We start from the raw sequence: 57,671 nt of genomic DNA, 5'->3' as shown, positions 1-57,671 counted from the left end.
ATGTGAATGTGGTGGAGATTCAATCATAATTGCAAAAGAAGAATACTCCATTGGATTAAGTTCCACGGAAAAACTTCATTATAATCGCGTTTGAGATGTTGAGTTTATGACGTGTAGAATAGTCTATTATTCCCAACCCTATGATGAAGGCAGTAAATTAAATAAAGTAAGGAGAACTCGTTCCATATAAAAATTCTCTTTATTTTTCCTCTTCAATAGTATAAATAGATTGTATAGGAGGATTTATTTGATGAGATAAATATAAAAAAATAAACCGTTTCTCAACGGCTCATCTTTAAATAAAGTGTTTTTACATTGTTTCTCTATCTATTAGATATACAATAGGTTCGTTTCTCATTACTTTCCCTTCTTACCTTCTCTATTAGAGTAACGATTCTAAAATCGGTTTTGCCAAAATGGCTACTTTTAATCACTATATTAACTAATTAATTTACAAATATGCTTTGTCCTTTTGCTATTATATTGTTTGCTACCATAAACTCTGCAACTTCAATCCTATTTAATACGTCTCTAGCGAATGTATTATTGTTCTTATAACCAATTAACTCTCTCAATTGTTTTTTCTTATATTTCCCCTTATCTAGAGTAGATAATAGATGAATAAATGCAGTAGCGTAAGAATTTTCTTTTCTTCTTTTGTTGTATTTATCCATTTTGCTTTCTTTGTATTTTATCTCTTTTTCTAATTGGTATTCATGCACTTGAATGTTCTGGAATTGACTGATTACAAGGTTGATAATTTCAGTATCATGGTTCATCAAATATACTTCAGCATCATCTCTATTTAGTCGATTAATTCTTTTTATAGCCTGATAAATTTCAGCAGCAATGGTGGTTTGTCGCAACTTTTCTAATTTTTCACTCATAAATCTAACCACTTGCCCATCTCGTAGTATTCCTAGACTTTCATTTAGTAAAGAGTTTTCACCTGCGTAGATTTGGTATTTGGCGATATATGTGTGGAAAGCAAATTGAGGGTTGTGGATGAGGAATATTCTTGTAAAATCCTTCCAATCATTTTTTCCTGTGATATTTCCGAACCAATTGTAATCTGTAGAATGAGAAGATTTTATATGTTTTTGTTCATCTTTTGCCCCAATAACCAATGTCTTTTCAAACATTCCCAATATCTCTATGTTGGCAATTTCATTGTTGATTACATCGTATAGATTTTCTGTCTTTTCTTTATTACTTTTACTTGAATTTTGGTTTATGACATTCATTGTCCAATTACTATGGTTGATTACCTTTTTATCCTTTTGAAGATTAAACTGTTTTCCTACTTGACAGATACTATTGATTGACGCACTTGCATCAAGGATTATATTATTTTCTAATTTCCAGAATTTAATTTTTCTATCGAAAGAATACATATGTGTGTTTTCCACATAGCAAGTACGATTGATGAAATTCTCCAACACTTCAATTTCGTTTATAAAATCTGATTTAGTTAGGAGAATATCTTTTTCTTCTTTGGTAATGATGGCTGTTTCAATATTGTCATCAAAGACGAAGTTTTTGGCTTTAACAAATTCTCTTAGTCTACTATTTTTTATTAATTTCTTTAATTGTTTAAGTTCCTGACTTACGTCAATAGATGTTTTAAAAAAGGTTTTTGTTTTATTTGTTCGTAAAAAACTTTCTATTTCTCTAGTGCAAACCGTGTATAAATCTCTTATAATACCACGCTCAAGCATTCCATCGAATTCTTCTATTCGCTGCATCGTATATGTCATCTCTTCCAACATATCGATTTCTTCATCAATGATTAACACTTCTCTGTTTTCAGCAAATCTTCTTCTCTCTGATTTATTTTTACTTAAATCTGTATATCTTTTATGTGTGATAATTAGAATATGATAATCGTCTAACATATCTTTGTAATCTTGATAGTTTTCTGCATGTATAGCATTGGCTACTTCCTTTTTACAATATCTATTGATACGCATTGCAGAACCTTGACAATCTTCCACAAACTTTCTAACAAAGATTGCTTTTTTATCTTGTTGTACTAATTCAGCAAGTGCTTGCTCGCTATAAATAGTTTTACCTGAACCTGCTTCACCATTGATAACTAAAAATCTATCTTTATTATTACCATGTAAAATCTGATTTTTTAATGTTTTAATTTGTTTTTGAAATTCAATTGCATCGACACCTTCGATTTTGAAATAATCCCCTTTGTTTATCAAGAGTATCAACCCCTTTCAGTATTTAGTTTTGTGTAATATGTTTAACATTTTTTCGGATTGTCTTGGAACTTCGAAATACATATACATTTCGTTTTGGTTCTTTTTTGTCTTTACGGGTAAAAATTAAATCTTCACCCATCAACATGAGTTTTGCTGCAACGTGTTTATTAAAAATGATGTAACCTTTCATAGAATCATCCCCTCCTTTTTATTGCCGACCTATTAGGTGGAAGAAATCTTTTTACATTTTTTATTTACTTTTGGAATTTTATATAGGAAGTTGATTAATTTCAAATTTTCATCTTGTAAAGTTTACGAATATAATTAACCATGACTTTTACTATTTCTTTACGAAAACAAAAAGTACTTTTGAATAAAATTAAACACAGTAATTAAAATACCCAACGTTCAATCCTGAAGAATGGCGTTGGGTTTTTGATATGTACGCTTAATTTTGCTTGCTATCATAAGGGTTGTGGTTCTTGTTTACCCTTTGTAATCTAAAGAATTTGCAAAAATGGTTTGGTAAGGGGGATATCATGTTCTCCTTTATATTTGTAAAATATGATAATAGCACACTGCAAAGGTTAGACTTGCATAAAAAAATAACGGCTCATTTTGAACCGTTATCCTTTAAGCAATTATGGAGTATTTTCCATCTTTATTCCTTCTATATATTTTATCCGATATTTTATTCACATCATTATCAATTGCAATCAGTTGCTTTAATATGTGGGTATAAGTTTTATAAGAGAGTTTTTGATACTTTGCACAAAGTAAAGTCATAGAGGAAGGCATACAAAAGAGAATGTCATTACCTATTTTTCGTTTGATTTGTTCCTGTATATTTTCAGATAGAAAGAGGGTTGCTGCATAATCGGTATCAAATCGAAGAGTATAGATTTTATGTGAATTATCCAACCGAACCAATGGGTTTGTCATTTTGTTAAGATTATTGCGACTCTCAATTTTTAGAGTGTTTATATCAATATTAGCACTTTCCATATCTTCAGTAGAAACAAATCGAAAAACATCCTCAAAATCCGTAACCCAATATACCGATAAATCACAGAATAAATCTTCACATATATATTCTTTTTGAATCTTAAATGACTTAGATTTTATCAAGGGATATACATTATTTAAATCTAACTTAAATTTGTAAGAATTTAGTATATCAGTAATTATCTTTTTATAATTATTGAGATTTTCCTGATACCCAACCATTTGATATTCTTGATACATTGGATGCAATGGAACTGATACACTCATTGCCCCTTTAGCCACATATACTCTATCTTTTCCATCCATTCGCACTTCATCATACTCTGTTTGCAAATCCCATATTATTCGTCGAATAAATTTCATGTATTCCATATCGCTATCACTCTCCTTGTTTTTTAGTATAACGTTCTTTAAATAACTAGATGAAAAGCAGGAACCACTAGTGGATCCTGCTTTATAATATGGAGGTATTATATAAAACAATTAATTTATCGAGTTTTGGCTAATCGGTAATCTTTTACACTTGTATATCCCATGTATAAAGTTAATATTGAAAATGGCACATACCAAAGATTTGTTACTGAATGTCCAATAGTTGGTATATCTCTGAATATGGATAAAAGGATTCCAAATATGGCATAACCCACTATAATAGGAATTACTACATTGAAAACTACATTAATAACTTTTTTCATGATGAATCACCCCTTTTTACTATATTCGAATAGCATTTCTTCTATATTATTAGTATAACGTGCCCAAACCTAAAAGGCCAGTACTTTCAAACAATTATTGAGAAATGTGATATAATTGACACTAAATAAAAAACTGTTATTCTAAAAAACAGAATAACAGTTTGTCTTTAATTATGTACTTTTACCATGCTTCATGGTGACTATGCAAGGTTGGAGGGACTCCCGTTAATTGAACATCAAACTTTAATGATGGTTCTACCCTTGAACTTGCATTGTGAATTCTCATACTCACTGTCCAACCATTGTCACATGTCACAATAATTGTATTTCTTGAATTGGGTTTAAAACTAATATCAAAAAAGCGTGTAGGCATATTCAGTTGGGGGACATTTACTATTGAACGCTCTCTCCCTGAATTTCGATTTAATGTTCCATACAAATTGAATGCTTGAACCTGTGTAACCCTTCTCCTATCGAGTGTGATTACTTTATAGAAATCATTGCGTCCTAAAAGATACTGAAGAAGTCGTTCTGGAATTAAACCTGGATTATCATGATTAAGCCTTCCTAATTCCCTTATAAACGCTTCCAAAACTGGTACATAAAAACGTTCTTCTTTGTCCTCTACGTTTCTCCAAAGTTCTCCTTGCTCTCGTAGTTCCTGTAATTCATCAAAAATAGGGTTAATTTCATCAAAATAACTTTGTGAACATGATATGCCAAACCATGAGTCACCAAAATTTATTGTTCTTGAAAGCCTACTATGTTTTACGGCTGTATGATTATGTTTGCAACTTAATCCAATTTCCCATTCATTCTGCCTACGAATACAAAGGACATCTCTTACATCCCCTTGCTGCCCTCTTGAATCCTCTTGAATGGAAAGATAAAGAGGGACATTATTTTGTGGAGTCGTTAGTTGAGGTTCCAGACGCAGAATTACTCGTGTCGCTGCGTCTGCACCTAAATCCATACTATTTCTCATTTCTTCAGTTGCACCATTATATCGCTCCATTGCAACCGCCAAAGCACTGTTCTGTTCGACCACAACTTGTTGCGTCCCACCCAAAGCATTATCTAGGGATTGGAGACAAGCATATTCAAAAGCCTTACCATTCCCTGTTTGAATTGCCATTATTACACCACCCTTTCCTTAAAACCCTGTAGATTATTATGCAAACACTCATTTAATTTCTCATATGCTTTTTCTGCTACTGCTTCCGCAAGTCCGACAGGTACAGCATTTCCTATTTGTTTATACTTAGAAGTCAAATCACCGACAAATTCCATATTTCTCGGAAATGTTTGAATAGCAGCCGCTTCTTGCCAACTGAATCTTCTTGTAACTCCATTGTCTCCGAATTTCCATAAATCCTTCTCAAGTTTCTCCATATCAGGGCTAGAAGGGTGGAGAGGAACCTGTTTTGCCATGGCTGGAATAGTATAAGATACTTCATCCCAATCTCTCTTTCGATTTCGGCTCATAAAACGGGAACTATATGGAGCATCACACACATCTTCTAGTTTTGGCTCTGGGAAACCTGCTAATGCCTCTCTTAAATCAATAATTCTGTCGTGTTTTTCAGGGAACTCAAATTCAGTTACACCTAAGTCATTTCGAAAACCAATTAAAATAACCCTTTCTCTACTTTGAGGTACACTATAATCTTTAGCATTTAATAGTTTAGGAAAAATTTTATATCCTTTACCTTTGAAATCTTCCACTATCGCTTCAAATATAGTGCCTTCCCCTAAAGTTAGAATGCCTTTTACATTTTCTGCTACAAATACATATGGTTGTTTTTCTTCTACTAGTTTTACAAAGTATTTATATAAAGTATTTCTGGAATCATCAATTTTACGTGGTCCGCTCAAACTGAATCCTTGACAGGGGAATCCACCAAAAATTGCGTCTGATTCGGGAATTGTACTAAAATCTATATTTTCAATTTTCTCACAAACTACTTCAGCATCGCTCCATAGTCGATGGGTAGCACATGCATCTTCATCAACATCATTTGCCCAAATTGTCTTAAATCCTTTTCTATCGAATCCCATATCTAAACCGCCTGCACCACTAAACAGGGAAACGGCTGTATAAACTTTTGTCTTAACCATAAATAAACGCTCCTTCCCTAAATTATCATTATATCATATAATCTATTAATAAAATAATAGCACATTCGTTCGTAAAAGGCCAGAAAAATAAAATAACCCTACGTAAAGAGGGTTATTTCTTATTTATCTAATTTATCTTTTCTTTTCTGTATCAATCTGCTTCTTTCGGCTCTTTCCGTAGTTTCTCTTTTCACTGTCTATATATAGTACATGTTAAAAAAATATTCTACCGAATATTTTTTCTGCCCGTTCTTTATCCATCGTTAATTTGTCGTACTTCATAGCAGATTTCGGTATAATTAACGGATTTGCTTTAATGGTACTCTTTTTCACTTCTTTCTTTATCCGTCTGATTTCTTCTACAGTTACTTTCTTTTCCATCAGAATCGCCTCTCTTTATTTAATCTTTTTATAACATCTCTTTAATTTTCTCTTTATTCATCTCTTTATCTTTGCTTCGCTGTAAATCTTTTTCTTTTTGTTCATTAGCAAATTTATAGAAGGTATTCCGTTTTAGGTTTAAAACTTCCATGGCTTTGGTTGCTGTCATTTCACCATCCTGCCACTTACAATATATCTTTTCAAAGTTCTTCGGTTTTGGAACGGCTGGCCGCCCAAACCTTACTCCTCGTTTCAAGGCTGAATCAATACCCTCCCTTTGCCGTGCTTTAATATTGACTCGTTCTTGTTCAGCAAGCCAACTTAATATCTGTAAGACTAAATTTACAACTAAATCCCCGACTCCATCAAGCCCTTGGTATTTTCTTGTATCCAATAGTGGCATATCTAATACAACAATATTAATTTTATTGTCTACAAGCCACTGCCACTCGTCTAAAATTCCCTTCTTGTTCCTGCCCAATCTGTCTAAAGAGTGAACAAAAAGTGTATCCCCAGGACGAATGCTTCTTTTTAAAGCCTGCCATTCTGGACGCTGAAAGTCCTTTCCACTAGCCTTATCACAATAAATGTCTCGTTCATCTATATGTTCTTCTAGTTGCCGAATACAATCAATTTGCCTTGATAAATTTTGTTCCTTCGTGGAAACCCGTAAATAAGCGTAGCACCTATGCATAGTTTGTCCCTCCCCTACTATTACCAAAATCCAAAAGAGGATTTTGCTGACAGATAGTGATAAAAGTAAGATTGTTACGTCTCATATATATTAAGTAAGTATATGAATAAATTAGCCTAACTGTTTTCTACGAAAAGTATGGAAGTAAACAAAGTGACTTCCTATCCTCATATAAATAAGGCTTACTTCATTAAGCAAATTAAAAACATTAAAACCTTTACCTTTTACACAAAAGCATTTCATAAATGCTTTGCAATACAGGGATAAACATGTACGCCTAATTTTGTTAGACAAATCCTTTACGGAAGTAAGCGTTTAATTCAAATCCCAACGTCATATCTTAATAATAATATTTATTAAGGAATAATGTTGGGTTTTTAGATAATAATGGATATAAGCGTTATATATACTTTTATATGTATATACAAAACAGTTATGCTTCATTGTTTATGAATGTATACCTTTCCAAATACGGTATTATATATTAAAGACATTTCCGGAAAAGTCTAAAATATCGTATTCAAATATTTAAAAAATACACTATACTTTTATAAACATTGTAGCGCACATAAGAATTTAAGGCAGCAAGATAATTAAAAGGAATTTCTAAGTATTAAAAAAACCTATGAAAGGCTTTTTTGATTTCCTTGTGATATTAGGTTAAATAAATCGCTATTATCCATCTTCTCGTAATCAATGGCCTTTTCTATAGATTGAAGGGTTACTTCCTTATTCTCCATTTTACCAATTAAGGTAAAACGAAAATCCTGAGAATATGTAATTACAAAATTTTGGGGTTCGTTCAATTGTATATTTTGCAATTGCTGAATAATAACTTGTTTATTTAAGTTATACTCATCTACTAAATTAGTACATTGAAAAATTACTCTAATCATTCCTATCAACTCCCTTATTTTGAGTATAACGTATTATAGTACCCTATTCTTAACTATCATCCAGGATCTCTACACAAATTATTTTTCAAAAGGCATAAAAAGTCCCTTGTCATTAAACAAGGGTGAGTTCAGTTGCATTCATATCTGAAAAAATCTTTTCACAATTATCATGAAGGTGTTTTTTCAGGTTTTTTATAAATTTATCATTTTTGTATTTTCGGCTGGCATCATCGTATCGTTCTTCAAATTCTTCATATGTCATCGTTTCCATATCATCCTCAATACTTGCCATAAATTGTACAAGGAACTCATCATGTTTTTCTGCAACTTGCTCATCTAAGTCTCTTATATACTTTCTTACTTTTGGGTTAATATTTATATTTGATTTTTCAATTTCCTTCATGTATTCCTCTTCATCGCCAAAATGCTGTTGTATTAGGGTTAATTCATGTTTACCACTAGCCTTTAAATAATTATTAAACTCATTAAAATCTTGTACACCAAGTACTTTACAAAGTCCCGATACACTTGAATACTGATTATATTCCATTTCTTTAAGAGATATCTTTTTCGGTCCTCTTTTAGCATTTGATATCGTATCAATTACAATCTTACTATATACCTTTTCCAACAATCCTCTCTTTTGAAGTAGGGAGAGGGAATTAAAATATTCTTCCATTGTACTAAATTGTTCTTGCTCTTGTGTTTCTTGAAGAAGAGCATCTCTACGCTTTTCGGCTTGTTTGATTTTCTTTTGTTGTTCTGCTATGATTTCTTGAACCTTTGTAATCTCTTGTTCTGTATCTTTTATCATTTTTTCAAATCTAATATACTTAACTGAATCTACATCAGTATCAAGTTGCCTACCAATCATCAAATCTAGTTTGGAAGTCAGTTTGTTTCTATTTCTTTCTAGCAGTTGAATTTCTTTCTTAATTTTTTCAATTTCCTCATCAAACATCATTCGCTCTTTCGTACCAAATTTTTCCGCAAGATAATTTTGATATTCTTTAACCAATACAAAGGCTTGTTTTAACCGATTAAAGAAATCCTCTTTAATCAAGTTAAAGGCTCTTTCTTCTTGAACAGAATAATATCCGTCACAGTGGTTTTTTCCAGAATTATACGTGCTACATTTGTAGTACACTTTTGATTCTGATTTTGTACCGTCAGCCCTCCTGTGCCCAGGTTGTTTGCTACTCGTCATTTTTCCGTTGCAATTCGGACAATGTAAGATATTAATGAACATTTTTTTGTGCATGTCATCATATGTTTCTTTAGTTATATTTCTCATTGCTTGGGCTGTATTTTGGTTCTTTCGAATTTGTCTTCTACTATTAAGCCTTGCAATTGTTTCAAGAAAAAACTCTTCATCTACAATTTTTGGATGATTTCCTTCAGGCAAATCATAAAAGTTAATGTCATAGACTGTAATCTTTTCCCAAACACGTACTCCCTCGTCTGTTTTCTTTTTTTGTCTTCGTTTCCCCCAAAAGAGTCGTCCTGCATACACAGGATTCTCAAGTATTTTTTGAACCGTTGCTGTAGCAAATTGGGCTCCTCTTCGAGTTTTATATCCTCTCGTATTAAGATATTGAGCAACACCTCTTATGGAATGTTTTTGATTGGTGAATAAATCAAAAATCAATTCAACAACTGGCTTTTCTTCTTCATTAATTATTAATCTTTTCTTTATATCTTTTTTCTTTGTCTTTGTATCTTGAGTTTCTAATATTTTTCCTTCTTGCTTGGTAGAATAATATTCATATTGATAACCCATGGGTGCAGGTCCACCGAAATAATTGCCCGCCTCTACTGATTTTGTCATTCCGTCCAGTACACGTTCCCTTAACTGGTCTATGAAGAGTTCATTAAGCATGGAATAAATACTAACCATGATTTTTGCATTTTGTCCATTAATATCACCGTCAAAAGCACCATCACAAGTGTAAAGACGAAGTTGATTTTCTTTTAGGAGTCTAAAAATTTCCATTGTATGACTAATGGAACGACTAATTCTTGATAAATCATAACAACAAATCCCATCTAATTCTCCATGTTCTAAAGCATCTAATAATTCCTTTAGTTCATCTCTTTCTGCTATTGTTGTTCCTGAAATCCCTGCGTCAGTATAATAAACGATGTCTTCTTCTGCATAGCCTTTACTCTTCAGTAAGTAGATACATCGTTCTTTCTGAACTTCAAGTGAATACGCATCATCACTTGCTTGCCTTGCCGATGAAACCCTTGTGTATACTGCTATTTTCCTCATAATACATTCCTCCATTCAGTGTTTCTACTCATCTATTTTTGAGCATAACACATAAAATTTAGAAGTAATGTATTCAGTTAATCACGGCTCGCCCTTCATTATCCTCCATCCCCTATATACCTGCTCAAGTAATATCAACCTCATTAGTTGATGGGGGAAGGTCATCTTTGAGAAGGATAGTTTGAAATTGCTTTTATTACTTACTTCCTCAGATAATCCTAATGATCCACCTATTACGAATGTAATATCATTTGTACCATTTATCATTAAATCCTCTATCTTTTTCGACAAATCTTCTGATGATAATTCTTTTCCCATTATTTCCAGGGAAATAATAAAAGAACTTTGGGGAATTTTGCTTAATATTCTTTCCCCTTCTTTTTTCCTTACTATATCCATTTCCTTTTCAGATAAATTCTCAGGTGCTTTTTCATCATCAATCTCTACTATATCTAATGAACAATACCTTGATAATCTCTTTGAAAATTCTTTTATACCTTCTTGTATGTATTTTTCCTTTATTTTTCCTACTGCTACAATTCTAATATTCATAGTACTTCCCTTTCATCATACACTTTTATTTATTTTATTTTACCATATTTTAATAGTAAATAGTCATTTTATAAGACAAATTGAAAGCTATGCATACTCATGCATAGCTTCTTGAACGATATATATTAGTCCCTACCAAACAAATCTCCTATTCCAATGCTTCCTAATAGACTTCCCTCATCCTTACTACCTGACTTACCTATACCACCTGCAGCAAAAATTCTATTTGCAAGTCTACTAAATGGCAATGATTGTAACCAAATAGTGCCTGGTCCCCTAAGGGTTGCTAGAAATAGTCCTTCTCCGCCAAATATTGCTGATTTAATATTTCTCTGCATTTCAATGTCGTAGTTTATACTCTTGGTCATAGCTACTAAACAGCCTGTATCCAATTTAAGTACTTCCCCTGCTTGTAAATCTTTCTTTATTATGGTTCCACCAGCGTGTAAAAAAGCAAGACCGTCACCAATTAATCTTTGCATGATAAAACCCTCTCCGCCAAAGAGACCTACTCCAATTTTCTTTTGAAAAGCTATTTCTAGGCTTATTCCCTTTGCTGCACATAAAAAGGCATCTCTCTGACATATAAGTTCTCCACCATAATCTCCTATATCCATAGGTATAATTTTCCCTGGATAAGGTGCTGCAAATGCGGCAACTTTCTTTTGATTCCCCTGGTTAGCAAATTCTGTCATAAAAAGGCTTTCACCAGTTATAACTCTCTTTCCAGCACTAAGCATCTTCCCCATTAAGCCCTTTCCTTCATCCTTACCTGAGCCATCACCAAATATTGCATCCATCTTAATGCTTTCATCCATATACATCATGGAACCTGCTTCTGCAATAATACTCTCAGTAGGATCTAGCTGAATTTCCACAAACTGCATGTCATCCCCAAATACAGTAAAATCAACTTCAACCGCTTTCCTCAAATCTATCCCTCCCTTTAATCTAAAAAGGTGTAGAAAACTATTATCCTCTACACCTTAAAAATGCCGCTAATCACTCAATCATATTGTCTCTAAAGAATACTATCAGACCATAGTTTGCTAATATCTCCATAAATTGATCATGAGTTGAGCCTTCTAATGCCTTCATTTGGGCATTATCAGAATACCTTCTTTCATTCTTTTCAATCTCATCTTCAAATACAGCTATAGCTTCTTCTCTAGTTTCTAGGTTTTTAAGTAAATCTATGTATCTATCATATTCCCTAGACAATTCATCAATTACAACTTGATCCAACTCAGGATAACGCTTTACATATGCCTTTAATACTTTTTCCTTGTCTCTAATAACAAACATATTAACCCTTCTTTCTATTAAAGTGATAATTATTTATTACCCTAAATTATACCATATATTCATTTATTATATCCAAGTCTTTACTTCTCCTAATAATCCAAAGTTAGTTAGATCATAATGAAGTGGAGTTACTGTTACATATCCTTGGCTAAGATAATATCTATCTGTGTCTTCCTCTACTTCCGTTTCTTTTCTACCCTTCAACTTCAAAGTTTTTTCTCCTTCTTCATTGTGTTCCATAAAATAATAATCGTATATAGCTCCGCCAATTTTACATACCTTTATGCCTTTTATATCCTCTGGATTCAAAAAAGGACTATTGATATTTAAAACTATGTTTGATTCCCTTAATTTATTCTCTATACTATGCAAGATGTCCATTGCATATTTGGCTGCTGTTTTAAAATTAACATTTCCATCTATCCATTCAGCTGAGACTGCTATTGAAGGTATCTTATATATATTAGCCTCAATTGCTGCAGAAACTGTGCCTGAATAAAGTATGTCCATCCCTGAATTTAATCCAATATTAATCCCAGAAAACACCATATCTACTGGCCCTTTAGCCAAGACCTCAAGTCCTGCTCTTACGCAATCTGCAGGCGTACCTGATATACTATAGGCTTTTGATTTTAATCCCTCTAACTCAACCTCTTTAACTACTAAAGGTTGAAAAAGTGTAATAGCATGACTCTGAGCAGATCTTTGAGTCTCTGGAGCTACTATTATTACTTCGTGTTCCTTTTCTAATTCCTTAGCAAGAGTATATATTCCCTCTGCCATTATCCCATCATCGTTCGTCAATAATATGCGCATTATTCTCCTCCTTATCTAAAGATTGTACACCTTAGTCACCTTATCTCTATAAGTTAATTCTAGTGTAATATCTCTATTGGCATCTATTCCTTGTTCTAGTATGAGGTCTTTTACAGTACTATATGCAAGCTCTGGCAAGTTGTTATCTTGGCTAAGATGACCTAATAATATTATCTCACCATTCCCTGAGACTACATCCCCTAATATTCTACCTGCATCATCATTTGATAAATGTCCTCTTGTACTTAATATCCTTTGTTTTAAAGGCCAAGGATAACTACCATTCTTTAACATAGTTACATCATGATTTGACTCCATTAAGTAGAGATTAGAGCCTTTAATTTTTTCCTTCATGGAATCATTTACTATCCCTGTATCTGTTACAATGCTAATCTTAATATTATTAATATAAAAAATATATCCTACTGGCTCCAAGGCATCATGAAACACATTAATAGCTTGAGTTGTTATATCTTTTATATCAAAATATTTTTCTGATGTAAAGACCTTAATGTTTTCTTCCTTTATCTCTCCTATTGTCTTTTCCATTCCTATCCATGTCTTTGCATTGGCGTATATTGGCAAATTATATCTTCTTGAAAATACTCCTACTCCTTTTACATGGTCAATATGTTCATGAGTGACGAGTATTCCATCAAGGCTACTTGGACTTACTCCTATGGAAGATAAGAGAGCTTCCATCCTTTTCCCAGAAAATCCTCCATCTACTATTATTCTTGTCTTATCTGTTTCAATATATTGACAGTTCCCGCTGCTTCCGCTAGATAAGGAACAAAATCTAATGCTCATTATATTTCCCCCATTTCTTACTACTATTCTATTATAGTCTATATACGAAAAAAAAAGAAGAATCGAAATTCTTCTTTAATAATTATCTATGATAATCTTAAATCCATCTTCAAATAAAACCCTCCATGCAGGAACAGTTTGACCTTTTCTCGCATTCTTAGTATCCTTGATATCCTCCTGCTCAGATGGATCAAAGTAATAGCACAATGAAATATCTTTGATAGTTCTACCATAGGATTCTTCAATACTTAATAGACTAAGAATTGCCTTGGGTGCTGTACTAATATATCTAGGCGTTTCTCCTTCTTCTATGAAGTTTAGCCAAATTCGCATAAATCTTTTTACTCCTCTTTTGTCTATCTCTATTGTTGTAGTTGCTTTTTCTAAATATCTTTCTTTGTAAACTTTCGAGAATTCTATATAATAGTTATCATTATCATTTTTTTTATATGATACTTTCATATCTGAAACATCGTACTTTCTTTCAGTTAAAAATTCTATGGCTATATCTTTAGCCTTTTCTATGTCTAAATCCTTATATTTTTCTACTTCATTATTATTCTCATATAATAAAACTTTCCTATTATTAATTGTAATATATTCATTATTATTCCACACTTTTACAACATCATGTCCTTCAGCTTCAGTCTTACCTTCTCCATTAAAGAAGTTATCATTTATAGCTTGTATATCAATCATTTCATACTCTATTGTTAAGGTATTTAAACTAGGAATCTCTGTAGAAACTTCTGTATCTATAATAATATCTTTCTTCTCTAAGATCCTAGTAACATCTTCTACAAATCCTTGGGTTGTAGTAGTTTCAGTTTTATAGTCATCAGAAAATAAGACAACACCTAACAGTATGTTAGTCAAAATAAATGCAACTATTAAAATGGTTTTTGCTTTTGACCAGTCCATAAAATTCTCCATCCATTAATTAATTTTGACTTTTTTCATATACCAGAGAACCATTATACACATCAAATGCATAAAGATTATCCACAGTTCTTATAGCCCATACTCCAATTAACTCATCCTCAATATCCTTCAAACAAGGGTCAAAGTATGATAAAGTAACATCTTGTATAATAGACAAAACTTCCTCTGATGGAGGTAATCCTTGCCCCTCTGATAAAACAATTCCATTTTTCTCTAAATACAGTTCAGTAAAGAAATCATAATTCATATCTATAACCTTATATGAAGTTAACATTTTCTTCCCATCAATAATATTATCTACTGTCTTGTTCATATCTTTTCTAATAAAATGTTTATATGATCTTATATGTTCATTGAATACTTCAATCTCTACAAAGCCTTCAACTTCCTCGTTGCCAAGTATAACAGGTATTCCTCTAATTCTATATTTGAATGACAGTCTATATCCTAGGTTATTATCTACTTCTATATCTTCGATATTAGACAAGTACATGCCTTTTGTCACTCCTGCTTTTTGGGATATAAATTCTGCAGAAGTACTTAAGCTCTCATAAAGATTTCTTTTTTTAATGATATCCTCTAAAGAATGAAAATACTCTAAGGTACCATTTACATTTAATTTCAAAACTCTTTGGTCATATAAATATATGGTTGACCCATTACTCTCTTCAATCTCTCTAATATAATCAATATCTTTATTAAAAAACTTCTCTGCCATTTGCTTCTTCTCGCCATCATCTAGGTTTCTAATTTCATTTTCTACATAAATCTGTGGCAAATTATTTTGCATCTCATATGGCACATATACTTCGTTATTAATACCATACTTTTCTTTCATGGAAAAAAAGTAGTTGTGATCTTTCTTTTCTTCAATTTCAAGAACTTGTTCTTTTAATTTATCTACATCAATTGATTGATCATATATAGCTATATTCTTTTCCGAATCTGAGAGTACAAAAAAAGGATCCTCATTACCTAGATAGATATAAATACTTTTCACAGAGGGTAGTATATCTACAATAGTATTAGGATCTTTAACATCCAAAGCTTTTGCCAGAATATAAGTGTTTACTTTTTCGGGAAAGTAAAAGATTATAGATCGTTTCCTATCATATGTTAAAAACTCATCATTAGACAAATCCAATGTCTTTATGGTCTTTGATCCTAAAATATTGCTTATAGTTCTCCTATTATTGGTCCACAAACCATAACTAGAATCATCATAGAAAAATGTATGATTGTTTTCATTGAAATTCAGCATATATTTATTGGGTATTATCATATCTGATAATAAATATGATACACTATAAGCCTCTTCTCTATTGCTAAATATATCACTTATAGCATTAGGTAGTTCTATCCACAATTTTTTAGTCAAAACAAGAGTAATAACTACCATTGATATCAACAGAAAAGTCTTTAACCTTTCTTTCATATTAACCATCTCCAATATCAAAGGTAATTATAATTTTTTATTCAACATAGCATCTATAATATTTTCTAGTTTTCCCTCTTTACTATTGCTCATGGTCTCAGGTGTTTTAACCAATACAATTATTTCAATAGGGGGTACTTCTTCCACATCAAATGTAATAACTATCTTGTTAATTCCTGTTACTAAATCAAGTTGTTTTTCAAATGTGCCGATATTTCCTGACTTTATAGTTTCTTGAAAAATTTCTATATAATCATCATCAGTAGGTAATTTGGAAAGATCAAAACTCTTTCTAGTTAGATCAGTTGTTCCATATACTGATATTATAATAGAAGTCCCTGTAGGTGCTTTTCCATTAATAAAAGTAATCTTATCATATATAGTATAAGCATCATTTTTAGGTTCAGTTAATTGATATTTTGTTAAATCAACTTGTTGCTCTATCTTAGTGGTATTAGTTAATCCAGCAGAATGGCCTACTGAACTAATAGCAAATAAACTAACTCCAATAAATAATCCAGCTAATACTTTTTTCCACACTTTAATTCCTCCTTTACTCAAGACTTTACATAATTAATTATATATTACATATATTACAAAATTGTTACAACTGAATTAAGATTGAATTACACTTTATCATATGGTATTTTTATTTTAACAGAAGTCCCATTATTAAAGCTACTTTCAAGGGAAATTTCTCCATCATGAGCCTCTATTATTTGCTTTGCAATAGACAATCCTAGCCCAGTACCACCTGCTTCTCTACTTCTTCCTTTCTCAACTCTATAAAATCTTTCGAAAATTCTATTTTGATCATCTTCAGGAATTCCTATGCCATTATCTGTTACAATAATATTCACATATCCATCTATATCTTTTGCAGTAATTTCTAATCTACCACTTTTTTCTGTATATTTAATTGAATTGGAAACTATATTTAGTATAACCTGCTCTATACCATCCTTATCAATTACAATATTTGGTAACCCTTCTTCTATTTCTAATATTAATTCATGCCCTTTTTCTTTAAAAGCAAACTCTAATTTAAGTAATATTTCATCCAATAATTCCTTGACACAAATTTCTTCTTTCTTCCAAGTTGTCTTATTATAGTCTAGATTTGAAAGCTGCAATAAATCTCTCACCAGCCTCGCCATCCTATCGCATTCATTATTTATTACATCTAAAAAGTTACTTCTAGTTTCTCCTTCTACACTATTGTCCATTAATGTCTCAGTATATGATTTAATTGTAGTAATAGGTGTCTTTAATTCGTGAGAAACATTTGCAACAAATTCCTTCCTCATATTATCTAGTTTATGTTCCGAGGTCATATCCTGAAACACTATTATGAGCCCACCATTACTATTTTTTTCATTCTTAAAGGGTGCATATTTAACCTTGTACACCTGAGAGTTTATTTCAAGAGTTTCATCTCCCTCTAAGGTACTTTCGTCGTTATAATTTATATTTCTAATATTTATTACTTCCAATGGAAAAATTATCTTTGGTAAAGAACTATATAATAAGACATCTTTCCCTGCCATTTTAATTATTTCCCGGGAAATAGGATTTGCATGTATTATATATCCATTGGAATCTACTGCAAGAACTCCCTCAGCCATGTAGTTAAAAATCGTATCTAGTTTTGATCTCTCAAGATCCATTTCTTGAATTGTATCTTTTAGCTTTAAGGTCAGATGGTTAAACATACTGGCTAGCTGTCCAATCTCATCATCAGATTTTATCTCTACAAATTGATCAAAGTTTCCTCTAGCCATTTCTTGAGCCTTATTAGTCACATCACTAATAGGCTCAGTAATGCTTGAAGCAATTAAAAAGCCTAAAAATACTGTTATCATAAGAGCAATAATAGTGGCGCTAGTAAGAACTCTCTTTGATTCATTTACTGTAATATATACATTTTTAAGATCTGAAGACATATAAATAACACCTTTAACCTTACCTACCTCTGATAGAACTGGATAAGCTATATGGTTAAATAATGTATCCTCATTTGTTTCCATATCTCTACCCTCTCTGGGCTCACTTGCTTTTTCTCCATCATAAGCCCTTAATATAAGAGTTGGATCTAATAATTTATGTGATAAAGCATTTTGTCCTATTACCTTGTCCTTTTGCTTTGATGTAGAAGCTATAATAGTTGGGACTTCCTCGCCATATATTACATAAAGTATCTCATTACTATCTAGTCTCCACTCATTTAGTGTATCTTGTATTTCTTCTTGTACTAGACTCCAATCATCTTCCGACAAGTAAGAAGACGATTCAGTTATTGTTTCTATATGTTGTTCCATAGTATTTGTTATATTTGTTATTTGTTGGGTTTCCAATCTTCCAATAATGAATATCCCAACAATGACCATAGCAATAAATACTAGTAGGAAATAAACTACAATAAACTTCCATTTTATACTATTGAACATAACTATGCCCTCCTGAAGTAATAGCCCACTCCTCGTTTTGTCAAAATATATTTAAATTCACCGTTGCTATCTTCTATCTTTTCTCTAAGCCTTCTAACTGTAACATCTACAGTTCTAATATCCCCATAATACTCATATCCCCATACTTCTTCTAACAATTGCTCCCTTGAAAACACTTGATTGGAACTAGATGCTAAAAATTTAAGGAGTTCATATTCTCTTAGAGTCAATTCTACAATATTTCCGTCTTTTTTTACCTCGTATTTATTTAAATCTATTACTAAATCATCTGAAGCTATCATCATGTTTGAATCATTGGAATTAGAAGTATTAGAAAAATCTACTCTTCTTAGGTTAGCCTTTACTCTAGCAATTAATTCTCTCATGCTAAATGGTTTAGTTATATAATCGTCAGCACCAAGCTCTAGACCTAGTACTTTGTCTACTTCTTCCTCTTTAGCAGTAAGCATTATTACTGGAGTATTATACTTTGTCCTAATTTCTTTTAAAACTTGAAACCCATCCTTTTTGGGCATCATAACATCTAATATAACCAACTCTGGCATATATTTATTAACAAGATTTACTCCTTCTTCACCATCATATGCAGTTTCTACTTTATATCCTTCTTTTTCAAGATTAAATTTTATTATATCAACAATAGCCTTTTCATCATCTATGACTAATATTTTATTTTCCACGAAACTCACCTCAATTAATTATTTTTCTAGATTATCCCCCACTTAGATTATCTAACAAAGAATTTGGCTTGTCAAATATTATTGAATTTATATTGAATTTTAATTGCTTTTATTGTATAATGATATAAATCAAAGGGGAGTAGCTTATAAGCAGTTAGTCGTCATCACGGATATCCCGGCTAACTACCTATCCATTTTAGGAAGCAAGACCTTTATTTATTTCAATGGAATAAATAAAGGTCTTTTTTGTGATTTATTTTCTTTGATGGTGGTATAATAAACAATAATATCTAGAAAGAAGGGGATAATTTTGAAGGAATGGTATAAGCAGAGCAAAGAAGAATTGCTGTCGAGCTTAAGTACCAATATGGATACTGGTCTTACAAATGATGAAGTACAGAAAAGGTTGGAAAAGTACGGCACAAATGAGTTAAAGGAAGAAAACAAGAAAAGCTTTCTATCAAAAATCATAGCTCAGTTTTCAGATTTCCTGATTTTGATTTTAATTGGTGCAGCAGCTATATCTATTGTTGTTGGTGAAACTAAGGATGCTATAGTAATATTAGCTATCGTAGTAGTTAATGCTCTTTTAGGAATATATCAAGAAGGAAAAGCAGAAAAAGCATTAGAAGCCCTTAAAAAAATGGCATCTCCCAATGCTAAAGTTATCAGAAATGGTCATATTGAAGTAATTCCAGCGAGTACTTTAGTACCTGGTGATATTGTATCTCTAGACGCTGGGGACATTATTCCTGCAGATTTAAGACTTGTTGAAAGCTCTAATTTAAAGATTGAAGAAGCTTCCTTAACAGGAGAATCAGTACCTGTTGAAAAGGATAGTAATAAAGGCTTTACAGATGATATGTCTTTAGGAGACAGGATTAATATGGCTTATATGAGTACATCTATCACTTATGGAAGGGGTAAAGGAGTAGTTGTTGAAACAGGCCATGGTACAGAAATCGGAAAAATAGCGACTTTAATTCAATCTTATGAGGATGAATTAACTCCACTTCAAAAACAGTTAAATCAATTAGGTAAGTTCCTTGGTTTAACTACTATATTTGTATGTATTGCAGTTTTTGTCATGGGTCTACTGCAAGGTAGAGACATCTTAGAAATGTTTATGGTGGCAATCAGTTTAGCTGTAGCTGCTATTCCTGAAGGACTACCTGCTATTGTAACTATTGTTTTGTCTATTGGTATGAGCAAAATGGTTAAAAGAAATGCCATTGTAAAGAAACTATTAGCAGTTGAAACTCTTGGTTCTACAACAGTTATTTGCTCTGATAAAACTGGTACGCTGACACAAAACGAAATGACTGTAGTTAAAGTTTTTACAGATGGGAAAATCTTAGATGTAACAGGAACTGGATATGATCCTGTTGGGGAATTTAAGTTAGAAGAAAACAATATATCTGCTGATGATATTGGTGATTTGCAAACCCTACTATCTATAGCCGCTCTTGTAAATGATGCTGATTTAGATAAAACACAGGAAGGTTATAAAGTTATCGGAGACCCTACTGAAGGTGCTTTGATTACATTAGCTGGAAAAGGAAAAATTACTAGAAAAAATATTAACTCAGAATATCCAAGAATAGAAGAAATACCTTTTGATTCAGGTAGAAAGATGATGACTACCTTCCATGAAAATTATCTACCTAATAAGATAGTTTCCTTTACAAAGGGAGCCCCAGATATTATTATTGACAAATGTAGTCATATTAGTATTGATGGTAAAGTAAAGGAATTTGATGATAATTTGAAAAAAGAAGTATTACATGTGAATAGCTTCTTCTCTAGGGATGCATTAAGAGTATTAGCTTTTGCATATAAAGAATATAACACTCTACCTACAGATATTTCTCCAGATTCAAATGAAGTGAACATGACATTTGTAGGATTAGTAGGTATGATAGACCCTGCTAGACCTGAGGCAAAGGATGCTATAGCCAAATGTAAAGAAGCTGGTATTCAAACTGTTATGATTACTGGAGACTATAAAGAAACTGCTTTTGCAATAGCAAAAGAACTTGGTATGGCTGAATCAATTGATCAAGCTATGATGGGTGCAGAACTAAATGATATATCTGATGAAAAGCTACAAGAAGTAGTAAAAGATGTAAAGGTATATGCAAGAGTATCGCCAGAGCATAAGGTTAGAATAGTTAGCGCATTAAAAGCTAATGGCGAAATCACTGCAATGACTGGAGACGGTGTAAACGATGCCTTGGCATTGAAGAAGGCTGATATTGGTGTATCCATGGGTATCACCGGTACTGATGTAGCTAAAAACACTGCTGAAATGATACTTACTGATGATAATTTTGCTTCAATAGTATCTGCTGTAGAAGAGGGAAGAATTATATTTAGTAATATTAAGAAATTTGTATACTTCCTATTATCATGTAATATTGGTGAAATACTCCTTGTATTTACAAGTATATTATTAGGATGGAATGTACCTTTACTACCTATTCAACTTCTTTGGTTAAATCTAGTAACTGATAGTTTTCCAGCCTTAGCTTTAGGTGTTGAAAAAGGTGAACCGGATATAATGCAACAACAACCTAGAGATTCTAAAGAAGCTATAATCAATCGTAGTATGATGTTTAGCATATTATTGCAAAGTATAGCTGTAGCAGGTGGATCCTTGCTTGCATATTATTGGGGAATGCATCACTACCCTATTCAATACGATGCATTAGGAAATGTTATAGAGGCTAGCTTAGTTCCTGCAAGAACTATTACTTTTGCTACTTTGATAACAGCAGAACTATTAAGAGCTTATTCTTCTAGATCTCAAAAACATACCTTGTTTAAAATAGGTTTCTTTACAAATAGAAGCATGGTATATTCAACACTATTTGCATTCTTATTGCTATTAGTTGTTCTATATGTACCATTTATGCAAGATATATTTTATACCTTCCCATTAGGTTTACTTGACTGGGAAATTGTTCTATCATTTGCTTTCATACCTCTAGTAGTTGGTGAATTAGGTAAAGTTATATTCAAAAAAAATAAATAAAAACAAATAGTTATTAACTAAAAAAGCCTTAGGGCTTTTTTTAGTTTTTGACACATTTTATTTTTTCATAGCATAGAATAGAAAAAGGAAGGTGGTTATATTGAAAAAAATAATGAATACCAAACTTTGTCCAATTCTAAGCGCAAAAATAATGTCTCAATCACGGGAAGAAGTTCCAGTGATATTACAATTTAATAGTAATGCTTTAAATCTTAAGGAGAATATGAGTAGTTTATCTTCCAAGATTAAATCCAATCTACCACTTATAGATGGATTTGCTGGATATATGTCCACTGAAGCAATATATAAAATAGCCAATAGTCCTGAAATAGAGTATATCAGCTTTGATTCAGAGGTATATGCATTGTTAGATATTGCAGCTCCTACTATGGAAGTACATTTCCCCCATGACAAGGGTTTTCAGGGTGAAGGTATTACAGTTGCTGTAATTGATACAGGTGTAGCTCCACATGATGATTTAACAAGACCGAATAATCGTATTATTGCTTTTAAAGACTTTATTAATGGCAAAGATATTCCATACGATGATAATGGTCACGGCACACATGTCTCTGGGATTATAGCGGGAAATGGCTTTGCTTCTAAGGGTAAGTATATTGGAGTAGCCCCTAAGGCTAATATATTGGGTATCAAGGCTTTAGATTCAAATGGAGGGGGTAGTACTTCAGATATAATTGCTGCAATTTCTTATATAGTAGAAACTAAGGACAAGTATAATACAAAAATAATTAATATTTCTTTAGGCACCCCTGCCAATAATTCCTGTGATAAGGATCCATTATGTAAAGCTGTGGACATGGCTGTTAAAGCAGGGCTAATAGTCATTGCTGCAGCAGGTAATAGTGGCCCTGAAGAAGGAACTATCCTATCTCCAGGCATTAGTAGAAATGTTATAACAGTTGGAGCCGTTGATGATAAGAGAACCATAGACCCATCTGATGATGTTATTGCACCTTTTTCTAGTCGTGGTCCCACTATCGAGGGGTTAATGAAGCCTGATATAGTAGCCCCGGGAGTAAATATAAAATCTCTATCAAATACAAAATTGGATAACTATTCTTCATTGAGTGGTACTTCCATGGCTACACCTTTGGTTTCTGGATCTGTTGCACTTCTTTTAAATAAGTACAAAGATATTTCACCACAAGAAACAAAAAATAGAATAACTTCTTCTTGTATAGATTTAAAACAATCCCAAAAAAATCAAGGAGCAGGAATGTTGAACTTGCAAAAACTATTTGAAGATAATATTAATGAAATAGGCAATAACAAATCTACGGGTAAAATAGGAAGCCTTGATAATGATATATTTGAAAACTTATTAATGATATTAATAATTATATTCTTACTGGACTCTAGATTTTAGAATAACAAAAAGAGGAAGCATTAGCTTCCTCTACTTTATTGCTGTAAAAATCAGGATAAATCATATCTTTTTGTTTATTTGTCCTAAGTTATTTTTTATTAGAAGATGCATTTACTGGTTTTGCAGCTTTTTTATCTCTTCCAATAGTGCAACAATCCAATGGTTTTGAGCCAAAGCTCTCTTTATTAGATTCCTCTAATTTTTTCAACCATGACTTAATTATGTTCTTCATTATACTGCCTCTATTCCTACTACTTCATAGCCAGCTTCATCTACTGCAAATTTGATGGCTTCATCTAAGTCATTACTTTCTACATCCATAAGAGCATATTTTTCTTCAAGTTTTACAGCTACATTGGATACTCCATCAATTTCATTAAGTGCCTCTGCTACATGGCGTACACAATTTCCACAACTCATACCTTCTATTAAAACTTTCTTTTTCATTTTTATTTTCTCCTCCTGAATTTTAATTTAATATATAAAATCTGCTATGCAGATTATTAACATTTTACATCTATCTAACTGCTTTAAATTTCTTTAATCTTAGTGCATTTGTCAAAACTGATACTGAGCTTAAGCTCATTGCTGCTCCTGCTATCATTGGGTTTAGAAGTGGTCCTCCAAATATATGAAGAAGTCCCATAGCTACTGGAATTCCCAATGTATTATAACCAAATGCCCAGAATAAATTTTGCTTAATGTTCTTTATGGTGCTTTTACTCAACTGGATTGCAGTTGGTACATCCATAAGATCACTTCTCATTAGAACTATATCTGCTGATTCCATTGCTACATCTGTACCTGAACCAATTGCTATACCTATATCAGCTTGCGCTAATGCTGGAGCATCATTGATTCCATCTCCAACCATGGCTACCTTCTTACCTTCTCCTTGAAGCTTCTTAACTTCATTTGCCTTATCTTCAGGTAATACTTCTGCTAGAACTATATCTATACCTACTTGCTTTGCTATGGCTTCTGCTGTTCTCTTATTATCACCAGTTATCATAGCTACCTTAATTCCCATTTCATGTAATCTTTCTATAGCTCTCTTGCTGTTTTCCTTAACTGTATCTGCTACTGCAATAATTCCAGCCATATTATTATCTATAGCTACATACATAGGAGTCTTGCCCTCTTCTGCTAACCTATCAGAATCAGTTTCAAGATTTTCTAAGGATATATTTCTGTCCTTCATAAGCTTTCTATTACCTGCTAGAATAGTTTTGCCTTCTATTGTAACTTCGATACCATGACCAGGAATTGCATTAAATGTATCTACTTTCTTAAACTCTAATCCTTTTTCTTCAGCATCTTTTACTATTGATTCACCAAGTGGATGCTCTGAACCCTTTTCTGCAGATGCAGTAAGCTGTAGCAATTCAACTTCTGTAATTCCATTTGTTGGAACTACATCTGTTACCTTAGGTTTTCCCTCTGTGATTGTACCTGTTTTATCAAATACTATGGTTTGAACTTTATGTGCAGTTTCTAAAGCAGCTCCACTTTTGATTAAAACGCCATTTTCTGCACCTTTACCTGTTCCAACCATAATAGCTGTAGGAGTTGCTAAACCTAATGCACAAGGACATGCTATGACCAATACTGCTATAAATATTGTAAGGGCAAAGGTAGCAGATTCTCCGCCTATGAAGTACCATGCCAATCCTGAAATTATTGCTAATGCAATAACTATTGGAACAAAATATCCCGATATTACATCAGCCATCTTTGCTATGGGAGCTTTAGATCCTTGAGCATCCTCTACTAGCTTTATGATTTGAGCTAGTGCTGTATCTTTGCCAACTTTTGTAGCCTTATACTTTATCGAACCATTTTTATTTATACTAGCACCAATTACATTATCTCCAATATGTTTTTCTACAGGTATACTTTCTCCTGTGAGCATGGACTCATCAACTGAAGTTATACCTTCTACTACTTGACCATCTACTGGCATCTTTTCACCAGGTTTAACTACTATAATATCTCCAACCTCAACTTCATCTATGGAAATCTCTACTTCCTTTTCATCTCTGATAATTATTGCAGTCTTTGGAGCAAGACCCATTAACTTCTTTATAGCCTCTGAAGTTTTTCCTTTAGAAAGTGCTTCTAAATACTTACCAAGAGTTATCAATGTAATAATTACTCCGGCAGACTCAAAATATAAATCCATTGCATAGCCATGTTCCCCGCTAATAATCTTTATGGTAGCAAATATTCCATAAACAACTGCTGCTCCTGTACCTATTGCAATAAGTGAGTCCATATTTGGACTACCCTTGAGCAAGGTCTTTATACCAACAGTGTAAAACTTATATCCATAAACTACAACTGGAATAGTTAGGAATAATTGAGCCAATGCAAAATTAACTGGATTCATCATAGGATCTAAAAACATTGGCAGTGGTGCGCCCATCATATGTCCCATGGAAATATATAATAATGGTATTGTAAATATAGCAGAAATAATAAATCTCTTCCATAATGCCTTTATTTCATGCTCTTTCCTTTCTTTATCTGTATCTACTGTAGTTTCTTCTTCAATTGCCTTATATCCTGCCTTCTCTATTGCTTTCTTAATATCTGATGTTCTAAGGACTGACGGTTCATAACTAATGGATAGTTTTTCAGTAGCTAAATTAACATTTGCTTCTACTACACCATCTAGCTTTCTTGTAGCTCTTTCAACTGCTTTAGCACAGGAAGCACAAGTCATACCCTCTATAGCCATAGTTTTGTTAACTGTTTCAGAAATTGCCTTATATCCTGCCTTTTCCACAGCTGCCTGAATATCATTTACTGAAAGAGCAGCTTCATCGTAACTAATACTTAGCCTTTCAGTTGCTAAATTTACATTTGCTTCTGTAACACCTTCTAGTTTTTTAGTGGCCCTTTCTACGGCATTTGCACAAGATGCACAGGTCATGCCTTCTATTTGTAGTGATTTATTTACCATAAGTTTCCCTCCTATCAAAAAGATTACTTACCAATAACTTTTGCTAAAAGATCCATAACCTCTTCTAATTTTTCATCTCCATTATCCTGCTCAAAAGCCTGTCTTACACAATGATTCATATGTTGCTTTATAATCAACAAATCAGCCTTCTTCAATAATGACTGAGCTGCTAAAATTTGATTTGAAATATCAACACAATATCTATCATCCTCAAGCATCTTAATTGTTGCTTCAATTTGCCCCTTGGCAGTTTTTAAAGATTGCAATGCTTTCTTTTTTTCTGCGTTCATTTATAGACCTCCTTCCCCCTCCCCCTATTGGGGGGTGTATTTATATATTAATACCTTTTCTTATATTTGTCAATACCTTTTTTAAAGTTCTTTAAGCCCATCATTTATTAGTACTATTATAATGCTCAATGACTTCAATACTATTCTTAAAACTATACCTAGAGGCCAAGACACAAAAAGAGGAAGCATTAAGCTTCCTCTATTTCACATAGTTTCCTGGATTTTGGCTCTTACCATTTTTTAGAACTTCAAAGTGTAGATGAGACCCTGTGGATCTACCTGTACTTCCCATATTTCCTATATGTTGGCCTTTGTATACTTTTGTACCAACTGATACTAATATCTTGCTTAAGTGAGCATATCTAGTCTTAAATCCATTTCCATGATCAATTTCTACCATATTCCCATAAGCACCTTTATAGCCTACATATACTACTTTTCCTCCATCAGCTGCATTTATAGCTGTGCCTTTTTTGGCTGCTATATCAAGTCCTGTATGCATTCTTCCACTTCTCATCCCATATCTAGAAGATATCCTTCCCCTAGTAGGCATCAAGAATGCACCAGTAGCAGCAGTCTTTGGAACCTCTTTAGTTCCCTTGATTATTATTTGAGTAACTGGTTCTTCAAGTACTTCCGCTGATACTATTTCTTTTTCCACTAAAATCCCATTATGTTTTATTTCGTTAGCAACTATTTTTGATAAACCACTAGCGCCAGCTACTTTAGTCTTCTTTTCATTTTTATACATATTATCATTATATTCATATTCAGTTTCATATTTTACATTCTCCATATACTCAACTTGTGCAACTGTAGCTACAGTAAGTATAGACTTGGGTACTACCAGCTTAACTTCATCACCAATTTGGAGTTTATCTGGGTTTTTATCTTGGTTAGCAGCAGTTAATTCATCAACTGACAAACCATATATCTTGGATATTGTCCAGAGACTTTCTCCGACTTCTACTGTATGAATTCTTATCTCTTCAGAGCTTGTAAGTAAGTGATTATATAATTCTTCTGCATCCCCTATTTTGTATAAAGGCATGTTTTCCTTCACTATTTCTACTTTTTCTACTATTTTAACTTCCTTTATATTGGAATCTTCTTTAATCATCTCTCTATAAGGTTCTTCTATTCTCTTAATGATATTATCTATTTCTTCCTTAGTTTTCAAAGCTCCTATTTCAACATCATTTACTTTAAGAACATATCCTTGTACTAGAAAGCTAGTCTTAGCATTAACTTCATCCCTTATTTCTTCTTTAGAAGAAATAAACTCATCTTTTATTTTTGTCTCTATAAATTTCAAATCTTCTCTAAATACAATATCCATATCATATGTATTGGATAGTTCCGTTTCCAAATCTTCCATTATTTTTATAACATCTTCTTGTTGTCTAACAGTACCAATCTTATATTCACCTAGATAGACTTCAAAAGCTTCTAAACTAGCTTGATAAGATTCATATCCTGTAATACTTAAAGCTATTATAGATGTTATCATCAATAATACTAATGCTGATCTAAGTATAAGTTTTTTTGTATTAGTATTTATATTGTTTATTTTGAAGTCAAATTTTTTTAAGTCTATTTTTTTAAGTTTAATTTTCTTTCCATAGCTCTTTAACTTACTAATTTGTTTCTTTAGGTCATCTAGGCCTATCCCTGTTGGTTTAGGGCTATTAATCATAATATTTCCTCCTAGTTTGAGACTATTTAAACATATTTGTAATGCCATTGTAACCATTCTGTAATAATTATAACATACCTGGGAATTTATTCAACCCGTAATAAGCCTGTCTATTTGTTTATAGTATATTCCAATTTTTCTATTTTATTCATGTGCTTTATCCCGCTATTTCAACCCATTAGCATCTTTACTCTTTGATATGAAATTCAACATCTGAGAATTGTTACGAATATTTAATATGTTTCATTTTTTAATATAGGAGTATTTATGTTCTTTCTTTAGGTAATACTTCTATTATCTTCTCTGACTTAATACATATTAATAATAGGATATTTTAGGAGGATTATAATGAACATATTTCCAAAAAACAACTATATTAATTCATCTTCACCCTTCGCTTTATCCAGATTTTCTAATCTAATTACTACATATTTATCAGAACAATCTCTAAAGAATAAGAAATTAACAATCCTCTGCATTGGTACTGATAGGTCTACAGGCGATTCCTTAGGCCCTTTAGTAGGTCATAAACTTTCTCCTCTCATAAAAAACTATAAGGATATTAATATATTGGGAACTTTAGAACATCCTGTTCATGCACAAAATCTAGAATCTACTATACTGAGTATTAATAAGGAATGTAGCAATCCCCTTATCCTTGCAATAGATTCATCTTTAGGTAAACAGGATCGTGTAGGATATCTATCAATCAAAAATTCCCCTTTAAGGCCAGGGGCTGGAGTAAATAAAGTTTTGCCTTCTGTTGGAGATATCTCTATTACAGGAATTGTTAATATTGGTGGAATGATGGAATATATGGTATTGCAGAATACCAGATTGTCACTTGTAATGAATATGGCGGACATAATATCTAAGAGCTTATATTTATCCATTTCTAGATTGTATAGTGAGGGGTATGGTGAATTAATATTAAAAAAGTAGCCTAGGCTACTTTTTTTCACATATAACACTCAACCTTTTATCTTCAATAGTAAATATGATTTCTTTATCTCTAAATTTTACATCACCATCAATATTTAAATATATTCCTTCTTCCACTTTTATTTTAACTGTCTTTGCCTTAAATATCCTTACATACTTATGATATCTTACATGATTTCCTTTAAATATTGACGGAAAAAGAAATAAGGTTTTTATCTTACTTACACCGGATACCACACATATATCAAAATATCCATCATCAACCTTAGCCATAGGTAAAATTTTCATTCCACCACCATAATATTTCCCATTTCCTACTGCTAAGAGCATTATTTCTTCATCTAAGATTTTATCATCTATATTAATTTGAATTCTTTTCATTTTAAAATTAAACAGTGTATATACAACACTTATGGCATAGGATATTCTACTCTTAATTTTCTTTTTTATTTCTACATTATTTATCACTACTTCTGCATCAAAGCCAACGCTTGATATGTTTAAAAAGTTTGAGCCATTTACATTGCCAATGTCTATATCTCTTTTCAGACCTCTACATAATGTCTCCAAGGCCTCTTTTGGATCTAAGGATATATCTAATGACTTTGCTAGATCATTACCTGTACCTCCTGGTATAATTCCAAGGCTGCCTTTGTTTTTGTTGATTAAGCCTATAGCTACTTCATTTACAGTGCCATCGCCACCTACTGCTACAATTATTTCATAGTCATTAACACTTTTTTCTGCAATACAAGTGGCTTCACCTGGTTTTGATGTTAATAGCAAGTCATATTCCCTATTATACTTGTCCATTATTTCCTCAATCAAAGATCTTAGAGCTTTTGCCTTTCCACCACCAGCCACAGGATTTAAAATGAATAATATCCGTTCCATTACAAAATATCCTCCTACGAAAGAGTTTTCTCCTTATATTCGCCTAATATGGCTCTATCTATTGCTTGTATTTCTTCTACAGATAATGGATATATAGATTTCCCAAATTTAATTGGTTTTGCATAGCTAGTAGTATGTTCTCTACCATAAATACTTGTAAGTACAAAACCATTCTGAAACTTGTCCATAAGAGCAATAGAAAAACTCAAGTCAGATCCCATTTCAGAGAAAGCATTATATCTTACAAACCCAACCCTTTGAATTGCAAAAGCTAATTTTGTTTCTACATTCTCTATATTTTGTTGCATGATATTCATATCTATACGAATATCATGCAATTCCTCACCAGTTTTTATTAAGAGTTCTTCTATATTTACGCCTTTTACTCCTCTGACTAGAGTATTATATTTTTCTTTTATTTTTGATATTCTTATTTCAGCTATTAAATACAAGATGAATAATATGAATAGTGATACAATAAGTCCCATAATAATTTCTATGCTATAAGCTGCAATAAATTCTTTTAGCTGAACCATAAGATTTCTCCTTTCTAAACTTCCTTAGCAATGTCTTTTAAAGCTTTAATAGCAAAATCTATCTCTTCATGAGTGTTCTCATAACCAAAACTAAATCTAACTACACCCTGTTCAAATGTCCCAATTGTTTTATGTGCTAAAGGAGCACAATGTAGACCAGGTCTTACAGCAATATTATATTCCTCATCTAGTATATAACTTACTTCAGAGGAGTCCGCTTCTTTCACATTTAAGGCTACAACTGGTGCATGACTTCCCATTTCAAGAGTACCATAAAGCTTAACCCCTACAATCTTCCTTGCCTCTTCTATGAAATGCTTTGTCAGAGCTTCTTCTTTTTCTCGAATAGTATCTATACCTATTTTCATTATATGTTTTATACCAGCTCCAAGACCAACTATACCAGGGGCATTTGGTGTACCTGATTCAAATTTATCTGGCATCACATCTGGTTGCACTAAAGAATGTGAAATACTACCTGTACCTCCTTGGAAGGTTTCTGTAATTTCTATACCTTCTCTAATATATAATCCACCTGTACCTTGAGGTCCTAGTAACCCTTTGTGTCCAGGAAAAGCAAGCATATCAATATTCATTTTGTCTACATCAATGTTATAAACTCCAGCTGACTGAGCTCCGTCTACTAGATATAAAATTCCATGAGATTTTGCAATTTCTCCTATGGCACCAATATCCATTATTGTTCCTGTTAAATTTGAAATATGTGTAGTTACAATTAATTTTGTATTTGGTCTAATGCAATTTTTGATGTCTTCAGGGTTAATCCTTCCAAAAGAGTCTCCTTGCACTATGGTATTCTTAATACCTAACTTTTCTAAAGATACAATTGGTCTCAAGACAGAATTATGCTCCATAGATGTGGTAATTACATGGTCTCCTGGTTTCAAGACTCCCTTAATAGCCATATTTAGGCTTTCTGTACAATTAAATGTAAGAACTACATTCATTGGACTTTTTATATTGAAAAGCTTAGATATAGTTTCTCTAGTACCAAACACCCCTCTACTAGCCTGTAATGCAAGTTTATGCCCTGATCTTCCAGGATTAGCGCCATAGCCTACCATAGCATTCATTATTTCATCATATACTATTTTTGGCTTTGGAAAAGATGTAGCTGCGTTGTCGAAATATATCATTTTATCACTCCTTACTGTAAAGATTATACCATATTATTTTTCACTATACACTTCTATAAATTTAAATTTTTCTACATCAAATAATCCCATATCTGTAAGTTTAATTTTTGGAATTACAGGCAAGGCCATAAATGCCAATGTCATAAAAGGGTCGATATTCTTATTTACATTAAATTTATCATGAGATAAATTTATCATCTCTTTTAATGTTGCGTTTGTTTCCTCAATTGGCTTAGATGTCATTATTCCGCCTATCTCTAAAGGTAAGCTTCTAAGGACTTTCCCATTACTAGCCATGGTAATTCCTCCACCTATTCTCTTTAATTCCTCTATTGCTAATAAAATATCTTCATCATTATCTCCTATGACTATTATATTATGTGAATCATGAGCAACTGTTGACCCTATTGCACCATTTTTTATTTCAAAGTTTTCTATAAGCCCTACCCCTATGTTCCCAGTTGCATGATGCCTTTCAACTACCACAAGTTTTAGAATATCATTATTAGAGTAGTTAAAATATCCATCTACTACATCTACTTCTTTAACCACTAACTCCGTTGTTAAGCTACCATTTATTACACTAATTACATTGGCTTTATTAGTCTCCATTCTAATTTGAATATCTTCTATATTTACATCTTTTATATTTACAGAATTTGTGATATTACCTAGATTACTAATATTAGTCTCAAAAATAGCCTTGTTATTTTCTGCAACTAATTTCCCATTTTTAAATACTTGTAAAACATTAAAATCCTTCAAATTATCTAATACTACTAAATCTGCAATATAGCCTGGTGCTATTGCTCCCTTTTTCTGCAATCCATAACACTCCGCCGCATTTAAGCTAGCTATCCTTATAGCATCTACTGGGTCTACTCCTGCCTCTATGGCAAGTTTTATGTTAAAATCTATTGTTCCTTCATTAATTAAATCTTCAGGATGTCTATCATCAGTACAAAATAAAAATCTTCTAATATTATCTTTATTTACAGCTCCAATTATATTTCTCAAATCCTTTGCAGCAGACCCTTCCCTAAGAAGCACATACATTCCTAATCTTAATCTATTCTGCACTTCTTCTATGGTAGAACACTCATGCTCCGTCTTTATACCTGCAGCTAAATATGCATTTAGTTCATTATCTTTAATCATAGGCCCATGACCATCTACTATTATATCTTTTTTCAATAGCAATTTATCTAATATTTTTTCATCTGCAGCGATAAGTCCAGGATAATTCATCATTTCACCAAGACCAATTACAGTCTCTTCATCAAGTAATTTAGCTAAGTCTTCAGCCTCAAGTACTGCACCTGCATTTTCAAAATCTGTAGATGGCACACAACTAGGAAGCATTACATATACATCTAATGGAGTGTTTTTACTTTCTTCTATTATATATCTTATACCTTCTAGCCCACTAACATTCCCAATTTCATGAGGATCTGCTATTATACTAGTCACCCCTCTAGGTACTATAACCCTAGCAAACTGTGATGGAGATGACATAGAAGATTCTATATGAACATGACTGTCAATAAAGCCAGGAGATAAGTATTTTCCTGATAAATCTATTTCCTCTTCTCCTTTATATTCACCTATTCCTACTATACTGCCATTGTCTATGGCTACATTGTTCTTAATTATCTCTCCAGTAAAAACATTAATTATATTGACATTCTTCAGTACTAATTGTGACTTCTCGCTACCTTTTGCTTTTATAATAAGATTTTTTAATTCAATTTTAGACATTTTCTTCCCCCTAAAAAAATTATTAAATCTATTAGATTATATATACTTTAATTATCCTTTATATTTATGGTTAAAGAAAAGAGAAGGTTTCCCTTCTCTTACCCTAGTCTTTCGTATACAACTGCTATTATTTCCTCTTTTAATTTTTTTCCTTCACTTAAGATGCTATCCACTTTAGCAGCAATCTCTTTTTTATATTCTTCATTTTTTATACTACCTAAATTAATAGTTACATTAAATAAAGCTCCTTCTAAACCAGAATAAGCTAGTAATGTACCTACTCCTATATCTGTTATTGCATTTACATTACCATATCTTGCAAAAATATCTTGTAATTTTAATACTCTTAGACATTTTTCTGCACATCTTAATGGAACTTCTAAAGCTATTTTATACCCTTCTTGAATGGCATTGCTTCTAACCAACTTTTCCTCATCAGTTTCCTTAGGAAGTTTGAAAGCATCCATAACTTTATCAAAAGCTTTTGTGTCCTCATCAACTATATTGTTTAAAATCTCCACAATCTTTTCAACTTCCTCATTACTTGCAGCCATTTCTTTTTTAATCTCATCTGATAATTCTTCATAAGCCTTCTTACCTACCGATAGATTACTTACCATATTAGTAAGGGCTCCTCCTAAACTTCCCACTAGAGCTGAAACACTACCACCACCTGGAGTAGGTTCATTACTAGCTACATCGGCAATATACTGTTTTAAACTTTTTTCAATAAACATTAATTAAAACACCTCCTAATAGTATCTTACTATAAATACATGAAAAATGAAATACCATTGTACCCTTACATTTACCAATTTGTTAAATATATACAAAGAATTTCTTCAATTTCTACGGAAGTAGTATACCACTGATTACTATCTTTGATTCTCCTCCAACTTTAACAATATATTTACCGTCAGTTTCTTCAATGTTACAATGTATTTGGCTAGGTCTATTCATTGATTCTCCTTGGTAAGATACTATATTGTTTCTATCTATAAGATTTTTTGTTTTTAGAAAATAAATAAGAACCCCGTTGGATGTTCCCGTGGCAGCTTCTTCATCTATGCCAACCAAGGGAGCGAAGTTTCTAGTATATACTATAGGAGAATTCAAGTCAGGTAAGTAAAATGCATGGACACCAACAACTCCAAGTTCTTGAGAAATCTTAGATAATTCCTTCATGTCAACATGTAGGTTATCCAATGCCTCTTTACTTTTTACTGGTAATATTATATCCGGAAGTCCTGTAGTAATGATATCCGGATATATAGTTTCATTTAGTACCCCTAGGTCCTCTAGATTCATTCCCATTGCTTTTAATAATTCTTCAGGATTGTTTATACTGTTTAATGTTTTTGGAGTAGCTTGTTCCATATATACCTTATCTACTTCTCTATCTTTAAATATAATATCAACAGCTAGTTTTCCTGCTTTTGTTTTTTGATAAACTGTCTTTCTTCCATTTAAAATAGGTTTTATATATCCCATCTTGGCTAAGGTGTAAAATGTGCCAATGGTAGCATGTCCACATAAATCCACTTCACAAGTGGGGGTAAAAAACCTTACACTATAAAGATCTTCATCTAATAATGTTGCGAAAGCTGTTTCAGATAAATTCATTTCTTTAGCTATGTTTTGCATGTTTTCTTCTGTTAAAAATCTTGCATCAGGCACAACGCCAGCAGGATTGCCACCAAAGGCCTTGTTTGAGAAGGCATCTACTTGATATATAGTTAATTCCATTTTATTTTCTCCCTTCTTTAACAAATTAATGTTCCACGTGGAACATTAATTTGTTAAAATGTCTATAAGCCTTTCCAAGTCTTCGTTCCCATAGTATTCTATCTCTATCTTCCCTTTCTTATTTCCTTGAATTAAGCTTACCTTTGTACCTAGAGCCTTCATTAAGCTATCTTCCAAGTCCACTGCATATGGATCCTTTTTTCTTTTAATTTGAAGTTTTTTTGTTGGTTTTTCTTTCTCCCTAACTATGCTTTCAGTTTCTCGAACATTTAAATTGTTGTTAATTATTTTTTTTGCAGCTGACAATTGCTCATTCTTATCCTTTATACCTAATAGCACCTTTCCATGACCAGCCGTCAATTCTCCCTTAGCTATATAGTCTATTATATCTTTGTCTAAGTTTAGAAGTCTAATGGTATTGGAAATATAAGATCTGGATTTCCCAACTTGAGATGCTACTTCATCTTGAGTTAAGTTGAAGTTTGACATCAGTTTCTTATAAGCAACAGCTTCCTCTATAGGACTTAAATCTTCCCGTTGGATATTCTCTATTAATGCAAACTTTGCTGATACATCTTCTGTTACATCCTTTAATATACACGGTATTTCTTTTAACCCTGCTGTTTTGCATGCTCTCCATCTTCTTTCGCCTGCTATAATTTCATATTTATCTTTAATTTTTCTAACTATGATAGGTTGAATTAATCCATTTTCTTCTATTGAACTTGCTAACTCATCCAAAGCTTCTTTATGGAACTCTTGCCTTGGCTGATTTCCATTAGCTACTATTAGATTAATATCTATGCTTCTAATAGACTCCTTATGGATATTACTATGATCAATATCTACTTCGTCAGAGATTAAAGCTGATAGACCTTTCCCTAATCCTCTCTTTTTAGTACTCACCTAATCACTCCTCTACCAATTCTAGAAATTCTTCTGCCAATTCCATATAAGCCTCTGAGCCCTTTGATTTGTTATCATAATCCATAATAGACAAACCATAACTTGGAGCTTCTGCTAATCTTACATTCCTTGGAATAAGACTTACATATACTTTTCCTTTGAAAAAGTTTTTCACTTCATCTACTACTTGTATAGATAGGTTTGTCCTACCATCAAACATACTAAGAACTACTCCCTCAATTTCCAAATCAGGATTTAATCCTTTCCTCACAAGTTTTATAGTCTCAAACAATTGACTGACTCCCTCAAGGGCATAATACTCACACTGAATTGGTATTATTACACTATCTGATGCTACTAACCCAAGTATTGATAGTATTCCTAGAGAAGGTGGACAATCTATAAATATAAAATCATAATCATTCTTAATCTCTAGCAGTTTATCTCTTAGGATCTTTTCCCAATTACCTTCTCTGGCTAATTCTATTTCTAAACCGGCTAATTCATTATTAGATCCTATAATACTCACATTTTCTGCTGAACTTTCTCTAATAGCTTCTGATGGACCCACTTCCTTAACTAACACATCATAAATAATTGGATGTCCATCAGATTTATCCACTCCAAGTCCAGAAGTTGCATTTCCTTGTGGATCAATGTCTACTAAAAGAACCTTTTTTCCTAATTTCCCTACACCTGCACAAAGATTTATTGTGGTAGTAGTCTTTCCAACTCCACCTTTTTGATTAAATATCGAAATTATCTTACCCAAAAAACCACCACCTTGTATTTCTTCTCTATTATATAATATCAGATTATGTAGATATTACAAAGACATCTTTATGTTCCACGTGGAACATTATTAATAATTATACTCACACTCCACTCTCTAACTAGCATTCATTATAATTATTACTATAACCCTCACTTTGTTTATCTAAAAATATAGTTTATTTCTTTTTTCTTGACTTAATAAAACGGGCAACAAGTACAAAAACCCCTACCCCTATAAGCTTAAATTCCCAAAGATGAAAAAAGTTTCTGATAAAATAATCTAAAAAGGCAAGAATTTTTGATGATTCAATAGGAGATATGTATTTAATTTGAGCTCCCGCAAAAAAACCAAACAATATATAAATTACTAAAGATCCCATTAATAAGGATTTGATATTATCCTTCAAATATTTCACCTCCGTCCATGGGAATGACACAAAGGTCATTCCTATTCTCCGATTATAATCCCTTCTAAAACAGCATTAGCTTTTTCATAAAAAGATTTTTCTACCAATACAGATGCACCATAAAGTGTTTGACCTGTTATTATTTTCATATATCCTCCGATACCTGGCTCCTTTATGATATAAGATATATTGTCTTCGTCTAATAAACTTTTGATTAAATCTAATTCAAAATTATTGTTTGCTATTCTTAGAAGAACTAATTCTAAATCGTCTTTTTGATTATTAGTATCATTTTTCTTTTCTAACATATAGATCATCTATCCCTCTAATATTTATTATATACTTTTACAAAATATTTAAATTCCTACTCTCTTTTCTCATTCTTTACCCAAATATCCTTCTACTACTATATTTTATATAAAACTATATTAAATTGATACCACAAATTTTAAGTTTCACTTTTAACGGCCTTATATGCCAAAATTTAACTTAATTATGTTTTGTATACCAACAATATGGACATCCTTCTAAAAACCTCTTAAATTTGAAAATAAACCCTATCTTTTTTTGTGAATTTCTATAATATGTACTTGCTCATATGAATATATATCTTATATATAGTATATCTTATTTAAAGATAAGGGGAATAATCCATGGGGAAGTTAAAAAAAGATTTAAATATAATATTAAATATATATATAGTAGTAATGTTATTAACCATAACATTCATACAGTCTTATACTCCTGATACAATTTATACATTTTCAGATAGTGCCATGGTAGTTTTTACAAAAGGTTCATCAACAGAAAAAAAAATCGCATTAAGTTTTGATGACGGACCTCATCCTGAGTATACTAATCAGATACTAGATTTGCTAAAAGAATATAGTATTCCTGGAACTTTTTTTGTATTGGGAAAACACGCAGAATTATATCCTGAAATTATTAAAAGACAAGTAGCTGAAGGACATGAAATAGGAAATCACTCATACTCTCATGTTAATATGAAAAAAGCTTCCACTAAGGTAGTTAAAGAGGAATTTGAAAAGACTCAAGAAATAGTTTCTTCCATAAGTAATACTAGGCCTAAAGTCTTTAGACCTCCATATGGTAATTATAACAAAGAGGTAATTAAAGTAATAAGTAGTGACAACTCTATTTTAGTTCTCTGGACATTTTATCAAGATTCAAAGGATTGGTCAAATCCTGGAGTAGAAGCAATAGTTAATACAACCTTATCAAAGATACAAAATGGGGATATTATACTATTTCATGATTATGTATATAAAAATGAGAGTAATACAGTGGAAGCACTAAAGACTATAATTCCAGAATTAATTAAAGAAGGATACAGCTTTGTAACTATATCTGAATTAATAAATATATCCCAAGAGAAATAAATATCAACATACAATCAAAATAAAGTCGAGGAATTAATCCTCGACTTTATTTTGGTATACGAACTGTAACTTCTACATGATCACCTTTATCTATCTCTTTATAATCTGCATTTATTCCTGTATTCTTAATGGCAGAAAAAGCATTTTTTATGGTATTTAAATAAATCCTAATATTTATCATACTTTTGATATTTTGTTTAACTTCATTTGTTTCAGTCTTTGTCAAATCATTTAATATATCTTCAACTAAAGCCTCCGTTTTGTTTACATTTAGCTCGTTCTTTACTACTCTATCTAATATTTTCCTTTTCAAGTCATCATCTGAAAGCTTCAGTAATGCACGACCATGCCTTTCTGTAAGATTAGACTCTAATAAGCTCCTCTTTATATCATCTGGTAATTTCAAAAGTCTTAATTTATTAGCTACTGTTGATTGATTCTTTCCCATTTTCTCTGCAATTTCTTGTTGAGTAAATCCATGATCTACTATAAGATTGTTATAACCTTCTGCCTCCTCTATAAAATTCAAATCCTCTCTTTGTAAGTTTTCCATCAATGCAATAATAGCAGATTCTTTATCACGATAGTCAACAACAATAGCTGGTATTTCTGAAAGTTCAGCCAGTTCTGATGCTCTTAGCCTTCTCTCTCCAGCAATTAATTCATATGAGTCAGCCTTAAGTTGCCTCACACTGATTGGCTGAATTATTCCATAGGACTTTATAGATTGGCTTAATTCTTCTAAAGATTTTTGATTAAAATCCTTCCTAGGTTGATATGGATTTGGCTTGATAATTGATATAGGAATATACTTAACCTCTGGTTGAACATCTTTCATAACATCCCTCTTTTCCTTTGACTTTAGTATATAATTCTATATTGAATTCCAAATTTCCTTCTTTATTACCCAAGTATTTTCCAACAAATTCTCTTATATTACAATGGATTTTTCTTAGGTTTCCCACCGGCCCTAGGATATTTTGTCGAGGTATCTTTAATTTTCTCAATTATTATCAAAGAATGTTCGATATCTGATTCTGGAAGTACAATTATTTCCTTCTTAACTATTTTTCCACCTAATATTTTAATACCATTTTCAGATTCTTTAAGCTCTTCTTCTACATTTGAGCCCTTCATAGATATGAAATATCCTCCAACTTTTACAAAAGGCATACAATACTCGGATAAAGTATTAAGTGATGCTACTGCTCTAGATACACATATATCATATTTTTCTCTATACTCCATCATTCTACCAAGTTCTTCAGCTCTACCATGTACAGCAACTATGTTTGAAAGCTGCAATGACTCTATTACTTCTTTTAAAAAAATTATTCTTTTATTTAAACTATCTAGCAATGTTACATCCAGTTCATTATTTAGTATTTTTAAAGGTAATCCTGGAAATCCCCCTCCAGTTCCTACATCTATTACTTTCTTTTTTCCAACAAAATATTTTAAAGGTGTTAAGCTATCTAAGAAATGTTTAATATCAATCTCTCTATCATCGGTAATTGCAGTTATGTTAATTTTTTCATTCCATTCTTTTAGCATATCCTTATAATTACTAAATTGTTCCCTTTGTTTTTCATTTAATTCTATTCCTAACTCCACTACCCCTTTTAACAAGGTATTAATATCAGTCATCTTTCCCTACCCTTTCTTCCCTTCTTTTTTGTTCTAAATAAATCAAAAGCATATTTATATCTGAAGGTGAAACTCCTGATATTCTAGATGCTTGACCTACTGAATCAGGTTTTATTTTGCTTAATTTTTGCTTTGCTTCACTACTTAGATTTTTTACTTCATTATAATCCAAATCTTGACTTAAGGCCTTTTTCTCTAATTTTTTAAATTGTTCGATTTGTATCATTTGTTTCTTTATATATCCTTCATATTTGATTTGGGTCTCTACTTGGAGCCTAATCTCTCTTAATAATTCAGGCCTATCTATATCTAATTCTGATAAAATATCATATCCTAACTCTGGTCTCTTAATTAAATCATAAAGACTCGTTGAAGTATTTATAGCTGATGTTTTAAGACTTTCTAATATTTGATTATTCTCCTTGGTTGGATTAATTTGTATTTTCTTAAGTCTTTCCAATTCTTTTTCTATATAATCTTTTTTCTCTAAGGTCTTTTTATATCTTTCTTCTGTGGCTAAACCTATTTTATATCCACGCTCTGTAAGCCTTAAATCTGCGTTATCTTGCCTTAGTGTAAGTCTATATTCAGCCCTTGATGTCATCATCCTATATGGCTCTTCTGTTCCCTTAGTTACCAAGTCATCAATTAAGACTCCAATATATGCTTCCGATCTATCTAATACAAAGGCTTCCTCACCTTTTATATTTAAAACAGCATTAATTCCTGCAATTAATCCTTGAGCTGCAGCTTCTTCATATCCTGAAGATCCGTTTACTTGTCCTGCAAAAAACAGATTATTTATTTCCTTATGCTCCAAAGACCTTTTTAAGATTGTAGGATCAATTGAATCATATTCAATAGCATATGCAGATCTCATGAATTTTACATTTTCTAAGCCTTTTATTTTTCTATACATTTCTAACTGTACTTCTTCTGGCAAAGTGGAACTAGCACCTTGTACATACATTTCCTTAGTTGATAGCCCCTCTGGTTCAATAAATATTTGATGTTTATTTTTATCTGAGAATCTAACCACCTTGTCCTCAATGGAAGGACAATATCTTGGCCCTACTCCATCAATATCACCTGAATACATAGGTGAACGATGTAAATTATCTCTTATTATGTCGTGCATCTCTTCAGTAGTATAAGTCAAATAACATGGTAACTGCTCAATATCAAATTTCTTTTCCATATTTAAGAAAGAAAAAGGTATAACTTCTTCATCTCCAGGCTGAATTTCCATTTTTGAATAGTCTATACTATCTCTATGGACCCTAGCAGGTGTACCTGTCTTAAGCCTTCTAAGATCAAATCCCTTTCCTTCTAAAGCATCTGATAAAAGTATGGAAGGAAACATACCGTCAGGACCTGACTCATAGTTAATCTCTCCCATATAAACTCTTCCCTTTAGATAAGTTCCCGTAGCCAATACTACAGACTTACAATTATATATAGCCCCAGTTCTTGTTAAGATTCCAGATATGGATTTATCTTCCAATAAAATATCCACTACTTCTCCCTGTCTCAAGGTTAGATTCGGTTCATCTTCTAATGCTTTTTTCATTTCTATATGGTATGTCTTTTTATCAGCTTGTACTCTAAGAGAATGAACAGCTGGACCTTTTGAGGTATTTAACATCTTAGATTGTATAAATGACTTATCTATATTTATAGCCATCTCCCCACCTAAGGCGTCGATTTCTCTGACTAAATGACCTTTTCCTGTACCACCTATATTGGGATTGCAAGAGAGAGCTACAATAGAATCTAAGCTCATAGTCATCATCATAGTTTTCATTCCCATTCTGCTACTTGCCAATGCTGCCTCTACACCAGCATGACCAGCTCCCACTACAATAACATCATATTCTCCTGCAAAATAATGTTTAACTTCTTTCATAAATTTCACCTTTCTATTAATGTAGTAAATAGCTACTACATATTCACTATTCACTGTCTTTTCTATTTTCCTATACAAAATTCTGAAAATATCTTATCCAAAATATCTTCTCCTATGGTATCTCCAGATATTTCTCCTAAGTTATCCCAACAATTCTTCAATTCTACCTCAACACAATCAATAGGAACATTTCCATTTAACTCTTCTATTCCTTGGTTTATATTTTCCAATGCTTTAACTAACTGATTTTTATGTCTCATATTTGTAATTATGACATTAGAGTTAATTTCAACATCTCCTGCAAAGAATAAAGATTTTATACTATTTTCAAGTAAATCAACACCTATACCAGATGTAATAGATGTAGTTATTATTTCTTGACCATCAAGGAGTGATTTTAAATGTTCTATATCATATTTAGGCATTAAATCAACTTTATTTAGAAGAATGATGCTTTTTTTACCTTGTATCAATTTTATAATCTCATGGTCCTCTTCAGATAATTCTCTAGATGCATCAAAAACAACTATTATTAAATCTGCTTTTTCTACTGATTCTTTTGCCTTATTTACTCCTATTTGCTCTACTAAATCCTCAGTATTTCTAATTCCTGCAGTATCAATTATTCTAAGTGGAATTCCATCAATATTTACATATTCCTCTATAATATCCCTTGTAGTACCAGGTATATCTGTTACTATGGCACGATTATCACCAAGGATTGAATTTAACAAAGAAGATTTGCCAACATTGGGTTTTCCAAGTATCACTGTATTTAGCGCATCACGAAGTATCTTACCTCTATCTGATGTTAAAAGAAGTTTTTCTATTTCTTCTCTAACAATATTTCCATTTCTCTTTAAGTCATCATAGGTCATTTCTTCTGTATCTTCATCGGGAAAATCTATGGAAACCTCAATATGAGCAATCATTTCTAATAATATATTTCTAATTTCTTTAATTTTTCTTGATAATGATCCTTCTAACTGATCTAATGACACCTCAAAACTCTTGTCGGTTTTTGCCTTAATCATATCCATTACAGCCTCAGCTTGAGATAAATCCAATCTCCCATTAAGAAAAGCTCTCTTAGTAAATTCTCCTGGTTCGGCAAGCCTAGCTCCATTATTTAATATTAACTCTAAAACCCTTCTAACAGATATTATGCCACCATGACAATAGATTTCTACCATGTCTTCTCTAGTGTAAGTGGTTGGTCCCTTCATAAAGGATATCAATACTTCATCTATAATATAATCATTTTTCTTATCTATTATATGACCATATATTAATTTTCTATTATTTTCCTCATTTATTTCGGTGATTTTATTACCCTTAAAAACTGAATTTCCAATATCCAATGCTTTCTTTCCGCTAATCCTTACTATACCAATCCCTGCTTCACCAACAGCAGTAGAAATAGCAGCAATAGTCATAGTATCCCTTCTTTCTTCATCTATATTATAAAAAAAGCTTCTAAATAAAAGCTAATGTAGCTCTTCTTGAAACTCGTTTGGGGAAAGTTCAAACATAAAAGACTGAAATGTATAACTTTCCTACTTATTATAAGAGAAACCCAGTATTATACTGGGTTTTTGACTTTATTTTGATTGAATGACTACTCTTCTATAAGGTTCATCACCTTCACTATAAGTAGTTACGCCATTAATATTTTGTAATGCAGAATGTATAATTCTTCTTTCATAAGGGTTCATTGGCTCTAGCTTCACTGGTCGTTTACCATATTTAGCTTTTTCTGCCATCTTATTAGCTAACCTAATTAAGGTTTCTTCTCTTTTTGCCCTATATCCTTCTGTATCAACTATTACCTTAATATAATCATCCTTCTTTTTATTAATAACTAAACTTAATAAATATTGGACAGAATCCAGAGTATTACCTCGTTTGCCTATTAGTATACCCATGTCAGTAGAACTTATGTCAGTTATATCTACATGTAGATTATTTCCATTTTTCTTGATTATATTAACAGCCTTAATATTCATAGAGTTTAATAGTTTAGATAAAAAATTATCTGCTATTTCTATAGTATCGTTTACTACTGAAACCCTTACCTTAGCATCTTTTGCACCAATTAAACCAAATAAACCTTTACTTGGTTCTTCAATAATTTCAATTTCTGCATCATCTTTGCTTATATCCAACTCTATTAAAGCCTCTCTTATAGCCTCATCAACGGTTTTAGATACCTTTATAACGGACCTCATGACTTTAATTTTCCTCCTTAATCTTACGATAAGATTTATTTGAAATAATTTGTTGAATAATAGAGAAGATATTACCTACTACCCAATATATTGCAAGTCCTGCTGAAAAACCTCTCGCTGCCATAAATATCATTACAGGTAGAAATATATTCATCATTTTCGTAGTTGACTGAGCTTGAGGATCAGCACTTGCTGTTGTCATAGTTAGACTCTGTAAGTATGTTGTTGCTGCAGCCAATAACGGTAGACCCCATAAAAAAGGATCTGGGTTTTCTAAATTTTTGATCCAAAAAAACGCTTTATTCATTGCTTCATAAGTAACTGGATCTTTAAATGCAAAAATCGTCGGTTCACGCATTACTTTAAAAAACGCTAAAATTATTGGAAGTTGAATTAAAAGTGGTAAACATCCAGCAGCTGGATTATATTTTTCTTCCTTATATACTTCCTGCATTTTAATATTCATTGTTTGAGGATCATTTTTATATTTAGTTTGAATTTCCTTAATCTTAGGTTGAATTTCACTCATCTTCCTAGAAGATTTAACTTGATGTAAGCTAATTGGTAAAAGTATCATCTTAAATACAATTGTTGTTACGATTACAGCCATTGCATAAAAAGAGAAGTTCTCTGGCTCTGTACCAATCATTGAAACTGTATCATAAACAAATTTTAATAGTGCCCCTAGTATATTACCTAGAAAAGCCGTCATTTACTAACCCCCTATCATTTAAGCGGATCATATCCTCCTTCATTGAAAGGATTACATCTTAATATTCTACTAATAGTCAAATAAGATCCTTTAAAAAAACCATATTTTCTATAAGCTTGTATTGAGTACTCCGAACAAGTAGGATAAAATCTACAGTTTTTCCTCGTTAGAATATATTTAGATATAAAATTCTGATAAAATCTTATTATAATAATAGCTATTTTAGCCATTTTTATCACTTTGTTCCTTTAAAAGACCTGCAATTTTCAAAATATGAAGAACTGCACTTTCTAATTCAATATAAGAAATATCTACAATATTCTTTTTCGGTATAAAAATCAAATCGTAATTATCCTTTATTTTATTAAAATTGAGTCTGTTAATCTCTTTCATACGCCTTCTTATCTTGTTTCTAACAACAGCATTGCCAACTTTTTTTGTTATGGAATAACCAATCCTAGAATATTTTAAATCATTCTTTCTTACATAAAGTATTAAATTCCTATTCCAATAGCTTTTTCTACCACTATAGACTTTTTTAAACTCCATATTAGATCTCAATCTATAAATTCTATCCATATAATTTGCTCCCTTTAAACAAAAATAGCCTATAGTTATAAAAAGGCCACCTTATTAGCGGCCTTATGCTGTCAGTTTTTTTCTACCTCTTTTTCTTCTTCCTTTTATTATCTCTCTACCTGCTCTAGTTTTCATTCTTTTTCTAAATCCATGTTCTCTACTTCTTTGTCTTTTTTTCGGTTGATAAGTTCTTTTCACTAAAAACACCTCCTTCGATTTATACCTTCAGAAATATATAAATAATATAGAGTTTTCTAATTTAAGAAAACATACACACTACTAATGATTATATTTATTTGAAGCAAATATGTCAAGAAATTTCAACAAAATCATCAATAATAAAAGTTATAAACATTTTTATAAACTTGTGGATAATATTGTTGAATATATTCTATATTTTTGATATTATTAAATAACATGTGGATATCATATTTTAAATTATTAACAAGAAATAGTTATTCACATTTTGTGGATAGTTTGTGAATAACTTCGTAATTTTATTTGATTTTTACAAAAAATATGAATATAGCTTACTTTTTGTCCACAATTTCTATTTATTATGTTCTGTTGATAAGTTAATATTTTTTACTAACTAAACGATAAACCACATTTTATTAATAGTTTATCCACAAATATTTTTTCCAAACTTAATTGTTTTTAATATATAAATCTATTTTTATTCTGTTAATAAGTATGTTTATATCTTTTGCAATTAGTTTATTTTTTTTTATATTGGCAATAATTTTAAGAATAGGAGGTAAAATAATGGCTTCAAGTTTAGATAATATTTGGAATGAGGTTCTAAATCTAATAAAAGTTGAATTGACAGAAGTTAGTTTCAATACTTGGCTAAAAACAATTGAACCTATTAGTATTTCATCTAATAAGGTTGTATTAGCTGCTCCCAATGAATTCACTAAGGGTATTTTAGTTGGTAGATATTTAAATCTTATAAAGAGTGCTTTAACACAGGTAACTGAAGAAGAGTTTAATATTCAATTTATCATACCTGGAGAAGAACACTCCCTAAATATTGGACAATCATTGGTACAGGAAAACAATGATGGAAATCAAAGATCACAATTAAATCCAAAGTATACATTCGATACATTTGTAATTGGAAATAGTAATCGTTTTGCCCACGCTGCTTCATTAGCAGTTGCAGAAGCCCCTGCTCAAGCATATAATCCTTTATTTATATATGGAGGAGTAGGTCTTGGAAAAACCCATTTAATGCATGCAATTGGCCATTACATACTTAGCCAAAACCCTAATTCTAAAGTAGTCTATGTCTCATCAGAAAAATTTACCAATGAACTTATTAATTCTATTAGAGAATATAGAAATGAAGAATTTAGAAATAAGTATAGAAATATAGATGTATTGTTAGTAGATGATATCCAATTTATAGCAGGTAAAGAAGGTACTCAAGAAGAATTCTTCCACACATTTAATGCATTACATGAAGCAAATAAACAAATTATTATATCTAGTGATAGGCCACCAAAAGAAATTCCTACATTAGAAGAGAGACTTAGATCTAGATTTGAGTGGGGGCTTATTTCTGATATCCAACCACCAGATTTAGAAACTAGAATTGCAATACTAAGAAAGAAAGCTAATGTTGAAAATATAGTAGTTAACGACAATGTTATGCTATATATAGCTTCTAAAATTCAATCTAATATTAGAGAACTGGAAGGTGCGCTTATTAGAGTAGTTGCTTATTCTTCTCTAACTAATAGTGAAGTAACTGAAGAATTAGCTAGTGAGGCTCTTAAAGATATATTATCAAATAATAAATCAGTGGAGATTACAGTTGATTTAATAAAAGAAATTATATCTAAAAATTTCAGAATAAAAATAGATGACTTTAATTCTAAAAAAAGAACTAGAGCAATTGCATATCCAAGGCAAATTGCAATGTATTTAACTAGAGAGTTGACAGATTTATCTCTACCTAAAATAGGCGATGAATTTGGAGGTAGAGACCATACAACTGTTATACATGCATATGATAAAATAAGTACTGAGTTAAATGATAATATTGAACTTAAAAGAAAAATTGACGATATAGTAAAAGAATTAAAAGAATAAAACTTTTAGCTACATGTGGATAATTTTATGTATTTAAATTTATTATCCACATGTTATTAAATTCAGATAGTATTCGTTATTTCTTACAAAATACACTTATCCACATAATCACAGCCCCTACTACTATTACTACTATATATATTATATTCTTTCTATATCTAGACGAAAAAAAGGAGGTCAAAAATGAAATTAAAAATAAATCAAAAAGATCTAACAAAACATATAGGTATTGCACAAAAAGGAATATCCTCTAGAACAACATTACAAATACTAGATGGCATATTGTTGGAAGCTAAAAATAATAAACTAAAACTTATAGGAACAGATTTAGAAATAAGTATAGAAACATATGTAGATTGTGAAATTGAAAGAGAAGGGTCTATTGTAGTTAATTCTAAATTATTTGGCGATATAATTAAAAAACTTCCTGATGAAACTATAGACATAGATATTGATAATAATAATGTCAATATAAAATGTGAAAACTCGGAATTCAATATTTTAGGAAATTCAGCTAATGAGTATCCAGATTTACCAATAGTACTAGAACATAGTTCATTTAATTTACCTAAAGATTTATTTAAAAATGCAATAAGGCAAACTGTATTTGCTACTACTCAAGATGAAACTAGACCATCTTTAACGGGAGTACTATTAGAGATAGATGATAATAATATTTCTTTCGTGGCCTTAGATGGATATAGACTAGCTCTTAGAAAACTACCTATTAATTCAGATATGGAATTAAAGATTATAATACCAGGTAGAGCATTGAATGAACTTAATAAGGTATTAGAAGAAAATGAAGATGATATAAAAATTGTAGCAGCACCTGGCCATGTTATATTTAATTTGGGTACTACAATAGTTTATTCAAGATTATTAGAGGGACAATTTTTTAATTATAGAGAAATAATTAGAAAAGATCATAAAACATCTGCAATTGTAAATAAGAGGATGTTTCAAGATAGTCTAGAAAGAGCATCTTTATTAGCTAAAGAAGAAAAGGCTAATTTAGTAAAACTTAGTATTATGAATGGACAAATATTAATTAAATCTAACTCTGAGATAGGAAATGTAAATGAAAAGATAATTTCAGATATTAATGGAGAAAATATAAATATTGCTTTTAACTCAAAATATATATTAGAAGGTATTAAAATAATTGATTCAGAAGAGATACAATTAAATTTTATGGGAAGTTTAAATCCATGTATTATTAAACCTTTAGAAGATGAAAATTATACTTATTTAGTATTACCAGTACGTCTTGCCCAAGATGATTTTTAGAGGAGATGTAAAGATGAAAGAAGTATTAATTGAAACAGAATATATAAAATTAGATCAATTTTTGAAACATGCTGGCATTGTGCAAACAGGTGGTCAAGCAAAGATGTTGATTAGTGAAGGTAATATAATAGTAAACAAAGAAGTGGTAACACAAAGAGGTAAAAAAATAAGGAAAAATGATATTGTTGAAATAAAAGATTATGATTCTTTTATTGTGATATAATGTTATTTACCTTAAGGGGTGTTTTTTTTGCATGTTGAAAGTATTAGGCTTATAAACTTTAGAAATTATTATAATCTATTTGTAGACTTAAATAATAAAACAAATATTTTTATAGGGAAAAATGCTCAAGGAAAAACAAATTTATTAGAAGCTATATATATTTGTGCCACAGGAAGATCTTTTAGAACTAATAAAGATAGAGAAATAATAAATTTCAACAAAAATGAAGCCTATATTGGAGCTCAGATGAATATAGACAGATTTGAAAGATTTGTAGAAATAAAAATGGAAAGAGAAAAAACAAAAAGAATTAGAATTAATAAAAATGAATTAAAAAATTACAAAGAACTTTCTAGTGGACTAAATGTAGTAATTTTTTCCCCTGATAATTTGAAATTAGTAAAAGATGGTCCAGGAGAGAGGAGAAACTTTTTAGATATGGAAATTTCTCAAATAAAGCCTGTCTACAATTATAATATTAGCAGATATAATAAGGTTTTATTTCAAAGAAATAATTTGTTGAGAACTAAAAAATTTCAAAAAAATATAAACAGCCTACTAGAAATATTTGATATTCAGCTTTCAAAGATTGGGACAGATATTATTCTTGAAAGAAAATATTATATTGATGAACTTTCTAAAATAGCTAACAATGTTCACAATAAAATAACTTTATCAAATGAAGATTTAGAGTTAAAATATATATCTAATATTGAGATATTAGATAATAAACAAGAAATGGAAAAAAAGTATTTTGAAAAACTTACTAAAAATGTTTATAATGATATGGAATCAAATTCTACACAGTTTGGACCACATAGAGATGATATATTAATGACAATAAATAATAAAGATGTAAAGACATTTGGATCTCAAGGTCAACAAAGGACAGTAGTACTATCAATTAAATTGTCAGAAGTAGAACTAATAAAGAGGCATAGGGGTATGTATCCAGTATTACTTTTAGATGATGTTTTTTCTGAATTAGATGAGGAAAGAAGAAAATATTTGATAAAATCCTTTCGAGAGATGCAGACTATAATTACAGTAACAGATGCTATAGACTTAAAAGAAATGAATAATATAGAAAAATCTGTTTTTTATGTAGAAAATGGAAGATTAAAATAGATAGGAGTAAGATTTGTGATTATTCATATAGGTAATAATAATTATATTTATGAAAAGGATATAATCGCTATATTAGATAAAAAGGCTGCAGATAGTACAAAAAAAACAAGAGACTTTATTAAAAAATTAATAGATGATAATTGTTTAGTGGGCAATCTTGATGGAAAAACGAAGTCTTATATAATTACAGCAGGAAATAAGCGAAATACAATAATTTATACATCAGATATATCTTCTAAAACATTGTTAAATAGAAAAATATATTGATTGGAAATATTAGATTGGAGGTAATTTAATGGCCAATGAAAAAAATGGAGTAAATGGTAATGATGATAGACATTATACGGCTGAAGATATTCAAGTCCTTACAGGATTAGAACCAGTAAGAAAAAGGCCAGGTATGTATATAGGTAGTACAGGACCAAAGGGTCTACATCATTTAGTGTATGAAGTAGTTGACAATAGTATAGATGAAGCTTTAGCAGGTATTTGTGATACTATAAATGTTACTATTTTTGAGGATAATTCTATTGAGGTAGTAGATAATGGTAGTGGTATTCCAGTTGAGTTGCATCCACAAACAGGAAAATCTACAGTAGAGACAGTATTAACTATATTACATGCTGGTGGTAAGTTTAATAATGGAGCCTATAAAGTATCCGGTGGATTACATGGTGTTGGTGTATCTGTAGTTAATGCGCTATCTGAATGGCTAATAGTTAAGGTAAGAAGAGATGGTAAGGAGTATATGCAGCGTTTTGAAAGAGGAGAGCCTAAAACTGAGCTTGAAATAATAGGTGAATCTTCCACTAGAGGTACTACTATTTCTTTTAAACCTGATGCAGAAATATTTGAAGAGGTAGTATATAGTTTTGATACTTTAGAGTATAGATTTAGAGAAATGGCATTTTTAAATAAAGGAATAAAAATTTTATTAGAAGATAAAAGAGATGGAGCTGTTAAAGAATTTTATTATGAGGGTGGAATACAGTCTTTTGTTGAATATATAAATAAAAACAAAACTCCTATACAAAAAGAAGTTATGTATTTTGAAGCAGAAAAGGATGGAACTACTGTAGAATTAGCTCTACAATATACAGATGGATATTCAGAAAATATATTAACCTTTGCAAATAATATAAATACTGGAGAAGGCGGAACACATTTATCAGGACTTAGGACAGCTTTGACTAGGGTAATTAATGATTATGGTAGAAAATATGGACATATAAAAGAAAAAGAAGAAAATCTTAGTGGTGATGATGTAAGAGAAGGTTTAACCGGAATTTTATCTGTAAAGTTGATGGATCCTCAATTTGAAGGACAAACTAAATCCAAACTGGGAAATAGTGAGACAAGAAGTATAGTTGAGTCATTAACATATAATCAAATTAGTATTTATTTAGAAGAAAATCCTAAAGATGGAAAAATAATACTAGAAAAAGCTGTAAGCTCCCAAAGAGCAAGGGAAGCTGCTAGAAAGGCTAGGGATTTAACTAGAAGAAAATCTGTACTAGAAAATACTACATTACCTGGTAAATTAGCAGACTGTCAAGATTCTGGTATAGAAACTACAGAGATATATATAGTAGAAGGGAAGTCAGCTGGTGGTAGTGCAAAGCAGGGTAGAGATAAAAAATTTCAAGCTATCTTACCACTAAGAGGAAAAATACTTAATGTAGAAAAAGCAAGATTAGATAGGATCTTGAGTTCAGAAGAAATAAAAATAATGATTACAGCCTTTGGTACAGGTATAGGTGAAGAGTTTGATATTGAAAAACTAAGATATGGCAAAATAGTATTAATGACGGATGCCGATGTAGATGGTGCTCATATAAGAACTTTATTACTAACATTCCTTTATAGGTATATGAAAGAATTAATAGTTAATGGACATATATATATAGCTCAACCCCCACTTTATAAAGTTAGTAAGGGTAAACAAGAGCATTATGTATATAGTGACAATGAATTAGAAAAGCTTTTGGATGAATTAGGTAGAACTAACTATACTATCCAAAGATATAAAGGTCTTGGAGAAATGAATCCAGAACAGTTATGGGATACAACTATGAACCCAGAAACAAGAACATTTCTAAAAGTAACATTAGAAGATGCAGTAGCAGCTGATGAAATATTTACAACTTTAATGGGAGATAAAGTAGAACCAAGACGAGAGTTTATTGAAAAAAATGCTAAGTATGTAAAAAATTTAGATATATAGGAGGTCGAGTATGGATAAAGAATTTGATAATGTAATTGATATAAATATTGAGAAGGAAATGAGACAATCCTACTTAGACTATTCTATCAGTGTAATTATGAGCCGTGCACTACCAGATGTACGTGATGGATTAAAACCTGTTCATAGAAGAATAATCTATGCCATGGATGAGCTTGGTATGGGTCCAGACAAACAATATAGAAAATCAGCTAGGGTTGTTGGGGATGTACTAGGTAAGTACCACCCTCATGGAGATAGTTCTGTTTATGATGCAATGGTAAGATTGGCACAGGATTTTAATATTAGATATCCTTTAGTAGATGGCCATGGAAACTTTGGATCCATAGATGGGGACAGTGCAGCAGCAATGCGTTATACAGAAGCAAGAATGACCAAACTTACTATGGAGATGCTAAGAGATATAGGAAAAGATACTATAGATTATAGGCCAAACTTTGATGAAACATTAAAAGAACCTATTGTTTTGCCTAGTAGGTTTCCAAATTTATTAGTTAACGGTTCATCAGGTATAGCAGTAGGAATGGCAACTAATATTCCACCTCATAATTTAAAAGAAGCAATTGATGGAACTATAATGCTTATAGATAATCCTGATGCTGATGTTGAAGAATTAATGACAGTAATAAAAGGACCCGATTTTCCAACAGCTGGACATATAATGGGTAAAGAAGGTATAAAATCTGCATATAGAACAGGCAGAGGTAAAATAACAGTAAGAGCAGTTACTGAAATAGAAGAAACAAACAAAGGAAGACATAGAATTATAGTTACGGAACTACCTTATCAAGTTAATAAAGCTAACTTAATTGAAAAAATAGCTGAATATGTTAGAGACAAAAAATTAGAAGGAATATCTGATCTAAGAGATGAATCTGATAGAGAAGGTATGAGAATAGTTGTAGAGATAAAAAGAGATGCAAATCCAAATGTTGTTTTAAATAATTTATATAAGCAAACTCAATTTCAAACTACTTTTGGAGTAATAATGATAGCTGTAGTAAATGGTGAACCTAAAGTTCTAGATTTAAAGGAAATGTTAACTCATTATATAGCACATCAAAAAGTTATTATAACTAGAAGAACTCAATTTGATTTAATTAAGGCTGAAGAAAGAGCTCATATAGTAGAGGGATTAAAAATAGCTTTAGATAATATTGATGAAGTTATAAGAATAATAAGAGGTTCTAAGACTGAAGCAATAGCTAAAGAAGCTTTAATGAGTAGTTTTGGTTTATCTGATAAACAATCACAAGCTATATTAGATATGAGACTTAGACGTATTACAGGTCTTGAAAGAGATAAATTAGAAGCTGAATATGAAGAATTAATAAAGGAGATTAATAAATTTAGGGAAATATTAGCTAATGAAAGATTAATCTATCAAATAATTAAAGAAGAAATGTTAGAAATAAAAGAAAAGTATGGCGATCCGAGAAGGACTAGGATAATGCCTTCAGCTGATGAAATAGATGTAGAGGATATGATTGAAGAAGAGGATATTGTAATTACCTTAACACACTTTGGATATATAAAGAGAATGCCAGAATACACCTATAAGACTCAAAAAAGAGGTGGAAAAGGTATTATAGCTTTAACTACCAGAGAGGAAGATTTTGTAGAGGATCTATATATTACTTCAACCCATGATACTATTTTATTCTTTACAAATAAAGGAAAGGTGTTCTCATTAAAAGCATATGAGATACCAGAAGCTGGAAGACAGGCCAAGGGAACGGCTATAATAAATCTGTTAAATCTTACAGGAGATGAAAAGGTTAATGCAATAATACCTATAGAAAAAGATGCACCAGAAGTTAGTTTAGTGCTGATAACAAAAAAAGGTATTATTAAGAGAACAAGTTTAGACAGCTTCGATAATATTAGAAAGAGTGGTATCATAGCCATTAGTTTAAAAGAAGAAGATGAATTAATAGGAGTTAGAAAAACAGATAGCAAAAGAGATATAATAGTAGTAACAAGAAAAGGTATGTCTATTAGATTTGACGAGAATGATGTTAGGGAGATGGGCAGAACAGCCATGGGTGTAAAGGCTATAACTCTTAAAAAAGATGACGAAGTAGTTGCCATGGAACTAGTGGAAGAGGGTAAAAAATTATTAGTTATGTCAGAATATGGTTTTGGTAAGAGAACACCTTTAGAAGAATATAAAGTCCAAAATAGAGGTGGAAAGGGTTTAATAACTTATAATATAAAAGAAAAGACAGGAAATATTGTTTCAGCTAAAGTAGTTGGTGAAAATGATGAAATTATGATGATAACTTTAAGTGGAACAATTATTAGACTTATAGCTAAGGATATATCAATAATGGGAAGAAGTACTCAGGGAGTTACCTTGATGAAGATGAAAGATGATAGGGTAGTAGCTGTAGCAAAATATGTAGAGGAATAAATATAAGTATAAAATAGATTCTTGTAGTTCATTTAGATAAAATGATATTCTAGATGAAATAAGGAATCTATTTTTTTGTAAGGAAAAGGAAAATTTTGTTTTAGCAAATTATAAATCCTAGTATTTTACTTTACATTAATCATTTTATATTATAAAATTAATACATATTGTATTTAGAAAAGGAGGTTTTCTAATGTCTTTAAATATTGAAATGAGATTTGATGAAAATGAAAACAGGTGGATATTTTTACCGGAAGGGGAACTAGATATATATACTTCTCCAAAGTTTAAAGAAGAGGTATTAAAGAGTTTAGATATTAAACAGACTGATATTTTAATAGATGGAGAGAAATTGACTTATGTAGATAGTACAGGACTGGGAGCATTAATATCCATATTAAAAAAACTTAAAGATAATGATTATAAAATTTATTTATCAAATATTAAACCAAATATTCGAAAAATATTTAGTATAACTGAACTAGACAAGCTATTCATTATTAGAGGTGAACTAAATGAATAAAGATATAATACACCTTACTATACCAAAAAAGCCAGATTATATAAGTTTAGTTAGACTCACTACATCTGGAATAGCATATAGTATAGGTTTAAATGTGGAAGACATAGAGGATATTAAGGTGGCCATAGGTGAAGCCTGTGTAAATTCCTTTATGAAAAATAATAAAGATGAAATATCATTAATGTTTGAAGTAGATAAAGAAAAGCTATGTATAAAAGTAACAGATGTAACAGAATTAATAGATGAAGAATTAGTTGAAGGAAAAGAAAGAGAATTAGGTTTATTGATTATTAAGTCATTGATGGATGAAGTTAGATTTAATGAAAATGGAATAGAAATGATAAAATATATAGAGGATGATAGTCAATGACTACAAGAAGTTTAGCCGTAAGTGAAAAAGAAAAGGCCCAAAACAATATAGATACTAAAGAACTTTTTAGGAGTTATAAAGAAAATAGGGATAAAAAAACTCGAGATATTTTGATAGAAAAACATATATATATAGCTGAAATTTTATCTAAGAAATATGCCAATAGGGGTATAGAATATGATGATATATACCAAGTGGCCTGCATTGGGCTTATATATGCAATAGATAGATATGATATAGATAAAGGCTATGAGTTTTCTAGTTTTGCTACTCCTACTATTATAGGAGAAATAAAAAAGTATTTTAGGGATAAAGGTTGGACCATAAGAGTACCTAGAAGAATTCAGGAACTATCTAAGAAGATAAACAATGCAAAAGTACATTTAGCTCAACAATTACAAAAATCTCCTACAGTTGAAGATATTGCAACTTATCTAAATTGCTCAGAGGAAGAAATATTAGAAGCAATGGAAGCAAGTAAAGTATATACCCCTCAATCCTTAGATGTGACCTATGATTCGAATAATGAAGATAAAGATGTAAATTTGTCGGATTTAATTGGAGAGGAAGATAAATACTTTATAAAAATCGAAAATAATGATTTTCTAACAAAGACTATGGAAAAGTTAAATGATATAGAAAAGAAGATATTGATTGAGAGATACTTTAACAAAAAGACTCAGGTATCAATAGCAAAAACCCTAAATATATCTCAAATGACAGTTTCAAGAATAGAAAAAAAAGTTTTAGATAAACTAAGAAAAGAAGTAGAAAAAAATATGATATAGTGAAAAGTGAAGAGTTAAAAGCTATTATATTAGTTTTTAAGAAATATTAAGATGATGTTAATTACAACTTTGGAGAGTTAATTAATATATTTAAGTTGTAAGTTTTATAATATTTAAAAAAGGTATTGACTTTAATAGCAAAAGAGAGTATTATAGTAAAAGTCGGCTGAGACATTAAACAAAACAAATCAAAAAACGATTTAAAAAAAGTTTAAAAAAACAGTTGACAGCAAATGAAAAATTTGCTATACTAAGTAAGTCGCCTCGTGAGGGACGACGATGAACCTAGATAACTAAACAGTGTGAGAAACTTTGAATTAGAAATTAAGAAACACATGAATGAAGTCAGCA

Annotated in this window: 57 protein-coding genes; 14 read left to right on the top strand and 43 right to left on the bottom strand. The window is 31.2% G+C overall.

The genetic code is table 11. From position 1 onward, the window contains the following. Positions 1–446: 446 nt before the first annotated feature. The 19 genes from RIN63_RS00285 to RIN63_RS00195 form a co-directional block, all read right to left on the bottom strand. Complete coding sequence (locus tag RIN63_RS00285) at positions 447–2,222, bottom strand: DEAD/DEAH box helicase (RefSeq protein ID WP_310442641.1); 1,776 nt, start codon at positions 2,220–2,222, stop codon at positions 447–449. A gap of 624 nt (positions 2,223–2,846) precedes the next feature. Then, complete coding sequence (locus RIN63_RS00280; RefSeq protein ID WP_310442640.1) at positions 2,847–3,524, bottom strand: DUF1444 family protein; 678 nt, start codon at positions 3,522–3,524, stop codon at positions 2,847–2,849. A 182-nt stretch (positions 3,525–3,706) separates the two neighbouring features. Beyond that, positions 3,707–3,913 (bottom strand): hypothetical protein, encoded by a 207-nt coding sequence (locus tag RIN63_RS00275; protein ID WP_310442639.1) that lies wholly within the window; start codon positions 3,911–3,913, stop codon positions 3,707–3,709. 181 nt (positions 3,914–4,094) lie between these two features. Next, positions 4,095–5,048 carry a HaeIII family restriction endonuclease gene (locus RIN63_RS00270; protein WP_310442638.1) on the bottom strand — a complete coding sequence of 318 codons (954 nt, stop codon included), beginning with the start codon at positions 5,046–5,048 and terminating at the stop codon, positions 4,095–4,097. Between the two features lie 2 nt (positions 5,049–5,050). Continuing rightward, positions 5,051–6,031: a DNA cytosine methyltransferase gene (locus tag RIN63_RS00265; RefSeq protein WP_310442637.1), complete on the bottom strand. Its 981-nt coding sequence runs from the start codon at positions 6,029–6,031 to the stop codon at positions 5,051–5,053. A 213-nt stretch (positions 6,032–6,244) separates the two neighbouring features. Continuing rightward, entirely contained in the window at positions 6,245–6,412 is a 168-nt protein-coding gene (locus tag RIN63_RS00260; RefSeq protein ID WP_310442636.1) for a hypothetical protein, read from the bottom strand. Positions 6,413–6,440: 28 nt separating this feature from the next. After that, entirely contained in the window at positions 6,441–7,106 is a 666-nt protein-coding gene (locus RIN63_RS00255; protein WP_310442635.1) for a recombinase family protein, read from the bottom strand. Between the two features lie 623 nt (positions 7,107–7,729). Next, a complete protein-coding gene (locus RIN63_RS00250; RefSeq protein ID WP_310442634.1) occupies positions 7,730–8,002 on the bottom strand; it encodes a hypothetical protein in 273 nt (90 codons plus the stop codon). 112 nt (positions 8,003–8,114) lie between these two features. Next, a complete protein-coding gene (locus RIN63_RS00245; protein ID WP_310442633.1) occupies positions 8,115–10,274 on the bottom strand; it encodes a recombinase family protein in 2,160 nt (719 codons plus the stop codon). An 81-nt stretch (positions 10,275–10,355) separates the two neighbouring features. Then, on the bottom strand, positions 10,356–10,826 hold the full coding sequence (gene rlmH / locus RIN63_RS00240) for a 23S rRNA (pseudouridine(1915)-N(3))-methyltransferase RlmH (RefSeq protein ID WP_310442632.1): 471 nt from the start codon (positions 10,824–10,826) through the stop codon (positions 10,356–10,358). A 125-nt stretch (positions 10,827–10,951) separates the two neighbouring features. Next, positions 10,952–11,758 (bottom strand): AIM24 family protein, encoded by an 807-nt coding sequence (locus RIN63_RS00235; RefSeq protein WP_310442631.1) that lies wholly within the window; start codon positions 11,756–11,758, stop codon positions 10,952–10,954. A 70-nt stretch (positions 11,759–11,828) separates the two neighbouring features. Further along, on the bottom strand, positions 11,829–12,131 hold the full coding sequence (locus RIN63_RS00230) for a hypothetical protein (RefSeq protein ID WP_310442630.1): 303 nt from the start codon (positions 12,129–12,131) through the stop codon (positions 11,829–11,831). 66 nt (positions 12,132–12,197) lie between these two features. Beyond that, on the bottom strand, positions 12,198–12,947 hold the full coding sequence (gene surE / locus RIN63_RS00225) for a 5'/3'-nucleotidase SurE (RefSeq protein ID WP_310442629.1): 750 nt from the start codon (positions 12,945–12,947) through the stop codon (positions 12,198–12,200). A gap of 15 nt (positions 12,948–12,962) precedes the next feature. Next, the gene (locus RIN63_RS00220; protein WP_310442628.1) at positions 12,963–13,757 is read right to left on the bottom strand and encodes an MBL fold metallo-hydrolase; all 795 of its coding nucleotides are present in this window, start codon (positions 13,755–13,757) and stop codon (positions 12,963–12,965) included. 75 nt (positions 13,758–13,832) lie between these two features. Beyond that, positions 13,833–14,678, bottom strand: coding sequence for a hypothetical protein (locus RIN63_RS00215; RefSeq protein WP_310442627.1), 846 nt, complete (start codon positions 14,676–14,678; stop codon positions 13,833–13,835). Positions 14,679–14,697: 19 nt separating this feature from the next. Then, positions 14,698–16,134 (bottom strand): hypothetical protein, encoded by a 1,437-nt coding sequence (locus tag RIN63_RS00210; protein ID WP_310442626.1) that lies wholly within the window; start codon positions 16,132–16,134, stop codon positions 14,698–14,700. Between the two features lie 27 nt (positions 16,135–16,161). Next, positions 16,162–16,674, bottom strand: a complete 513-nt coding sequence (locus RIN63_RS00205; protein WP_310442625.1) for a hypothetical protein — start codon at positions 16,672–16,674, stop codon at positions 16,162–16,164. An 86-nt stretch (positions 16,675–16,760) separates the two neighbouring features. Beyond that, positions 16,761–18,581: an ATP-binding protein gene (locus RIN63_RS00200; RefSeq protein ID WP_310442624.1), complete on the bottom strand. Its 1,821-nt coding sequence runs from the start codon at positions 18,579–18,581 to the stop codon at positions 16,761–16,763. A 2-nt stretch (positions 18,582–18,583) separates the two neighbouring features. After that, positions 18,584–19,282 (bottom strand): response regulator, encoded by a 699-nt coding sequence (locus RIN63_RS00195; RefSeq protein ID WP_310442623.1) that lies wholly within the window; start codon positions 19,280–19,282, stop codon positions 18,584–18,586. A gap of 307 nt (positions 19,283–19,589) precedes the next feature. Between RIN63_RS00195 and RIN63_RS00190 the strand changes: the two genes are divergently transcribed. Both RIN63_RS00190 and RIN63_RS00185 read left to right on the top strand, forming a co-directional pair. Beyond that, complete coding sequence (locus RIN63_RS00190) at positions 19,590–22,316, top strand: cation-translocating P-type ATPase (RefSeq protein WP_310443328.1); 2,727 nt, start codon at positions 19,590–19,592, stop codon at positions 22,314–22,316. Between the two features lie 100 nt (positions 22,317–22,416). Beyond that, a complete protein-coding gene (locus RIN63_RS00185) occupies positions 22,417–23,703 on the top strand; it encodes a S8 family peptidase (RefSeq protein WP_310442622.1) in 1,287 nt (428 codons plus the stop codon). A gap of 88 nt (positions 23,704–23,791) precedes the next feature. Here RIN63_RS00185 and RIN63_RS00180 read toward each other — a convergent pair whose 3' ends face one another. The 5 genes from RIN63_RS00180 to RIN63_RS00160 form a co-directional block, all read right to left on the bottom strand. Then, a complete protein-coding gene (locus tag RIN63_RS00180) occupies positions 23,792–23,935 on the bottom strand; it encodes an LDCC motif putative metal-binding protein (protein WP_310442621.1) in 144 nt (47 codons plus the stop codon). After that, positions 23,935–24,150: a heavy-metal-associated domain-containing protein gene (locus tag RIN63_RS00175; RefSeq protein WP_310442620.1), complete on the bottom strand. Its 216-nt coding sequence runs from the start codon at positions 24,148–24,150 to the stop codon at positions 23,935–23,937. Before RIN63_RS00175 ends, RIN63_RS00180 begins: the two co-directional genes overlap by 1 nt. Before the next feature lie 70 nt (positions 24,151–24,220). Next, positions 24,221–26,668, bottom strand: a complete 2,448-nt coding sequence (locus tag RIN63_RS00170; protein ID WP_310442619.1) for a heavy metal translocating P-type ATPase — start codon at positions 26,666–26,668, stop codon at positions 24,221–24,223. A gap of 23 nt (positions 26,669–26,691) precedes the next feature. Beyond that, positions 26,692–26,958, bottom strand: a complete 267-nt coding sequence (locus RIN63_RS00165; RefSeq protein ID WP_310442618.1) for a metal-sensing transcriptional repressor — start codon at positions 26,956–26,958, stop codon at positions 26,692–26,694. A gap of 199 nt (positions 26,959–27,157) precedes the next feature. Then, positions 27,158–28,654: a M23 family metallopeptidase gene (locus RIN63_RS00160; RefSeq protein ID WP_310442617.1), complete on the bottom strand. Its 1,497-nt coding sequence runs from the start codon at positions 28,652–28,654 to the stop codon at positions 27,158–27,160. A 348-nt stretch (positions 28,655–29,002) separates the two neighbouring features. On the opposite strand from RIN63_RS00160, the gene yyaC reads away from it, so the two are divergent. Then, complete coding sequence (gene yyaC / locus RIN63_RS00155; RefSeq protein ID WP_310442616.1) at positions 29,003–29,596, top strand: spore protease YyaC; 594 nt, start codon at positions 29,003–29,005, stop codon at positions 29,594–29,596. Between the two features lie 6 nt (positions 29,597–29,602). On the opposite strand, the gene RIN63_RS00150 is transcribed toward yyaC, so the two are convergent. From RIN63_RS00150 to RIN63_RS00105, 10 genes are all read right to left on the bottom strand, one after another. Continuing rightward, positions 29,603–30,490: a diacylglycerol kinase family lipid kinase gene (locus tag RIN63_RS00150; protein WP_310442615.1), complete on the bottom strand. Its 888-nt coding sequence runs from the start codon at positions 30,488–30,490 to the stop codon at positions 29,603–29,605. 14 nt (positions 30,491–30,504) lie between these two features. Then, on the bottom strand, positions 30,505–31,026 hold the full coding sequence (locus RIN63_RS00145; protein WP_310442614.1) for a DUF4446 family protein: 522 nt from the start codon (positions 31,024–31,026) through the stop codon (positions 30,505–30,507). 14 nt (positions 31,027–31,040) lie between these two features. Continuing rightward, the gene (locus RIN63_RS00140) at positions 31,041–32,183 is read right to left on the bottom strand and encodes an aminotransferase class V-fold PLP-dependent enzyme (protein ID WP_310442613.1); all 1,143 of its coding nucleotides are present in this window, start codon (positions 32,181–32,183) and stop codon (positions 31,041–31,043) included. Between the two features lie 33 nt (positions 32,184–32,216). Continuing rightward, positions 32,217–33,941, bottom strand: coding sequence for an adenine deaminase (ade, locus tag RIN63_RS00135; protein ID WP_310442612.1), 1,725 nt, complete (start codon positions 33,939–33,941; stop codon positions 32,217–32,219). Positions 33,942–34,039: 98 nt separating this feature from the next. Further along, positions 34,040–34,678, bottom strand: coding sequence for a cyclodeaminase/cyclohydrolase family protein (locus tag RIN63_RS00130; RefSeq protein WP_310442611.1), 639 nt, complete (start codon positions 34,676–34,678; stop codon positions 34,040–34,042). A 112-nt stretch (positions 34,679–34,790) separates the two neighbouring features. Continuing rightward, the gene (locus RIN63_RS00125) at positions 34,791–35,687 is read right to left on the bottom strand and encodes a PhzF family phenazine biosynthesis protein (protein WP_310442610.1); all 897 of its coding nucleotides are present in this window, start codon (positions 35,685–35,687) and stop codon (positions 34,791–34,793) included. Positions 35,688–35,732: 45 nt separating this feature from the next. Further along, positions 35,733–36,593 carry a ParB/RepB/Spo0J family partition protein gene (locus RIN63_RS00120; protein ID WP_310442609.1) on the bottom strand — a complete coding sequence of 287 codons (861 nt, stop codon included), beginning with the start codon at positions 36,591–36,593 and terminating at the stop codon, positions 35,733–35,735. Between the two features lie 4 nt (positions 36,594–36,597). Then, the gene (locus tag RIN63_RS00115; protein WP_310442608.1) at positions 36,598–37,365 is read right to left on the bottom strand and encodes an AAA family ATPase; all 768 of its coding nucleotides are present in this window, start codon (positions 37,363–37,365) and stop codon (positions 36,598–36,600) included. Positions 37,366–37,543: 178 nt separating this feature from the next. Continuing rightward, positions 37,544–37,774 (bottom strand): hypothetical protein, encoded by a 231-nt coding sequence (locus tag RIN63_RS00110; RefSeq protein ID WP_310442607.1) that lies wholly within the window; start codon positions 37,772–37,774, stop codon positions 37,544–37,546. A 41-nt stretch (positions 37,775–37,815) separates the two neighbouring features. Then, entirely contained in the window at positions 37,816–38,091 is a 276-nt protein-coding gene (locus RIN63_RS00105; protein ID WP_310442606.1) for a putative signal transducing protein, read from the bottom strand. A gap of 336 nt (positions 38,092–38,427) precedes the next feature. On the opposite strand from RIN63_RS00105, the gene RIN63_RS00100 reads away from it, so the two are divergent. After that, complete coding sequence (locus tag RIN63_RS00100; RefSeq protein ID WP_310442605.1) at positions 38,428–39,174, top strand: polysaccharide deacetylase family protein; 747 nt, start codon at positions 38,428–38,430, stop codon at positions 39,172–39,174. 46 nt (positions 39,175–39,220) lie between these two features. Here the strand turns inward: RIN63_RS00100 and noc are convergent, their stop codons facing one another. The 9 genes from noc to rpmH all read right to left on the bottom strand — a co-directional run bounded on the left by noc (position 39,221) and on the right by rpmH (position 46,444). Beyond that, complete coding sequence (gene noc / locus RIN63_RS00095) at positions 39,221–40,012, bottom strand: nucleoid occlusion protein (RefSeq protein WP_310442604.1); 792 nt, start codon at positions 40,010–40,012, stop codon at positions 39,221–39,223. Between the two features lie 98 nt (positions 40,013–40,110). Continuing rightward, complete coding sequence (gene rsmG / locus RIN63_RS00090; protein WP_310442603.1) at positions 40,111–40,821, bottom strand: 16S rRNA (guanine(527)-N(7))-methyltransferase RsmG; 711 nt, start codon at positions 40,819–40,821, stop codon at positions 40,111–40,113. Then, on the bottom strand, positions 40,814–42,727 hold the full coding sequence (gene mnmG, locus RIN63_RS00085) for a tRNA uridine-5-carboxymethylaminomethyl(34) synthesis enzyme MnmG (RefSeq protein WP_310443327.1): 1,914 nt from the start codon (positions 42,725–42,727) through the stop codon (positions 40,814–40,816). The genes rsmG and mnmG overlap by 8 nt, the downstream gene beginning before the upstream one ends. 62 nt (positions 42,728–42,789) lie before the next feature. Next, entirely contained in the window at positions 42,790–44,163 is a 1,374-nt protein-coding gene (gene mnmE / locus RIN63_RS00080) for a tRNA uridine-5-carboxymethylaminomethyl(34) synthesis GTPase MnmE (RefSeq protein WP_310442602.1), read from the bottom strand. Between the two features lie 165 nt (positions 44,164–44,328). After that, positions 44,329–44,955, bottom strand: a complete 627-nt coding sequence (gene jag / locus RIN63_RS00075) for an RNA-binding cell elongation regulator Jag/EloR (protein WP_310442601.1) — start codon at positions 44,953–44,955, stop codon at positions 44,329–44,331. Positions 44,956–44,959: 4 nt separating this feature from the next. Continuing rightward, entirely contained in the window at positions 44,960–45,667 is a 708-nt protein-coding gene (locus tag RIN63_RS00070) for a YidC/Oxa1 family membrane protein insertase (RefSeq protein ID WP_310442600.1), read from the bottom strand. A gap of 14 nt (positions 45,668–45,681) precedes the next feature. Continuing rightward, positions 45,682–45,897, bottom strand: a complete 216-nt coding sequence (yidD, locus tag RIN63_RS00065; protein ID WP_310442599.1) for a membrane protein insertion efficiency factor YidD — start codon at positions 45,895–45,897, stop codon at positions 45,682–45,684. Next, positions 45,890–46,246, bottom strand: a complete 357-nt coding sequence (gene rnpA, locus RIN63_RS00060; RefSeq protein ID WP_310442598.1) for a ribonuclease P protein component — start codon at positions 46,244–46,246, stop codon at positions 45,890–45,892. The genes yidD and rnpA overlap by 8 nt, the downstream gene beginning before the upstream one ends. A 63-nt stretch (positions 46,247–46,309) precedes the next feature. Next, a complete protein-coding gene (gene rpmH / locus RIN63_RS00055; RefSeq protein ID WP_310442597.1) occupies positions 46,310–46,444 on the bottom strand; it encodes a 50S ribosomal protein L34 in 135 nt (44 codons plus the stop codon). 567 nt (positions 46,445–47,011) lie between these two features. Between rpmH and dnaA the strand changes: the two genes are divergently transcribed. The 10 genes from dnaA (at position 47,012) to RIN63_RS00005 (ending at position 57,320) form a co-directional block, all read left to right on the top strand. Further along, on the top strand, positions 47,012–48,343 hold the full coding sequence (dnaA, locus tag RIN63_RS00050; protein ID WP_310442596.1) for a chromosomal replication initiator protein DnaA: 1,332 nt from the start codon (positions 47,012–47,014) through the stop codon (positions 48,341–48,343). Positions 48,344–48,526: 183 nt separating this feature from the next. After that, entirely contained in the window at positions 48,527–49,633 is a 1,107-nt protein-coding gene (dnaN, locus tag RIN63_RS00045) for a DNA polymerase III subunit beta (RefSeq protein ID WP_310442595.1), read from the top strand. A 13-nt stretch (positions 49,634–49,646) separates the two neighbouring features. Further along, the gene (yaaA, locus tag RIN63_RS00040; protein ID WP_310442594.1) at positions 49,647–49,856 is read left to right on the top strand and encodes a S4 domain-containing protein YaaA; all 210 of its coding nucleotides are present in this window, start codon (positions 49,647–49,649) and stop codon (positions 49,854–49,856) included. An 18-nt stretch (positions 49,857–49,874) separates the two neighbouring features. Beyond that, positions 49,875–50,984, top strand: coding sequence for a DNA replication/repair protein RecF (recF, locus tag RIN63_RS00035; RefSeq protein WP_310442593.1), 1,110 nt, complete (start codon positions 49,875–49,877; stop codon positions 50,982–50,984). Positions 50,985–50,999: 15 nt separating this feature from the next. Next, positions 51,000–51,251, top strand: coding sequence for an extracellular matrix regulator RemB (gene remB, locus RIN63_RS00030; protein WP_310442592.1), 252 nt, complete (start codon positions 51,000–51,002; stop codon positions 51,249–51,251). A 28-nt stretch (positions 51,252–51,279) separates the two neighbouring features. Continuing rightward, positions 51,280–53,208: a DNA topoisomerase (ATP-hydrolyzing) subunit B gene (gene gyrB / locus RIN63_RS00025; RefSeq protein ID WP_310442591.1), complete on the top strand. Its 1,929-nt coding sequence runs from the start codon at positions 51,280–51,282 to the stop codon at positions 53,206–53,208. Positions 53,209–53,218: 10 nt separating this feature from the next. Further along, positions 53,219–55,639 carry a DNA gyrase subunit A gene (gene gyrA / locus RIN63_RS00020; protein WP_310442590.1) on the top strand — a complete coding sequence of 807 codons (2,421 nt, stop codon included), beginning with the start codon at positions 53,219–53,221 and terminating at the stop codon, positions 55,637–55,639. A 193-nt stretch (positions 55,640–55,832) separates the two neighbouring features. Continuing rightward, entirely contained in the window at positions 55,833–56,162 is a 330-nt protein-coding gene (locus RIN63_RS00015; protein WP_310442589.1) for an STAS domain-containing protein, read from the top strand. Further along, positions 56,155–56,532 carry an ATP-binding protein gene (locus RIN63_RS00010; protein ID WP_310442588.1) on the top strand — a complete coding sequence of 126 codons (378 nt, stop codon included), beginning with the start codon at positions 56,155–56,157 and terminating at the stop codon, positions 56,530–56,532. The genes RIN63_RS00015 and RIN63_RS00010 overlap by 8 nt, the downstream gene beginning before the upstream one ends. Next, positions 56,529–57,320 (top strand): SigB/SigF/SigG family RNA polymerase sigma factor, encoded by a 792-nt coding sequence (locus tag RIN63_RS00005; RefSeq protein ID WP_310442587.1) that lies wholly within the window; start codon positions 56,529–56,531, stop codon positions 57,318–57,320. Before RIN63_RS00010 ends, RIN63_RS00005 begins: the two co-directional genes overlap by 4 nt. The last annotated feature ends 351 nt before the right edge of the window (positions 57,321–57,671 follow it).

The sequence above is a fragment of the Tissierella sp. genome (assembly GCF_031460495.1).
Lineage (GTDB): Bacteria > Bacillota > Clostridia > Tissierellales > Tissierellaceae > JAVKTS01.
The sequence above is the reverse complement of the archived record's forward strand: the minus strand, read 5'-3'. Positions and strand labels throughout refer to the sequence as shown.

Bases quoted from the DNA above. Each gene is read 5' to 3' on its own strand.
- RIN63_RS00280 (WP_310442640.1), bottom strand. From the start codon at position 3,524: ATGGATGGAAAAGATAGAGTATATGTGGCTAAAGGGGCAATGAGTGTA.
- RIN63_RS00275 (WP_310442639.1), bottom strand. From the start codon at position 3,913: ATGAAAAAAGTTATTAATGTAGTTTTCAATGTAGTAATTCCTATTATA.
- RIN63_RS00270 (WP_310442638.1), bottom strand. From the start codon at position 5,048: ATGGCAATTCAAACAGGGAATGGTAAGGCTTTTGAATATGCTTGTCTC.
- RIN63_RS00265 (WP_310442637.1), bottom strand. From the start codon at position 6,031: ATGGTTAAGACAAAAGTTTATACAGCCGTTTCCCTGTTTAGTGGTGCA.
- RIN63_RS00260 (WP_310442636.1), bottom strand. From the start codon at position 6,412: ATGGAAAAGAAAGTAACTGTAGAAGAAATCAGACGGATAAAGAAAGAA.
- RIN63_RS00255 (WP_310442635.1), bottom strand. From the start codon at position 7,106: ATGCATAGGTGCTACGCTTATTTACGGGTTTCCACGAAGGAACAAAAT.
- RIN63_RS00250 (WP_310442634.1), bottom strand. From the start codon at position 8,002: ATGATTAGAGTAATTTTTCAATGTACTAATTTAGTAGATGAGTATAAC.
- RIN63_RS00245 (WP_310442633.1), bottom strand. From the start codon at position 10,274: ATGAGGAAAATAGCAGTATACACAAGGGTTTCATCGGCAAGGCAAGCA.
- rlmH (WP_310442632.1), bottom strand. From the start codon at position 10,826: ATGAATATTAGAATTGTAGCAGTAGGAAAAATAAAGGAAAAATACATA.
- RIN63_RS00230 (WP_310442630.1), bottom strand. From the start codon at position 12,131: ATGTTTGTTATTAGAGACAAGGAAAAAGTATTAAAGGCATATGTAAAG.
- surE (WP_310442629.1), bottom strand. From the start codon at position 12,947: ATGCGCATATTATTGACGAACGATGATGGGATAATGGCAGAGGGAATA.
- RIN63_RS00220 (WP_310442628.1), bottom strand. From the start codon at position 13,757: ATGAGCATTAGATTTTGTTCCTTATCTAGCGGAAGCAGCGGGAACTGT.
- RIN63_RS00215 (WP_310442627.1), bottom strand. From the start codon at position 14,678: ATGGACTGGTCAAAAGCAAAAACCATTTTAATAGTTGCATTTATTTTG.
- RIN63_RS00210 (WP_310442626.1), bottom strand. From the start codon at position 16,134: ATGAAAGAAAGGTTAAAGACTTTTCTGTTGATATCAATGGTAGTTATT.
- RIN63_RS00200 (WP_310442624.1), bottom strand. From the start codon at position 18,581: ATGTTCAATAGTATAAAATGGAAGTTTATTGTAGTTTATTTCCTACTA.
- RIN63_RS00180 (WP_310442621.1), bottom strand. From the start codon at position 23,935: ATGAAGAACATAATTAAGTCATGGTTGAAAAAATTAGAGGAATCTAAT.
- RIN63_RS00175 (WP_310442620.1), bottom strand. From the start codon at position 24,150: ATGAAAAAGAAAGTTTTAATAGAAGGTATGAGTTGTGGAAATTGTGTA.
- RIN63_RS00170 (WP_310442619.1), bottom strand. From the start codon at position 26,668: ATGGTAAATAAATCACTACAAATAGAAGGCATGACCTGTGCATCTTGT.
- RIN63_RS00165 (WP_310442618.1), bottom strand. From the start codon at position 26,958: ATGAACGCAGAAAAAAAGAAAGCATTGCAATCTTTAAAAACTGCCAAG.
- RIN63_RS00160 (WP_310442617.1), bottom strand. From the start codon at position 28,654: ATGATTAATAGCCCTAAACCAACAGGGATAGGCCTAGATGACCTAAAG.
- yyaC (WP_310442616.1), top strand. From the start codon at position 29,003: ATGAACATATTTCCAAAAAACAACTATATTAATTCATCTTCACCCTTC.
- RIN63_RS00150 (WP_310442615.1), bottom strand. From the start codon at position 30,490: ATGGAACGGATATTATTCATTTTAAATCCTGTGGCTGGTGGTGGAAAG.
- RIN63_RS00145 (WP_310442614.1), bottom strand. From the start codon at position 31,026: ATGGTTCAGCTAAAAGAATTTATTGCAGCTTATAGCATAGAAATTATT.
- RIN63_RS00140 (WP_310442613.1), bottom strand. From the start codon at position 32,183: ATGATATATTTCGACAACGCAGCTACATCTTTTCCAAAGCCAAAAATA.
- ade (WP_310442612.1), bottom strand. From the start codon at position 33,941: ATGTCTAAAATTGAATTAAAAAATCTTATTATAAAAGCAAAAGGTAGC.
- RIN63_RS00130 (WP_310442611.1), bottom strand. From the start codon at position 34,678: ATGTTTATTGAAAAAAGTTTAAAACAGTATATTGCCGATGTAGCTAGT.
- RIN63_RS00125 (WP_310442610.1), bottom strand. From the start codon at position 35,687: ATGGAATTAACTATATATCAAGTAGATGCCTTCTCAAACAAGGCCTTT.
- RIN63_RS00105 (WP_310442606.1), bottom strand. From the start codon at position 38,091: ATGATCTATATGTTAGAAAAGAAAAATGATACTAATAATCAAAAAGAC.
- RIN63_RS00100 (WP_310442605.1), top strand. From the start codon at position 38,428: ATGGGGAAGTTAAAAAAAGATTTAAATATAATATTAAATATATATATA.
- noc (WP_310442604.1), bottom strand. From the start codon at position 40,012: ATGAAAGATGTTCAACCAGAGGTTAAGTATATTCCTATATCAATTATC.
- rsmG (WP_310442603.1), bottom strand. From the start codon at position 40,821: ATGACTGATATTAATACCTTGTTAAAAGGGGTAGTGGAGTTAGGAATA.
- mnmG (WP_310443327.1), bottom strand. From the start codon at position 42,727: ATGAAAGAAGTTAAACATTATTTTGCAGGAGAATATGATGTTATTGTA.
- mnmE (WP_310442602.1), bottom strand. From the start codon at position 44,163: ATGACTATTGCTGCTATTTCTACTGCTGTTGGTGAAGCAGGGATTGGT.
- jag (WP_310442601.1), bottom strand. From the start codon at position 44,955: ATGAGGTCCGTTATAAAGGTATCTAAAACCGTTGATGAGGCTATAAGA.
- RIN63_RS00070 (WP_310442600.1), bottom strand. From the start codon at position 45,667: ATGACGGCTTTTCTAGGTAATATACTAGGGGCACTATTAAAATTTGTT.
- yidD (WP_310442599.1), bottom strand. From the start codon at position 45,897: ATGGCTAAAATAGCTATTATTATAATAAGATTTTATCAGAATTTTATA.
- rnpA (WP_310442598.1), bottom strand. From the start codon at position 46,246: ATGGATAGAATTTATAGATTGAGATCTAATATGGAGTTTAAAAAAGTC.
- dnaA (WP_310442596.1), top strand. From the start codon at position 47,012: ATGGCTTCAAGTTTAGATAATATTTGGAATGAGGTTCTAAATCTAATA.
- dnaN (WP_310442595.1), top strand. From the start codon at position 48,527: ATGAAATTAAAAATAAATCAAAAAGATCTAACAAAACATATAGGTATT.
- yaaA (WP_310442594.1), top strand. From the start codon at position 49,647: ATGAAAGAAGTATTAATTGAAACAGAATATATAAAATTAGATCAATTT.
- gyrB (WP_310442591.1), top strand. From the start codon at position 51,280: ATGGCCAATGAAAAAAATGGAGTAAATGGTAATGATGATAGACATTAT.
- gyrA (WP_310442590.1), top strand. From the start codon at position 53,219: ATGGATAAAGAATTTGATAATGTAATTGATATAAATATTGAGAAGGAA.
- RIN63_RS00015 (WP_310442589.1), top strand. From the start codon at position 55,833: ATGTCTTTAAATATTGAAATGAGATTTGATGAAAATGAAAACAGGTGG.
- RIN63_RS00010 (WP_310442588.1), top strand. From the start codon at position 56,155: ATGAATAAAGATATAATACACCTTACTATACCAAAAAAGCCAGATTAT.
- RIN63_RS00005 (WP_310442587.1), top strand. From the start codon at position 56,529: ATGACTACAAGAAGTTTAGCCGTAAGTGAAAAAGAAAAGGCCCAAAAC.